The organism is Kitasatospora sp. NPDC094016, from assembly GCF_040304045.1.
GTDB lineage: Bacteria > Actinomycetota > Actinomycetes > Streptomycetales > Streptomycetaceae > Kitasatospora.
Genome location: NZ_JBEOUK010000006.1, coordinates 106,613 through 163,766 on the forward strand (window position 1 = coordinate 106,613; position 57,154 = coordinate 163,766).

Here is a 57,154-nt window from a genome sequence, read left to right on the forward strand (position 1 = left end):
TGCTGCAGGAACGCCATACCAGGCGCGATTAGCTCAGCGGGAGAGCACTACCTTGACACGGTAGGGGTCACTGGTTCAATCCCAGTATCGCGCACGTCGGATCCTTCGGGGTCTGCTGCAGGAACGCCATACCAGGCGCGATTAGCTCAGCGGGAGAGCACTACCTTGACACGGTAGGGGTCACTGGTTCAATCCCAGTATCGCGCACAGTAACGGCCGGGGCCGCGATCCGTCAGGATCGCGGCCCCGGCCGTTTGGCGTTGACGAGGGCTTCGGGGCAGACGGCGACTTCGGGACAGCCGACGGCTGCGGGAAAAGAGAAGAGCCGCGTACGGTCGCCCTCACCGACGTCCGTACGCGGCGTCTCCGCCTGCCGGGGCGCTCTGCGCACCACACACGCCCGTCCGCGTGTCATCGCGGCCGCGGCCTCCCCGGCGGCACTGTTCCCCGTCCCCGGGGGACCAGTGCCCGTTCTGTGGCCGACCCCGTCGGGGCCGGCGTGTTCTCAGCGGCCGATCAGATCGGCGACGGCCTGGGCCTGGTTCGCCATCTGATCCCAACCTCCGAAGAGCAGCACCAGCAGCACCGCGCACGGCAGGGCCATGGCCAGTGCCACGGCCGGGTGCCTGGTGGGCTGCTCGACCGACCGGGACTGGGCGACGGCCGACCGACGGCGGGGGTTTCCCGTGAGCTGCGGTGCCATGCCCTTACTCCTGTGGTCCGGTCGAGTTGGCGCGGTGAACGGCTTACCTCGGGGGACGAGCTCCCCGTCCACCGCTGAACACAACGCTATTGGCCAGGGGGCCCTCCGGGCGTCATGCCGTCGTACTGTTCCTCGGGCATCCCGGAGGATGACGCTCAGACTTCAGGCGTACTACCGCAGGGGGAGGGAGCGTTGGCCGCACCCCCGGGGGAACCCTGAGGGGCGACCCCGAGAAACGCTCCGGCACCCCTATGACCTGCGGGTCAGCGCACGATCCGACAATCACACGGCTGCTTGAGGTGTTGCGTATCAGCACACCGCAGGGGGCAGTCCGTAAGCTGTGCCAGACAGGAACTGACGATGCCCCAACCGACGGGGCCTCACCCACAGGCTGACGGGGAACGGAACATGGCGATGATGCGGCTGAGGCGTGAGGACCCCCGCATCGTCGGGCCGTACCGCCTGCACCGGCGACTGGGCGCCGGCGGCATGGGCGTGGTCTACCTCGGCTCCGACCGCCGCGGACAGCGCGTCGCCCTCAAGCTGATCCGCGCCGAACTCGCCGAGGACCAGGAGTTCCGCACCCGCTTCGCCCGCGAGATCGCCGCCGCCTCCCGCATCCGGGGCGGCTGCACCGCCCGCGTCGTCGGCTCCGACATCGAGGCCGACCGCCCCTGGCTCGCCACCGCGTACGTTCCCGGGCCCTCCCTCTACAAGCAGGTCGGCGACGAAGGGCCGCTGAGTTGGCCCGAGGCCGCCAGGATCGGCGCCGCACTCGCCGACGGGCTGGTCAAGGTGCACGAGGCCGGGGTCGTCCACCGCGACCTCAAGCCCTCCAACATCCTGCTCTCGCCGCGGGGCCCGCGCATCATCGACTTCGGCATCGCCTGGTCGCGCGGCGCCAGCACCCTCACCCACGTCGGCACCGCCGTCGGCTCCCCCGGCTTCCTCGCTCCCGAACAGGTCCGCGGCGCCGCCGTCACCCCCGCCACCGACGTGTTCGCGTTCGGGGCCACCCTCGCCTACGCGCTCACCGGGGACACCCCGTTCGGGTCCGGGGCGTCCTCCGAAGTCATGCTCTACCGGGTCGTCCACGAGGAACCCGACCTGTCCGCCGTACCGACGCCGCTGGCACCGCTCATCCGCGCCTGCCTCGCCAAGGAACCCGCCGAACGGCCCGGCGCGGCCGCGCTGCACGAGCGCCTCAGCGAACTCGCGGCGCGCGGGGCGGCAGCCGGAACCGCCGCCCGGACCGCGCGGGCCGGCCACGGGCGGGCGGCGGCACCCGCCCCGGCGGGCCCGGCGGCCCAGCCCGCCCCCGACGGCGCCCGGCACGGCGTGCCCGCGCCCGGGCGCTCCCCCGAACCTCCCGCCCCGGCACGGTCCCGGGCCGCCGCCGCGGCTGCGGCCGCGGCCCGGCGCTCGCAGGCGGCCACCGCCCCGCTCCCCCGGCCCGAGGCCACCCCGGTGACCCGCCCGGTGCGGGAGCGGCCGCACACCCCGCCCCCCGGTCGGCCCGGCACCCGCGACCGCGGCCCCCGGGACCGCCAGCACACCCCCGCCCCCGGCGGGCGGCCCGGCAACGCGCGGCAGCGGCTGCTGCGGCAGCGGCTCGTGGTCTTCGTCACCGTGACGCTCGGCGTCGCGCTGGCCATCGCGGCCGCCCAGGGGTGCGAGAACCGCGGCAAGCAGGGCCTGCGGCCCTCCGGCGGGTCCAGCGCCAGTGCGCCCGCCGCGGGCGGCGCGCAGGCCGTGACGGGGACCTCGGCGGACGGGGCCGCCGCGGCCCAACCCCCCGCCGCCCAGCCTCCGGCCACCCCGTCCGCCGCGACCGCGGCCGCACACGGCGGCGCGGGCGACAGCCCGCTGGCGCCCCCGTACGGACCGGGGCCGGTGGTGGACTGGCCCAACCGCAGCTACCCCGACGGGGCCGGCGGGCCCGGCATCGCGCTCCGGGACGGCCGGTCGGTCGGGGCTGGCCCGCAGGTCGTGCTCAGCTCCGTGCTGCCCGCCCGGTACAAGGGCGCCCCGGCAGCGGTCGTCGTGCTGCGGCGGGCCGAGGGCTCGGTGCCGGTCGACCTCGTCCAGCTCTTCTCCTTCACCGGGGACACCCCGATCGCCGCCACCTCCCGCAGCTCGGCGGCCGACCCGCAGGCGACAGCCACCTGGCGGCTCGACGGCGGGACGGTCGTCCGCGAGGAGCGGGTCGCCGCGACCGGCGCGACCACCTCGACCCGCTACACCGTCCGGGCCGACGGCACCCTGGACGAGTCCTGGCCCGGCGCCTCCGGCCCCGCCACCCAGCCTCCGGCCGCCGCCCCGGCTCCGCCCACCGCTGCGGCGGGCTGAGCACGGGAGGGCTGCGGCACGGGAGTCGGCTGGCCGACTTCCTGCTTCCCGCTTTCTGTGTGAGGGCTCCTCCGGCGTGAGAGGGGAAGCCGACGCCCCCGTCAGGCGGCGGGGGCGGTGACCGCGTAGAAGGAGACGGCGGCGGCGGCACCGACGTTGAGGGAGTCGATGCCGTGGGCCATCGGGATACGGACTGCGTGGTCGGCGGCGGCGAGGGCGGGGCCGGTCAGGCCGTCGCCTTCGGCCCCGAGCATGAGGGCCGCCTTCGGGAGGCGGTGCGGGGCGAGGCCCGCGAGGTCGACGGCGGCGTCGGCGGGGGTGAGGGCCAGCAGGGTGAATCCGGCGGTGCGGACGGTCTCCAGGGCGGCCGGCCAGGGGTCGAGCCGGGCGTAGGGCACCGCGAAGACGGCGCCCATGGAGACCTTCACGGCGCGCCGGTAGAGCGGGTCGGCGCAGTCGGGCGAGAGCAGGACGGCGTCCATGCCGAGGGCGGCGGCACTGCGGAAGATCGCGCCGAGGTTGGTGTGGTCGACCAGGCCTTCCAGGACGGCGACCCGGCGGGCCCCGGCGAGCAGGTCCGCGGCCTGCGGCAGCGGCTTGCGTTCCATCGAGGCGAGCGCGCCGCGGTGGACGTGGTAGCCGGTGACGGCTTCGGCGAGCCCCGGCTCGACGACGTGGACGGGGGCGTCCGCCTCGGCGATGACGTCGGCCATCACCTCCAGCCACTTGGAGGTCAGCAGCATCGACCGCATCCGGTAGCCGGCGGCGAGGGCGCGGCGGATGACCTTCTCCCCCTCGGCGATGAACAGGCCCTCGGCGGGTTCGCGCCGGCGGCGCAGTTCGACGTCGGTGAGGCCGGTGTAGTCGCCGAGGCGCGGGTCGGCGGGGTCGGTGATGGTGCTGGGTTCGGACACCCTGCGATCTTGCCAAGGCGGGGCGGGGAAGGCCAAACGGCCCAAGCCGCGGGGCGGGCTGGCCTTGGCCCTGTGCCAGCCATGGTGCAAACATGGCCGTATGGCCCGTTTTCCGGGCCGATCCTGGGCTCCGTCGGCCTCTGGTGCTACTGGTTCCGCCGGCTCCTCCGGTGGGCGCCCACACGGTCGGCTACAGCTGCCACGTGCGAAGCGGCCGTGGCCCGTACGGCACCGGTCGGTGGCCGGGCAGGTGTTCGCGCTGCAGGTCCTCGTCGTCCTGCTGCTGGTGGCGGCGGCCGCATTGGCGCTGGTGGTGCAGTCGCACACCGACGCCGACCGCGAGGCCCGCAGCCGGTCGGTGGCGGTCGCGCAGACCTTCGCCAACTCGCCCGGCATCGTCGAGGCCCTGCGCTCCCCCGATCCGAGCGCGATCCTGCAACCGAAGGCGCAGGCCGCGCGGGCCGCGTCCGGCGTCGACTTCATCATCGTGCTGAACGACGACGGTATCCGCTACACCCACCCCGACCCGTCCCAGATCGGCCAGAAGTTCATCGGCACCTACCTGCCCGCGCTGCACGGGCAGGTGGTGATCGAGCGGAGCACCGGGACACTCGGCCCGGGGATCCAGGCGGTGGTCCCGGTGTACGCGCCGGACGGCTCGGTGCCCGGACTGGTCTCGGCGGGCATCACGGTGGAGAAGGTGAGCAGCGCCGGCGAGCGGCAGCTGCCGGTGGTGCTGGGCACCGCCGCGGGCGCGGTCGGGCTGGCCACCCTCGGCACGGCGCTGATCAGCCGTCGGCTGCGGCGCCAGACCCACGGGCTGGGCCCGGCCGAGATGACCCGGATGTACGAGCACCACGCGGCCGTGCTGCACGCGGTGCGCGAGGGCGTCCTGATCGTCGGCGCGGACGGTCTGCTGCTGCTCTGCAACGACGAGGCGCGGCGGCTGCTGGATCTGCCGCCGGACGCCGAGGGCCGGCCGGTGACCGAACTGGGTCTGGAGCCCGCGCCCGAGGAACTGCTGACCGCCAACCGTCCGGTGACCGACGAAGTGGTGCTGGCCGGGGAGCGGCTGCTGGCGGTGAACGTCCGGCTGACCGACCAGGTGGGCGGCCCGCCGGGCTGCGTCGCCACGCTGCGTGACTCCACCGAGCTGCTGGCGCTGTCCGGCCGGGCCGAGGGCGCGCAGCGGCGGCTGCGGCTGCTGTACGACGCCGGGGTGACGGTGGGCAGTTCGCTGGACGTGACGCGGACGGCGGAGGAGCTGGCGCAGGTCGCGGTGCCCCGGTTCGCGGACTTCGTCACGGTGGACCTGGCGGACCAGGTGCTGACGGGCGAGGAGCCGCCGCCGGGCACCTCGCTGGGGCGGATGCGCCGCGTCGCGCTCGCCGGGATCCGGGACAACGCTCCGTTCTACCCGGTGGACACGGTGCTGGACGTGGTGCCGGCCACCCCGCTGGCCGGGGCGCTGCACAGCGGGGAGTCGGGGCTGGAACCCTGGCTGGCCCGGTCCCCGGAGTGGCGGGAGCAGGATCCGGAGCGCTCGGTCCGGGTGCTGGCGTACGGGGTGCACTCGATGGTGCGGGTGCCGCTGCGGGCGCGCGGGGTGCTGCTGGGGGTGGCCCGGTTCTGGCGGGCGGACCGCCCGGAACCGTTCGAGGCGGACGACCTGGTGCTGGCCGAGGAGCTGGTGGCGCACGCGGCGGTGTGCATCGACAACGCGCGCCGCTACACCCGGGAGCACGCGATGGCGGTGACGCTCCAGCACAGCCTGCTGCCGCGCAACCTGCCGCCGCAGAGCGCGCTGGACGTCGCGCACCGCTACCTGCCGGCCCAGGCCGGGGTGGGCGGCGACTGGTTCGACGTGATCCCGCTGCCGGGCGCGCGGGTGGCCCTGGTCGTCGGGGACGTGGTGGGGCACGGCCTGCACGCGGCGGCGACGATGGGCCGGCTGCGGACGGCGATCCACAACTTCTCGACGCTGGACCTGCCGCCGGACGAGCTGCTGGGGCACCTGGACGACCTGGTGAACCGGATCGACCAGGACGAGGCCGGGAGCGGCGAGGGCGCGGCCCTGACCGGGGCGACCTGCCTGTACGCGATCTACGACCCGGTGGCGCGGCGGTGCACGCTGGCCAGCGCCGGGCATCCGCCGCCCGCCGTGGTGGGCCCGGACGGGCGGGTGGTGTTCCCGGAACTGGCGACCGGGCCGCCGCTGGGGCTGGCGGTGCTGCCGTTCGAGAACGTCGAGTTCGACCTCTCCGAGGGCAGCCGTCTGGTGCTGTACACCGACGGGCTGGTGGAGGACCGCGAGCGGGACATCGGTGAGGGGCTCGAACTGCTGCGGGCGGCGCTGACCGGGCCGCCGCGCACGCCGGACCAGACCTGCGCGGACGTGCTCGGGGCGATGCTGCCGGAGCGTCCGCTGGACGACATCGCGCTGCTGGTGGCGCGGACCAGGGTGCTGGCGCCGGACCAGGTCGCGGAGTGGGAGGTGCCGCCCGAACCGGCGGCGGTGGGCGCCGTCCGGGCCGAGGTGGCGGAGCGGCTGGCGGCCTGGGGGCTGGACGAGGCGGCGTTCGTCACCGAGCTGATCCTGAGCGAGCTGGTGACCAACGCCATCCGGTACGGCACCGGGCCGATCCGGGTGCGGCTGCTGCGGGACCGGGCGCTGATCTGCGAGGTGTCGGACGGCAGCAGCACCTCGCCGCACCTGCGGTACGCGGCGACCACCGACGAGGGCGGGCGCGGGCTGTTCCTGGTCGCGCAGTTCGCGGACCGCTGGGGGACGCGCTACACGGCGACGGGGAAGGTGATCTGGACGGAGCAGCCGCTGGAGTAGCCGGCCGGAGCAGCCGGCCGACGTGGGAGGTCGGAGTGGGAAGTCGACGGGCCCGACTTCCCACTCCGGGCGCTCAGCGCTGGAAGGCGGCCGCCAGGACGTTGACCACGTCGCCGACGACGATCACGGCCGGCGGCTTGATCCGCTCCGCCTCGACGGTCGCGGCGACGGTGGCCAGGGTGGCGTCCACCCGGCGCTGGGCCGCGGTGGTCCCCTCCTGGACGATCGCGACCGGGGTGTCGCCCGGGCGGCCGTGCTCGACGAGCTTCGCGGCGATCGCGCCGATCTTGTCCACGGCCATCAGCAGCACCAGGGTGCCGCGCATCTTCGCGGCGGCCTCCCAGTTGGTGAGCGAGCGCTCGTCGTCCGGGCCGACGTGACCGGAGATCACGGTGAACTCGTGCGTCATGCCCCGGTGGGTGACCGGGACGCCGGCCGACGCCGGGACGCTGATCGAGCTGGAGATGCCCGGGACGACGGTGACCGGCAGCCCGGCCTCGGCGCAGGCGAGCAGCTCCTCGCCGCCGCGCCCGAAGACGTACGGGTCGCCGCCCTTGAGCCGGACCACGAACTTGCCGGCCCTGGCGTGCTCGATCAGCGTCCGGTTGATCGCCTCCTGGGCCATGAACCGGCCGTAGGGGATCTTGGACGCGTCGATCACCTCGACGTGCTCGGGCAGTTCGGCGAGCAGCTCGCGCGGGGCGAGGCGGTCGGCGACCACCACGTCGGCGTCGGCCAGCAGGCGGCGGCCGCGCACGGTGATCAGGTCCGGGTCGCCCGGCCCGCCGCCGACCAGGGCGACGCTCCCCCGGCCCGGCTGCCCCGAGGCACCGCCGACGCCGTGCGCGCGGAACTGGCGGACGGCCAGCGAGCCGTCCCGCAGGCCGTCCACGATGGCGTCGCGCAGAGCGGCCGAGTGGCGCGGGTCACCGGTGAGGACCGCGACGGTGGCACCCGCGTCGCGGCCGCTGGCCGGGGTCCAGGCGGTGGCGGCGGAGGCGTCGTCGCTGCGGGCGCAGAACACCCGCTCGCGCTCGGCCTCGGCACTGACGGCACCGTTGACCGCCGGGTCGTCGGTGGCGACCAGGGCGTACCAGGCGCCGGCCAGGTCGCCGTCCCGGTACGGGCGGGCGTGCCAGGTGAGCTCGCCCGCGTCGGCCATCGCCTGCACGGCCGGGGTGGTGGCCGGCGATATCAGGTGCAGCTCCGCACCGGTGGCGATCAGCGCGGGGAGCCGGCGCTGCGCGACCTGGCCGCCGCCGACCACGACCACACGGCGGCCGGCGAGCAGCAGGCCGACCGGGTACGGGGTACGGCCTTCGGTGCTGGGGTGCGGGGTGGGCGCGGTCATCGGCGGTGCTCCTGATCGGGGGTGAGGGGCCGGGGTGCGGGTGCGGCGTGACGCCGCTGCGCGGACCGGCGCGCCCTCGGGCCGGTCCGCGCAGTGGTGACGGAGGACGTCAGCCCTTCTCGGTGACCCCGGCGGAGTCGAAGGTGGCTACATCGTGCATCGCCCGGGCCGCGCTCTGCACCAGCGGCAGGGCCAGCAGGGCACCGGTGCCCTCGCCGAGCCGCAGGTCCAGGTCGATCAGCGGACGCAGGCCCAGCTTCGCCAGCGCGGCCTGGTGGCCGGGCTCGGCGGAGCGGTGGCCGGCGATGCAGGCCGCCAGCACCTCGGGGGCGATCGCCTTGGCCGCCAACGCGGCCGAACCCGCGATGACGCCGTCCAGGACCACCGGGGTGCGCAGCGAGGCCGCGCCCAGCAGGAAGCCGGCCAGGGCCGCGTGCTCCAGGCCGCCGACGGCGGCGAGGACGCCGATCGGGTCGGCCGGGTCGGGCCGGTGCAGGGCCAGCGCGGCCCGGATGACCTCGATCTTGCGGGCGTGCGTCTCGTCGTCGATGCCGGTGCCGCGGCCGGTGACCTCGGCCGGGTCGAGGCCGGTGAACACCGAGATCAGGGCGGCCGAGGCGGTGGTGTTGGCAATCCCCATGTCGCCGGTGACCAGCGCCTTGTTGCCCGCCGCGACGAGGTCGCGGGCGGTCTCGATACCGACCTCGATGGCCTTGAGGGCCTCCTCGCGGGTCATCGCCGGACCCTGGGTCATGTCGTCGGTGCCGGGCTTGACCTTGCGCGGCAGCAGGCCGGTGGTGCGGCCCTGCTGGATGGCCTCCGGCAGTTCGGCGGCGACGCCGACGTCGACCACGCAGACCTCGGTGCCGATCTGCTTGGCGAAGGAGTTGATCACCGCTCCCCCGGCCAGGAAGTTGCCGACCATCTGGGCGGTCACCTCCTGCGGCCACGGGCTGACGCCCTGCGCGTGCACGCCGTGGTCACCCGCGAAGATCGCCACGCAGGCGGGCTCCGGGATCGGCGGCGGGCACTTGCGGGACAGGCCGCACAGCTGCGCGGAGATGATCTCCAGCATGCCGAGCGAGCCGGCCGGCTTCGTCATCCGCTTCTGCCGGTCCCAGGCCTCGCCGAGCGCCTTGGCGTCCAGCGGGCGGATGCCGCGCAGGGTCTCGGCGAGCAGGCTCTGCGGCTCCTCGCCGGGCAGCGCGCGGTTGCCGTACTGCTCCTCGTGGACCACCCAGGACAGCGGGCGCTTCTTGGCCCAGCCCTGCTGCTCCAGCTCGGGCTCGTCCGGGAAGGAGTCGACGAAGCCGACGCACAGGTAGGCGACGACCTCCAGGTGCTCGGGCAGGCCGAGCTCGCGAACCAGCTCCTCGTCGTCGAAGAAGCTCACCCAGCCGACGCCCAGGCCCTCGGCGCGGGCGGCCAGCCAGAGGTTCTCGACCGCCAGGGCGGCCGAGTACGGGGCCATCTGGGGCTGGGTGTGCCGGCCCAGCGTGTGCCGGCCGCCGCGGGTGCGGTCGGCGGTCACCACGATGTTGACCGGCGTTTCGAGGATGGCCTCGGTCTTGATCTCCTTGAACTGCTTGGCCCGGCCCTTGGGCAGCGAGTCCGCGTACACCTCGCGCTGGCGCTCGGCCAGGGCGTGCATCCGCCGGCGGGTCTTGGCCGAGCGGATCACCACGAAGTCCCAGGGCTGGGAGTAGCCGACGCTGGGCGCGGTGTGGGCGGCCTCCAGGACGCGGATCAGCACCTCGTGCGGGATCGGGTCCGGGCGGAAGCCGTTGCGGATGTCGCGGCGCTCGCGGATCACCTGGTGGACGGCCTCGCGTTCGGCCTGGTCGAAGCCGGACGCGGCCGGGCCGCGGGGCTCGGCCGGCTCTTCGGCCTGCGGCTCCTCGGCCTGTGCTTCCTCGGCCTGTGCTTCCTCGGCGGGCTGCTCCGCCAGGTCCTCCGTCGGCGCCTCCGTCGATGCCTCCGTCGGTGCATCCGGCTGAGGCTCGACGGCCTGCTCGGCCTGCTCGGCCTGCTCGGCCTGCTCGGCCGGCTGCTGCTCGGCGGCGGGGGACTCGGCTGCCACGGACGCGTCAGCGGCCTGGTCGGCAGGGGCCTCCGGTGCGGCGGCCTCCTCGACAACGGCCTCGGCGGCCACGACGGGCTCGACGGCGACCGACTCGGCGGCGGGGGCCTGCTCGGCGGACTCCGCGGCCGGCTCGGTGACGGGCTGGGCCTGGTCCTCCGGCGTGGCCGGGGCAGCTTCTGCGACCGGCTCGGCGGCGGTCTCGGCGACCGGCTCGGCGGCCTCGGCAGCCTCGGTGACCGGGGTGGCGTCCGCGAGCTGCTGCGGCGCGGTCTCCGCTGCGGCGGCCCCGGTCTGAGGCTCGACGACGGGCTCGACGACCGGCTCGACCGGGGCCTCGACGGCCTGGTTCACGACCGGCGCGGCCTCCTCGGTGGGCTCGACAACGGGCTCGGCAGCGACCTCGGCGGCGGGCTCGGCGGCAGCCTCGACGGGCTCGACGGGCTCGACAACGGCCTGGCCGGAGGGCATCTCGCCCGTGCCGGCGGCGGTCTCGGCAACCGCCTCGACGACCGTTTCGACGACGGCCTCGACGACCGCCTCCGACGCGGGCGCCACGGCCTCGGCGGGCTCGCCGGTCTCGACCGCTCCAGCGGCCTCGACGGGCGGGGCGGCCTGGACCGGCTCCCCGGCCGGCTCCTCGGCCGCTATGGGAGCGGGCTGCTGCGGGGCGGCCTCCTCGGCCGCCGGGGCCTGCGCGGCCGCCGCGACCGGAGGCAGGCCGTGCGGGGTGGGCGCGGCCAGGAATGCGGAGATGCGCCGCGGCGGGCCGGCCGGGGCGGGGGCCTCGGTCTGTTCCGCGGGCGCGGCCTGCGCGGCGGCCTCGACGGCGGCCTCGGCGACGGGCTCGACCGGCGCCTCGCCCGAGGCCGGAACCACGGCCCCGGCGAGGGGCGTGGCGAGGGGCGTGCCGCCCGGGTCGACGACCGGCTGGCCGGACTCCGCCGGGACCGGCTCGGCCACGACGGCCTGCGCCGCGTCCACCACGGCCTCGGCGACGACGACGGCCTCCGGCAGCTCGACGACCTCGATCACCTCGATCGCCCCGACCGTCTCGACGGCCAGCTGGGCCTCGACCGGGTGCGAGGCCAGCGGCACCTGCTGGAACTCCTGGGCCTCCGTCACGGGAACCGCCGGCGCGGGCGCCGCCGGAACGGCCTGCGGCGCGGCGGCCGGCGCCGGGGCGACGGCCTCGGCCATCGGCGGCCGACCGACCACCGGGATACCGTGCGCGGGCGTGCCGCCCTGCGACGGGCCGCGGTCGGCGAGCGAGCGCACCGGGACCTGGCCGGTCATCAGCGACGGATCCGGGATCGGCGGGCCCGCGTGCAGCGGGCGGCGCGGCGGCTGAGAAGCCGTCATCGCCTCCGTGGCCTGCGGGTGCGCCGGGGCGGCGTGGAACGGCTGCTGCGCCTGCTCGGCGCCGAGCACCGGCGGCTCCAGCGGCGGCCACGAAGGCTCGACCGGCGTGCCGTCCTGCTGCGGGGCGAGCGGCGTGGGCTCGGTCGGGAGGGGTGCCAGCGGCTCGCCCCAGGAGCCCTGCGGACCGGGCATCAGCAGGACGTCGTCCTCGTCGTCCTGGTCGAGGAAGTGGAAGGCCGGACGCGGGGCGCCCGGGTCGACGCCCCAGCCCTCACCGGGCACGCCGGAAACCGGTGCGCCGGGAGCCGACAGGCCGGGGGCCGGTACGGCGAAGCCGGACGCGCCGAGCGGCTGGCCCTGCGGCGGGATGACTCCCGCGCCGGGGGGCACCGCACCACCGGCCAGGCCGTGGCCCGGCGCCGTCGGGTTCGGGATCATGCCGCCGTCCGTCGCGACGCCCTGCAGGGGTGCAACGCCCGCGACGCCCTCCGGTCCGCCGAGCTGGTCCGGCCCGGCGTTCAGGTGCTCCGGCATTCCCTCGCCCGGGACGTGGCCGCCATCGGTCATTGTCAAACGCTCCTTCCAGGCCGCTGCCGCGCCCTTGGCGACACGATCACCGACCGCAGCGCCCATCCGCACGGGCCGGGCCTGCACCGGCCCGTCCCTCAACCACACGCGGCCGCCGCGCCGAGGCGCTGCGGCCCAAGTCCTTCCGGCGCACTGCGGCACCCCGGCCTGCGCGCCGCCCACACCGGGCGGCACACCATCTGAAACAACGACAACCCGGAGCAACCGGCACGACCGCACCGGACCCTACGGCATTCTCCAGGTCCGGCACGCGGCCCGTCGAATTGCCCACACTCCGAGCAAAACCGGGTTGCACCACGTCAAAAAGGCGACAAACCGACTGAATCGGGTGGGTCGCCGACCGCCGCAGCCGCCCAGGACGCCACACTACCGGCCCGGCACGGTCACCTCTCGAATCGGTGTCCGGATGCGACCTGGATCACCGCGCGGCCCCACCACGACCCCTCAGCAGCACCGCACGGGAGCGGAATGCGCCCGGCGGATCGGGCCGGATCCACAGAACGCACCCCGGTCCTTCACGCGATCTGCTCACCCCAGAGCAGCAGCACGCCGGTACCGCCCGCCCCCAGAGCCAGCCCGCCGCCGGCGCCGGCGGCGGCCGACAGCGCGGTGGACTGCAGCAGCGCACCGTCCGCCCGGTAGCCGGCCTCGGCGATCGCCCGGTGGATCTGCTCCCCCTCGGCGAGGGTCCGGGGCACCGCGACGAACCGCTCCGGACGACGGGCCAGCACCGCGCGCACCACGTCGAGGCCGCCGGACTCCACCACCGCCACGTCCGGCTCGGGCAGGCCGCCCAGCACCTCGGGGCCCTGCCCGTGCACGGTCTCCACCTCGACGCCGTACCGGCGCGCGTTCACCGCCAGCCGGGCGCAGGCCGAACGGGACGCCTCGACCGCGACGACGGCGGCGCCGAAGCGGGCCGCCTCCACCGCGAGGGCGCCGCTGCCCGCGCCGACCGACCAGACCAGGTCCCCCGGACGAGCACCCAGACGGGCCAGCACCAGGGCGCGCACGTGCGCGGGGAGTGCCTCCGATGCGCCGGGCTCGCCCTCCGCGCGCCCGGCGCCCGCGTAGGCGTCACCGGGGAGCGCCCAGCCGCGGTCCGCGCCGGGGAAGCCGACCGGGCGCCCGGCCAGCCAGCCGGCCGCCGTGTCGACCCCGCCGGCCTGGGGACCGCCGTGGCCGCCGATCACCAGCACCACGTTGGGGTCGCGCCACACGTGGTCGGCGATCCGGTCGGAGGTGAGGACGGTGACGTCCTCGTCCGGAGTGCCGAGGGCCTCGCAGACCACGAAGGTCCGGTGCACCCCGCGCAGCATGAGGGCCAGTTCGCTCGGACCGGCGCCGGGCGCGGTCAGCACCGCGACCTTGGGGTGGGCCCGGCAGATGTTGGCCGCGCGGCGCAGCCGTCCGCCGTGGGCGCTGACCACCTGGGCGTCCTCCCAGGGCATGCCGGCCCGGGCGAAGGCGGCGGCGACCGAGGAGACGGCGGGCAGGACCTCCAGTTCGAGGCCGTACTCGGGGCGGCGCAGCGCGCGCACGACGCCGAAGAAGCCCGGGTCGCCCTCGGCGACGACGACGGCGGCGCCGCGGTGCTCGGCGATCCGCCGGGCGGCCTGCCGGACGTTGCCGAGGGTGATCCGCTCGGCGGCGTCCGGCACCGGGAGGGCGTTCAGTTGGTAGGGGGCGCCGGCCACCAGGGTCGCTGCGGCGAGGGCCGCGCCGGCGGCCTCGGTCAGCGGCGTGCCGTCCCACCCGATGACCGTGATCCGGTCAGCCATCTGCGGCCGTTCTCCCTCGACTCGGTGCGCGGACCGGCCTGCGACCCGGGTGTCCCTGTGGTGTCACCCGGTGTGCGGCTCGGTGCGCCGACAAACCGCGCCGGTGTGCGGCGCCGGAGCAGAGGCTACCGGGTGTGATCCCCTCGGCGCCGACATCTCGTACACATGTCCGTGACGAGCCCCCGGCGGGTGAGCGGCACGAACTGCTCGGGCGGCTCGGGCGGCTCGGGTGGTACGCGCGATCGGGGCGGCTCAGTCGCGCAGCACGTAGCGCTGGTCGCCGTGCCAGCCGGTCCGCTGCGGTTCGGGCTCGGGCGCGTCCAGGTCCTCCGGGAGCAGGCTCCACAGGATGAGGTCGCTGCGGCTCTCCACGGCGGCCTCGCCGGACCCGCCGGACTCGCCCCGGACTATCCAGGCGCTGCGCAGCACGCCCTCGCTGATGCCGCCGATCTTCTGGGCGACCTGCTGGGCGGCGGTGTTCCCGGCGGCGGTGCGCAGCTCCAGGCGCAGGAAGTCGCGGTCCTCGAACAGCCACTGGCTGACGCCGAGGACGGCCTCGGGCGCGTAGCCCTCGCCGCGGGCCCAGGAGGCGGTGACGTAGGAGATCTCGGTGCTGCGCAGGCGCCAGTCTGTGTTGCGCAGTTCGACCAGGCCGACCAGGCGCTGGGTGAGGTGCTCGGTGACGGCGAAGACGATGCCGCGGCCGGCGGCCCGGTGGGCGGGGGCGAGGGTGCGGGCGAGTTCGGTCGCGTACGCCTCGGTGAAGGGGTGCGGCAGGTCGGTCCAGGCCAGGACGAGTTCGTCCGCCATCATCGTGGCCAGGCCGGGCGCGTCGTCCTCCGCAAGGGGCCGCAGCAGAAGCCGTTCGGTGCTGATGGCGGTCTCGGGGAAGCTCGCTGCCATGCCGTCTCTCCTCGCCGGGTCGTGAACACAACACCGTACGCCCCCGCCGTGCCCCGGGTGTCACGCGGTGCGCCGCCCGCACGACGGTACGTCAGAACGCCGCCGACCAGGCGCCCCGGTGCATCCTGCCCGACCGGGCCCCCGCCGAGGTGCGGCGGGGGCCCGGTCGGGGTCAGGGCGTGGATCGGACCGCGGCTCAGAAGGCCGGGATGACCGAGCCCTGGAAGGTGTCGTCGATGTACTTCTTGACCTCGTCGGAGTGCAGCAGCTCGGCCAGCTTCTTCACGCGCGGGTCGTTCTCCTTGCCCTTCTTCACGGCGAGGATGTTGGCGTACGGGTTGCCCTCGGCCTTCTCCAGCACCAGCGCGTCGGTGGAGGGCTTCAGACCGGAGTCGAGCGCGTAGTTGCCGTTGATGACGGCGGCGTCGAGGTCGGCGATGGAGCGGGGCAGCTGGGCGGCCTCCAGCTCCTTCCACTTGAGGTTCTTCGGGTTGCCCGTCACGTCGGCCGGGGTGGCGGCGGTGGTGACGCCGTCCTTCAGCGTGATGAGCTTGTTGTCGGCGAGCAGCTTGAGCGCGCGGCCCTCGTTGGTGGCGTCGTTGGGCAGGCCGACGGTGGCGCCGTCCGGCAGGTCGGCGATCGACTTGACCTTCTTGGAGTAGACGCCGAGCGGCTCCAGGTGCACGGGCTCGACCGAGACGATGTCGGTGCCGTGCTTCTTGTTGAAGTCCTCCAGGTACGGGACGTGCTGGAAGTAGTTGGCGTCGGCCGAACCGTCCTGCACCGCCGTGTTGGGGGTCACGTAGTCGGTGACCTCCTTGATGTCGAGCTTGAGGCCCGCCTTGGCCGCGAGGTTGTCCTTGACGTACTTGAGGATCTGCCCGTGCGGGGTGGGGCTGGCGATGACCTTGAGCGGCGCGTTCGGGTCCGAGGAGGAGGACCCGGAGCTGCCGCACGCGGCCAGCGAGAGGGCGATGCCGGCGGTGGCGAGGATGCTGGTGAACTTCAGGGCGTTGCGCACGAAAAGTGCCTTTCTGCGTGATACGGGGAGCCGTGGTCCGGTGTCGGACCCGGGAGGTCTAGGGGGCGACGAGGTCCGCGTCGGGGGCGGCCGGTCCGGCCGGGGTGCGGCCCAGCAGGCGGGTCCGGCCGCCGGTGCCGCCGCGGTTGGCGAGGCGCCGGACGGCGAAGTCGCCGATCAGCTGGACGGCGGTGACGAGGATCACCAGCTCGGCCACGATGACCCACATGAAGGCCGTCTCGAAGCGCTGGTAGCCGTAGTTGACGGCGAGCGTGCCGAGGCCGCCGCCGCCGACCGTGCCGGCCATCGCGGAGTAGCTGATCAGCGTGATGATCGTGGTGGTCACCGAGGCGGCGATGCCGGGCAGCGCCTCCGGGAGCAGGGTCTTGCGGACGATCGTCCAGGTGCTGCCGCCCATCGCCTGGACCGCCTCGACCAGGCCGCGGTCGACCTCGCGGACGGAGGTCTCGACCAGGCGGGCGAAGAACGGGATGGCGCCGATGGTGAGCGGCACGGTCGCCGCCTGCCAGCCGATGGAGGTGCCGACCAGCCAGCGGGTGAAGGAGATCAGCGCGATCATCAGGATGATGAACGGCACCGAGCGGGCGATGTTCACCACGAAGGCGATCGACTTGTTGACGGCCCGGTTGGCCAGCAGCCCGCCCTTGTCGGTCAGCACCAGCAGGATGCCCAGCGGCAGGCCGAGCAGCACGGTGACGGCCGTGGAGACGCCGACCATCTGGAAGGTCTCCTGCGTGGCGGGCCCCATCAGGGCCCACATCTGGTCCCAGGTCATGCCACCGCTCCGTCCGCCGCGCCCAGTACGTCCACCTGCAGGCCCTGCTCGCGCAGGTAGCCGATCGGCACCACGTTGTCCTGGTGGCCGCCGGAGAGCTCGACCCGCATCCGGCCGACCATCCGACCGGCGATCGTCTCCACCGCGGCGCCGAGGATGTTGATGTCGATCTGGTAGGTGCGGGCCAGCTGGGAGACGAAGGGCTGGGCCGAGGAGTCGCCCTGGAAGGTGATCTCCAGCACGGTCGAGCCGGGGTGGCCGGTGCCGAACTCGCTGAGCGGGAACAGCTCGCGGGCCAGCTCGGAGCCGGGCTGGGCCAGCAGGTCGGTCAGCCTGCCGGACTCGACCACCCGGCCGCCGCGCATCAGCGCCGCGGAGTCGCAGACGGACTTGATGACGTCCATCTCGTGGGTGATCAGCAGGACGGTGAGGCCGAGCTGCTGGTTGAGGTCGCGCAGCAGCTTGAGGATCGAACGGGTGGTCTCCGGGTCGAGCGCCGAGGTGGCCTCGTCGGAGAGCAGCACCTTGGGGTCGCCGGCCAGGGCCCGGGCGATGCCGACGCGCTGCTTCTGGCCGCCGGAGAGCTGGTTGGGGTAGCTGCGGGCCTTGTCGCCGAGGCCGACCAGGTCGAGCAGTTCGGCGGCCTTGCGGCGGCGCTGGGTGCGGTCCAGCCCGACGATCTCCAGCGGGAGCTCGACGTTCTGCTGGACGGTCCGCGAGGAGAGCAGGTTGAAGTGCTGGAAGACCATGCCGATCCGGCGCCGCGCCTCCCGCAGCTCCCGGCCGGCCCGGTTCTCGCCGCCGGACAGCGCGGTCAGCTCGACCCCGTCCACCGTGACGGTGCCGGAGGTCGGACGCTCCAGCATGTTCACGCAGCGGATGAGCGTGGACTTGCCGGCGCCGCTGGTGCCGACGACTCCGTAGACCTCGCCAGGGCGGACGTGCAGGTCGACGCCGGCGAGGGCGCTCACCTCGCGGCCTCGGGAGCGGTAGACCTTCGTGAGGTCCGTGGTGGTGATCACAGCTGCTTCCGTGGGTCGGGGGCGGGCGGCGGGCGGCCGCCCGACCGGGGTGCGGTCGGCGACGTGCACGGCGCTTCGCCAGGGGGATCCGGACCTGCCACCTCTTGATCGTGGCCGCTGGGCGGCCGGGCCGCGCGACGGCGTGGCCCTTACGAGTCATCGGGCAGGAGTCACCGGCACGAGTCGTCGTGGACGACCACCCGCCCATGGGTGGGCAGGCGGGGAGAAGGGGTGTGGCAGGCTGGGCGCGCTCGCACGGACGGGAACGACGCCGGGTCTCGCTTCGGGGCGCGAGGTGGGGGCACCCTCAACCGGGTGCCGGGGGCGGTGGCCCTCAGCGGTGACACATTCGACGGCACATGGCGCGCTCACCTGCCGGCAGGGTGCCGGTGGGGGTCCATTTCGTCGTCGCAGTCATGTGAGCCAGTAAATCAGATGGGTCGATTTGGACCCAATTACTTGGATGTGATGTCCGCAATGCGGACACCCGGCGCCGCCACCAGCGACGATGCGGCTCGGCGCCGCCACCGGAGTGTCCGGATGGTGGCGGCGCCGTGCGGGCCGGAACGGGCGGAGGGCTCAGGCGGTCGCGGCGAGCGACACCACGGCGGGCTTCTCCAGGTGTACCAGGCTGAGCCGGTCGGTGACCGGCTCGACCGCGGACTGCCGGTAGCCCAGGCGGGTGTACAGCCGCAGGTTGCCGAGGCTGCGGTGGCCGGTGAACAGGCGGTAGGAGGTCACCGGACGGCCGTCCTCGGCGAGGCGGCGCTCCAGCGCGTCCAGCAGCCGGCCGCCCAGGCCGTGCCGCTGCATCCTCGGGTGGACGACCAGGCGCCCTATCCGGCCGACGCCCTCGGCGTCGACGTGACCGCGGATGGTGCCGACCACCTCGTCGCCCAGCCGGGCGACCAGGACGTACTGCCCGGACAGTTCGGCGCGCAGGCTCTCCAGGCTCTGCGTCAGGGGCTCGATCGCCCAGTCGCCGTACAGCTCCGCCTCGGGCTGGTAGCCGAGGTACTGGAGCTTGAGGATCTGCTCCGCGTCCTCGGCGTCCGCCGCCGAGATGATCACGCTCATGCCCATGTGCTGGGGCCTCCCCATCGTCGTGCCCGGCGCGCAAACGTGAGGGTGACGCACCGGATGCCCTGCCGGAGATGTCCCGGCCGGGGATCTGCCCTGACCGGGGGTGGCGCACGAACGTACCAGCCGCGCGGCCCGGAAGTGACCGGGTCGACGGCGACGCGCTCACGCTCAGTATCCGAGTGATCGCGGCACCGTCAAGAGCTACGTTCGCCAGCGCTCTACCCGGGTGTCAGCTGCTCTCAACCTCCGGGGCGTCAGACGTGGCGAGGGTCACGCGGGGGCGGGGCGGGTGGTGGGGCGGGTGGAGGGCGCCGCGCGCGGGGCGCGGCCGGGGGCGGCGACGGCTCGACGTGGCGAGGGTCACGCGGGAGACGGGCGTGCGGAGCGTCACCCGGGCGGAGCCGTCTCCGGGGTGATCCGCGTGCGGAGCGTCACCGGCCGCTCGCGGGCACCGCTCACGGGTACCGCTCACGGGTACCGCTCGGCGTGCAGGAGGATCCGCAGGCAGGCGAGGCAGCGGGAGCGGGTGGGCCCGATCGAGCCGCGCGGCATGCCGAGGCGTTCGGAGAGCTCCCGGTAGGTCGGCGGCGGATCCTCGGCGAGGGCGGCGACCAGCTCGGGGCAGCGGCCCGGCAGGCCGGCCACGGTCTCGCGGACCACGCGGCGGCGGCGTTCGGCGAGGAAGACGTCCTCGGCGGAGGGGACGGGCGGAAGGGTTGTGCACACACCGTGCATGACGGGCCGGGGCGGGTCGGGTTACGCCCGACCGGGGGTGCGGACGCCGGAGGGGCGCGACGGTCGGACCGTCACGCCCCTCCCCCGCAGACCGGTGGTCAGCCCTGGATCCACTCCTGCTGCCGCGCCAGGTCCGCCTTCACCTCGGCGAGCTGGACCGCCACCGCCGACGGCGCGGTGCCGCCGCGCCCGTTGCGCGAGGCGATGGCGCCGTGCACGCTGAGCACCGACCGCACCTCGGGCGTCAGGTGCACCGAGATCGCCGCGAACTGCTCGTCCGTCAGGTCGGACAGCTCGATGCCCTCGGCTTCGCAGACCTTGACGCAGGCACCGGCCACCTCGTGCGCGACCCGGAACGGCACGCCCTGCTTGACCAGCCACTCGGCGATGTCGGTGGCGAGCGAGAAGCCGGCCGGGGCCAGCTCCTCCAACCGCTCCCGGTGCACGGTGAGGGTGGCCATCATCCCGGTGAACGCGGGCAGCAGCACCTCCAGCGTGTCGCAGGAGTCGAACACCGGCTCCTTGTCCTCCTGGAGGTCCCGGTTGTAGGCGAGCGGCAGGGCCTTGAGGGTGGCCAGCAGGCCGGTCAGGTTGCCGATCAGCCGGCCGGACTTGCCCCGGGCGAGCTCGGCGATGTCCGGGTTCTTCTTCTGCGGCATGATCGAGGAACCGGTGGAGAAGGCGTCGTGCAGCGTGATGAAGCCGAACTCCTTGGTGTTCCAGATGATCACCTCCTCCGCGATCCGGGAGAGGTTGATGCCGATCATCGCGGTCACGAACGCGAACTCGGCGACGAAGTCGCGCGAGGCCGTGCCGTCGATGGAGTTGCCGACCGAGCCGCCCTCGAAGCCGAGGTCGGCGGCGACGGCCTGCGGGTCGAGGCCGAGCGAGGAGCCGGCCAGCGCCCCGGAGCCGTACGGGGAGACGGCGGTGCGGGCGTCCCACTGGCGCAGCCGCTCGGCATCCCGGCCGAGGGCCTGCACGTGCGCGAGGACGTGGTGGGCGAAGAGGACGGGCTGGGCGTGCTGGAGGTGGGTGCGGCCCGGCATCGCGGTGTCCGGGTGCGCCTCGGCGAGGCCGACCAGGGCGTGCTGGAGGTCGAGCACCAGGGCGCCGATGGTCCTGGCGTGGTCCCGCAGGTACATCCGGAACAGGGTGGCGATCTGGTCGTTGCGCGAGCGCCCGGCCCGCAGCTTGCCGCCGAGGTCGGCGCCGAGGCGCTCCAGCAGGCCGCGCTCCAGGGCGGTGTGCACGTCCTCGTCGGCGACCGTCCCGGTGAAGGTGCCCGCCTGGACGTCGGCGAGCAGCTGGTCGAGGCCGGCCAGCATCGCGGCGAGCTCGTCCTCGGAGAGCAGGCCGGCCTTGTGCAGGACCCGGGCGTGGGCCTTGGAGCCGGCGATGTCGTACGGCGCGAGGCGCCAGTCGAAGTGGACCGAGGCGGAGAGCCTGGCCAGCGCCTCGGACGGGCCGTCGGCGAAGCGCGCGCCCCAGAGGCGGACGTCGGCGGTCTGGTCGGCGTGCTGGTCGGCGGACATCGCGTGGGCTCCTGACGGGGAAGGGGGGTGGGGACGGGAGGGGATCAGGCGAGGTCGCGGCGGGCGGCGAGCTTCGAGGACATCCCGAAGATCTCGATGAAGCCCTTGGACATCGACTGGTCGAAGGTGTCGCCGGTGTCGTAGGTGGCGAGGTTGAAGTCGTACAGCGACTGGTCGGACCTGCGGCCGTCGACCACGGCCCGGCCGCCGTGCAGGACCATCCGGATCTCGCCGGAGACGTGCTGGTTGGCCTCGTTCACGAAGCCGTCCAGCGCGCGCTTGAGCGGGGAGAACCAGAGGCCGTCGTAGACGAGTTCGGCCCAGCGCTGCTCCACCTGCCGCTTGTAGCGGGCGAGTTCGCGCTCGACGGTGACGTTCTCCAGGGCCTGGTGGGCGGTGATCAGGGCGATCGCGCCGGGGGCCTCGTAGATCTCCCGGGACTTGATGCCGACCAGCCGGTCCTCGACCATGTCCAGCCGGCCGATGCCCTGGGCGCCGGCCCGCTTGTTGAGCTCCTCGATGGCCTGGAGGACGGTGACCTTGCGGCCGTCGATCGCCACCGGGACGCCGGCGTCGAAGGTGATGACCACCTCGTCGGCCTCGCGCGGGGCGGCCGGGTCCTGGGTGTAGTCGTAGACGTCCTCGATCGGGGCGTTCCAGATGTCCTCCAGGAAGCCGGTCTCGACGGCCCGGCCGAAGACGTTCTGGTCGATCGAGTAGGGGGACTTCTTGGTGGTGGCGATCGGCAGGCCCTTGGCCTCGGCGAAGGCGATCGCCTTGTCCCGGGTCATCGCGTAGTCGCGCACCGGGGCGATGCACTTCAGGCCGGGGGCCAGGGAGTTGATGCCGACCTCGAACCGGACCTGGTCGTTGCCCTTGCCGGTGCAGCCGTGCGCGACGGTGGTGGCGCCGTGCTTGCGGGCGGCGGCGGCCAGGTGCTTGACGATGACCGGCCGGGACAGCGCGGAGACCAGCGGGTACTGGCCCTGGTAGAGCGCGTTGGCCTTGATCGCCGGGAGGCAGTACTCGTCGGCGAACTCGTCGCGGGCGTCCGCGACCTCGGCCTCGACGGCGCCGCAGTCCAGCGCCCGCTGGCGGATCGCCTCCAGGTCCTCGCCGCCCTGGCCGACGTCGACGGCGACGGCGATGACCTCGGCGCCCGTCTCCTCGGCGATCCAGCCGATGCAGACGGAGGTGTCCAGTCCGCCCGAGTAGGCGAGTACGACGCGCTCGGCCACGGCTTTCTCCTTACAGCTCTACGTACAGGGTTTCCGTACAGGTTTACGGCGACAGGCATAAGTATGCACTAGTCCGTATGAAACACAAAACCCCGGCCGGGGAAGTCTCCACCGGTCGGGGTTTCGTGTCGCGTCGTGTCGGGGTCTCGCGTCGTCGCTCGCTACTGCGCCTTCGCCTGGGCGAGTTGCATGAGGTGGTCGGCGAGCGCCTGGCCGCCCGCCGGGTCCCGGCTGATCAGCAGGACGGTGTCGTCGCCGGCGATGGTGCCGATGATCTCGAACACCTCCGCCTGGTCGATCGCCGAGGCGAGGAACTGCGCGGCCCCCGGAGGGGTGCGCAGCACCACCAGGTTGCCGGAGGCCGTCGCGGAGACCATCAGCTCGCCGGCCAGCCGGGCCATCCGGCCCTCGCTGGCCGACTCCCCCATCGGCGCGCGCGGCGTGCGGTCGCCGCCCTCCGCCGGGACGGCGTAGATCAGCGCGCCGTCCCGGTTGCGGATCTTGACCGCGCCCAGCTCGTCCAGGTCCCGGGAGAGGGTCGCCTGGGTGACCACGAGTCCGTCGTCGGCGAGCAGCTTGGCGAGCTGGCTCTGCGAGCGCACGGGCTGGCGGGTGAGCAGGTCCACGATCCGCCGGTGCCGCGCGGTGCGGGTCTGCGGCACCTGCGGCGACGGGCCTGCGGCGGACGGGCCGGAGTGGGAAACGGTCATGTGGTTATTCTCCCGGACAACGGTCAGCTCGCATCGGTCGGGGCGCTCTCGCGCACCGCCCGCAGGACGCCCGGCAGAGCGGCGAGGAAGGCGTCCGCCTCCTGCTCGGTCAGCACCAGCGGCGGGGCCAGCCGGACGGCGTCCGGGACGGCCGCGTTGAGCAGGAAGCCCGCCTCCTGCGCGGCGGCCTGCACCCGCACCGACACCGGCTCGGTGAGCACGATGCCGAGCAGCAGGCCGGCGCCGCGCACGTGCGAGACCAGCGGGTCGCCGATCGCCTCGACGCCCTGGCGCAGCCGCTCGCCCAGCTTGCGGACGTGCTCCAGCAGGCCCTCGGACTCGATGGTGTCCAGCACCGCGAGCCCGGCCGCCGCGGCCACCGGGTTGCCGCCGAAGGTGGTGCCGTGCTGGCCCGGGGTGAGCAGGTCGGCGGCCTCGCCGAAGGCCAGCACCGCGCCCATCGGCAGCCCGCCGCCGAGCGCCTTGGCGAGGGTGACGACGTCCGGCTCGACGCCCTCGACGGCCTGGTGGGCGTACCAGTACCCGGTGCGGCCGACGCCGGTCTGGATCTCGTCCAGGATCAGCAGGGTGCCCGTGGCCCGGGTGATCTCGCGGGCCGCCCGCAGGTAGCCCTCGGGCAGCGGGATGGCGCCGTTCTCGCCCTGGATCGGCTCCAGGAAGACCGCCGCGGTCTCGGTGGTGACGGCCGCGCGCAGCGCCTCGACGTCGCCGAACGGGACGTGCGTGACGTCGCCGGGCAGCGGGCGGAACGGATCCTGCTTGGCCGGCTGGCCGGTGAGCGCGAGGGCGCCCATCGTCCGGCCGTGGAAGGCGCCCTGGAGGGCGACCAGGTGGGTGCGGCCGGTCCGGCGGCTGATCTTGAAGGCGGCCTCGTTGGCCTCGGCGCCGGAGTTGCAGAAGAACACCCGGCCGCCCTCCCGGCCGTCGAGCTCCAGCAGCCGCTCGGCGAGGGTGATGGTCGGCTCGGCCATGAAGAGGTTGGAGACGTGGCCCAGGGTGGCGATCTGCCGGCTGACGGCCTCGACGACCGCCGGGTGGGCGGTGCCGAGGGCGTTGACGGCGATGCCGCCGAGCAGGTCGGTGTACTCCTTGCCGTCGGCGTCCCAGAGCTTGGCGCCCGCACCGCGCACCAGCGCGATCCGCGGGGTGCCGTAGTTGTCGGTGAAGGCGTGCTGCCACCGGCCGGTCAGTTGCTCGTTCGCGGTCATGCCAGTCCCCCGGTCACGGTCTGTTCGTCGTCCGGCACGACCATCGTGCCGATTCCCTCGTCGGTGAAGATTTCCAGCAGCAGGCTGTGCTGCACCCGGCCGTCCAGGACGCGGGCGGTGCCCACCCCGGAGCGGACGGCGCGCAGGCAGCCCTCCATCTTGGGGAGCATGCCGCTGGCCAGGCTCGGCAGCAGCTCCTCCAGCTCGCTCGCGGCGAGTTGGCTGATCACGTCGTCGGAGTTCGGCCAGTCCGCGTAGAGGCCCTCGACGTCGGTCAGGACCACCAGCATCTCGGCGCCCAGCGAGACCGCCAGGGCGGCCGCCGCGGTGTCCGCGTTGATGTTGTAGACGTGGCCGTCGGCGCCGCGCGCGATCGAGGAGATGACCGGGATCCGGCCGTCGGCGATCAGCGCCTTCACCGCGCCGGCCTCGATGTTGACGATGTCGCCGACCAGGCCGATGTCGACCTGCTCGCCGTCCACCACCGCGTACCGCTTGACCGCCGTCATGGTGTGCGCGTCCTCGCCGGTCATGCCGACCGCGAACGGGCCGTGCTCGTTGAGCAGGCCGACGAGTTCGCGCTGCACCTGGCCGGCCAGCACCATCCGGACCACGTCCATGGTCTCGGGGGTGGTGACCCGCAGGCCGTTGGTGAAGCTGGACTCCAGGCCGAGGCGGTCCAGCTGGGCGCTGATCTGCGGGCCGCCGCCGTGCACCACGACGGGGTGCAGGCCGGCGTAGCGGAGGAAGACGACGTCCTGGGCGAAGGCCGACTTGAGGCTCTCGTCCACCATGGCGTTGCCGCCGAACTTGATCACGACGGTCTTGCCGTGGAAGCGCTCCAGCCACGGCAGCGCCTCGATCAGCGTCATCGCCTTGGGCAACGCGGTGTTGTTGCGGGCCTGTTCGCCCTTGGGTGCGATCTTCACGGGTGTCCCTCGTCCGAACGGGTGTCGCGCATCGGGTGTCGCGGATCAGGTGTCGCGCACCGGTGGCGCGCGACACCTGTCGGGCATCAGGTCGAGTAGGCGCTGTTCTCGTGGACGTAGTCGGCGGTGAGGTCGTTGGTCCACAACGAGGCGCTCGCCGTACCGGCGTTGAGGTTCGCGGTGATGACGACCTCGCGGCCGGTCATGTCCACCAGGGTGCGGTCCTCGCCGACGCTGCCGTCCTTGCAGACCCAGACGCCGTTGATGGCCACGTCCAGCCGGTCCGGCTCGAAGGCGGCGTCGGTGGTGCCGATCGCGGCCAGCACCCGGCCCCAGTTGGGGTCCTCGCCGTGGATGGCGCACTTGAGCAGGTTGTTGCGGCTGATCGTCCGGGCGACGTCGACGGCCTCCTCCTCGGTGGCGGCGCCGGTGACGTCGATCCGGATGTCCTTGCTGGCGCCCTCGGCGTCGGCGATCAGCTGGCGGGCCAGGTCGGCGCTGACGGTGCGGACCGCCTCGGCGAACTCGGCCTCGTCCGGGACGACGCCGGAGGCGGCCGAGGCCAGCAGCAGCACGGTGTCGTTGGTGGACATGCAGCCGTCGGAGTCGATCCGGTCGAAGGTGGTGCGGGTGGCGCCGCGCAGCGCGGTGTCCAGGGCGGCGGTGTCCAGGTCGGCGTCGGTGGTGATCACGACCAGCATGGTGGCCAGGCTCGGGGCGAGCATGCCCGCGCCCTTGGCCATGCCGCCGACCGTCCAGCCGGCCGGGCTGGTGACCTGGGCGGTCTTGTGCACGGTGTCGGTGGTCTTGATGGCGATCGCGGCGGCCTCGCCGCCGGTCGCGCTCAGCTCCCGGGCGGCCAGCGCGACGCCGGGCAGCAGGATGTCCATCGGGAGGCGCTCGCCGATCAGGCCGGTGGAGGCGACGGCGACCTCGCCGGCGTTGAGCTCCAGCTCCTCGGCGACCTTCTCCGCGGTGGTGTGGGTGTCCTGGAAGCCGAGCGGGCCGGTGCAGGCGTTGGCACCGCCGGAGTTGAGGACCACGGCGGACACCTGGCCGCCCTTGAGGACCTGCTCGGACCAGACGACCGGCGCGGCCTTGACGCGGTTGGCGGTGAAGACGCCGGCGGCGGCGAGCGCGGGGCCGTCGTTGACCACCAGGGCGAGGTCCGGGGTGCCGGAGGCCTTGATGCCGGCGGTCACGCCGGCGGCCCGGAAGCCCTTGGCAGCCGTCACGCCCACGTTCGTACTGTTGCTCACGGTGCGACTCCGTTCACGGGAAGGCCCAGCTCCTCGGGCAGGCCCAGGGCGATGTTCATGCTCTGCACCGCGCCGCCCGCGGTGCCCTTCACGAGGTTGTCGATCGCGCTGATCGCGATGATCCGCCCGGCGGTGGCGTCCAGCGCGACCTGGACGAGGGCGGTGTTGGCGCCGTAGACGCTGCTGGTCTGCGGCCACTGCCCCTCGGGCAGCAGGTGGACGAACGGCTCGTCCGCGAACGCCTGGGCGTAGGCGGCGCGCAGGCTCTCGGCGGTCACGCCGGGCCGCGCCTTGGCGGAGCAGGTGGCGAGGATGCCGCGCGGCATCGGGACGAGGGTCGGCGTGAAGGAGACGGTGACGGGCTCGCCCGCGACCGGGGTGAGGTTCTGCACCATCTCCGGGGTGTGCCGGTGCACGCCGCCGACGCCGTACGGGCTGACGTTGCCCATGACCTCGCTGCCCAGCAGGTGGGTCTTGGCGGCCTTGCCCGCACCGGAGGTACCGGAGGCGGCGACCACGACGGCCTCCGGCTCGGCGAGCCCGGCCGCGTACGCCGGGAACAGCGCCAGGGACACGGCCGTCGGGTAGCAGCCGGGCACGGCGATCCGGCTGCTGCCCTTCAACGCGGCGCGGTGGCCGGGGAGTTCGGGCAGGCCGTAGGGCCAGGTGCCGGCGTGCGCGGAGCCGTAGAACTGCTCCCAGTCGGTGGCGGCGCGGAGCCGGAAGTCGGCGCCGCAGTCGACCACCAGGACGCCGTCGCCGAGCTCCTCGGCGACGGCGGCGGACCGGCCGTGCGGCAGCGCCAGGAAGACCACGTCGTGGCCGGCCAGCACCTCGGCGGTGGTGGGTTCGAGGACGCGGTCGGCGAGCGGGATCAGGTGCGGCTGGAGCGCGCCCAGCCGGGTGCCCGCGTTCGAGCCGCCGGTCAGCGCCCCGATCTCCACCTCCGGGTGGCTGAGCAGCAGACGCAGCACCTCGCCGCCCGCGTATCCGCTCGCGCCGGCGACGGCGACTCGCAATGCCATGGCGTTCCTCCTTTGTTGTGGCATGAATATACGTATCACGGAACATTCATGCAAGGAGCTGTGGTCAGCACCCCGAAGAACGCCCGAAAACCGCCCTGCGTCCACCCGGCCTGGCAGCCACCGGCCCGCGACCGGACAGCCACCGACCGGGCGGACGCCGGGCTACCGCTTGACCGCGCGCAGCACCACGAACTTGGGGTTGCCCGCCACCAGCTGGCAGTTCCCGAAGAGACGCCGCAGCTTGACGTGGTAGCCGAGATGGCGGTTGCCGACCACCCACAGCTCCCCGCCCGGCCGCAGCGCCCGCCGGGAACCGGTGAACATCCGCCAGGCGGTGGCGTCCGTGGTGGCCTGGTGCGAGTGGAACGGCGGATTGTTCAGGACGAGGTCCACCGAGCCCGGAGGCGCCACCTCCGGCGCCAGCGCGTCGGCCGTCAGGAACTCCGCCCGGGCGTCCGGACCCAGATTGGCGCGGAAGGTCTCCTCCGCCGAGGCCACCGCCTGATGGGACTCGTCGACGAACACCAGCTCCGCGCCCGGCCCGGCCAGCGCGGCGGCCGTGCCGACCACACCGTTGCCGCAGCCCAGGTCGACCACCCGGGCCCCGGGCGCCGGGGTCGGCAGGTGGCCGAGGAAGAAGCGGGTGCCGATGTCGAGGCGCTCGGCGCAGAACGTGCCGGCGTGGTTGACCACCGTGCGCCCGGAGACCGCTCCGACGTCCGGCGGCAGCGCGTAGCGGTGCGGCCACGGGTTGGGACCGGGGTCCAGTGCCGGATCCGGGGTGCAGAAGACCAGCCGGGCCTTGCGGGCGGCGAGCGAGGTGCGGGTCGGGCCGAGGATCCGCTCGAAGAGCTGGAGCGTGGAGGTGTGGATCTCGGCGACCATGCCGGAGCCGACCACCACCGTGCCCGGGTGGACGGCGGGGGCCAGCCGGTGCAGCTGGTCCTCCAGCAGCGCCAGGCTCTTGGGCACGCGCACCAGCAGGACGTCGATCCGCTCCGGCGGGGCGTCCCGGGTGGTCAGCAGCCGGGCCGGGTCCACGGTGGCACCGGCCCGCGCCAGGTTGGCCAGGGTGGCCTGCCGGCCGAGGTGGGAGTCGACGATCTGCACCGGCTCGTGCGCGGCCAGCGCGGTGGTCAACGCGCCCCAGCGGTCGCCCAGGACGACGATCCGGCGGCCGGCCAGGTCGGTCGCGGCGCCGGCGGCGCTGTCCGCCTCGCCCGCGAGGTGGCGCAGCAGGTACTCGTCGGCCGCGTCCCAGGCCCGCAGCCGCTCACGCGGGTCCTCGGGGAAGCGGGTGAGGTCGAAGGCGCCCCACGGCGTGCTGAACTGGGTCGCCGCGGCGGGCGTGATCTCGGGATTCATCGTGTTCTCAGGCTATCCGACGGCCCGACGGGGAACCGTTTCGACGGATACTGGAAGAGCCCACCGAGAGGGGTGAGGGCGATGGACTGGAAGCTCGAAGTCGTGGTGGTCCCGGTGTCGGACGTGGACCGCGCGAAGCTGTTCTACGAGGAGCGGGTCGGCTTCACGGTCGACCACGACACCCGGCTGCGCGACGGGGTCCGGGTCGTCCAGCTGACTCCCCCGGGCTCCACCTGCTCCATCGTGGTGGGCACCGGGGTCATCGCGGCGCCGCCCGGATCCGTGAAGGGACTGCAGCTGGTGGTGCCGAACATCGACAAGGCGCACGCCGAACTCGCGGCCCGGGGCGTCGAGGTCAGCCCGGTCCAGCACTTCGAGGCGGGCAGCCGGGTCAACGGGCACGGCGAGGCCTGGAACTCCTTCGTGTTCTTCAACGACCCGGACGGCAACGGCTGGGCGGTCCAGGAGGCCCCGCAGACGGCCCGGATGGTGCCGTCGGCGGCGTAGCGGGCTCAGCAGGCACCACGGGCTCGGGCTCGGGCCGGTTCGGGCGGCTTGGGTAGGCTCCAGGAATGGCTGAACACGAGGGAAGCGTGCGGGTGGACAGCTGGATCTGGTCGGTCCGGCTCACCAGGACGCGGGCGCTGGCGGCCGCCGCCTGCCGCGCCGGGCACGTGCGGGTGAACGGCGAACGGGTCAAGCCGGCCCAGGCGCTGCGCCCCGGGGACGAGGTGCGGGTCCGCGAGGAGGGCTACGAGCGGGTCGTCGTGGTCCAGAAGCTCATCCGCAAGCGGGTCGGCGCGACGGTGGCGGCGGACTGCCTGGTCGACAACAGCCCGCCGCGGCCGCCGCGCGAACTCGTCGCGACGGCCGGCGAGCGGGACCGGGGCGCCGGGCGCCCGACCAAGCGGGAGCGGCGCGACCTCGACCAGCTGCGCGGGCACTGACCCCGCCGGCACCCGGTGTCGGCGCGTCCCGCTCAGTGCCCGGTGTCGGCGAGCACCTTGGCGAGGAAGGCCTCCAGGTTCCCCACCGTCCGGTCGATCTGCCGCTCCAGCGGCAGCGACTCGTCGGGCCTGGTCACCAGGGCGGACTTCTTCAGCCCGCGCACGTACAGCGAGCACGCGAGGTCGGCGCAGATGTACGTGCCGACGGTGTTGCCCTCCCGCCCGGCCGCCCCGGCCCGGCGGGCGGCGAGCAGCGCGACGCCGGAGCCGGCGTGCGCGGTGATGCACAGCGAGCAGACGTTGGTCTTGGTGAGGCTGCGGCGGATCGTCGGCACCCGCAGCGTCACGCCGACCGGCTCGCCGCCGTACGACGCCACCAGGTAGGCCCGGTCGGGCGCGCCCTGATCCCGCCAGCCGAGGAAGTCCAGGTTCTCCCAGGTCAGTTCCGCCAGGCTCCGGGGGAGGTTGAGCCGACGGGCCTCGCCCTTGGAGCAGTTGACGAAGGACGCGCGGATCTCGTTCTCGCTCAGGGGTTCCATGGCGCGGAAGCTAGCACCGGCCCGCCCGCGCTGTCGTGCCGATTTCGCCCGGTGCACACCTGGTGGGTGACGGGCTGTCAGTGGCTGAGCCTAGGGTGTTCGCGAGGCCGGTCCCGGCGCAGGAGGGAGGCGCCGGGGCCGGCCGCCTCGTGAACCGGGGCTACCGCTTGAACGCGACGCCCGCGTAGGCGGAGACGTCCTGCCAGCCTTCGGGGAGTTCGGTGGTGGGGACGTGGCCGGGGGTGGGGCGCCAGAGCGGGAGTTGGACCAGGCCGGGGCCGGCGAACTCGAAGTCGCCGAAGAAGGGCTCGACGCCGGCGCGTGGGCGCAGCACCAGGGGGGCGCTGGCGCTGCGGTAGATGCGGGTGCCTTCGGCGGCGCTCTCCCGGGAGGCGAAGTCGGGGCTGCCGTGGGAGAGGATCAGCGCGCTGCCGGGGGCGAGCGCGTCGCGCAGGGTGCGGACGATCTGCTGGGCGCCGTCCTCGTCGCGGATGAAGTGCAGCACGGCGACGAGCATCAGCGCGACCGGCCGGGACAGGTCGACGGCGGCGAGCAGGCCCGGGTGGCCGAGGATGGCGGCCGGGTCGCGCAGGTCGGCCTCGATGACCGAGGTGTGTCCGGCGGGATGGCCGGCCAGCAGGGCGCGGGCGTGGGTGGCGACGATCGGGTCGTTGTCGACGTACACCACCCGGGCGTCCGGGGCGACCCGCTGGGCGACCTCGCTGGTGGAGCCCACGGCCGGGATGCCGGTGCCGATGTCGACGAACTGGCGGATGCCCCGGCCGGCGGCGAACTCCACCGCGTCGCCGAGGAACTGCCGGTTGGTGCGGGCCAGCAGCGGCAGCGCGGGGTAGGCCGCTATGGCGGCCTGGGCGGCCTTGCGGTCGGCCTCGAAGTTGTCCTTGCCGCCCAGGTAGTAGTCGTACATCCGGGCGGTGTGCGGGACCCCGGTGTCGAGCTCGCTCGGCGGCTGCCAGTCGTCCGCTCTGGCCCAGTCCCAGTCGGTGCCGGTGGCCCCGCCGACGGCCGCGCTGTCCTCGTGCATCCTGTTCCGCCCCCTCTGCCGTGCTCACTGCCGGAAATGGCACCGCCTCGGCGGCCGGCGGGCCCGCCCGGTACCACGGGGGTGACCCCGCGTCCGGCCCGGCCACCCTCCCGTGGCGTGCGGTGCGCCGTGATCGTATCCGACGACACGCCGGTGAAACACCGGCAGTTCAGGTTTACGCAACGCCCGGACGGTGGCGTGTGTGCACGTCAATGGCGGTACCGGGGCGCTCCTCGGATCGCCGCGGGTGGCCGCCGTCTCTATGCTGACTGCCGATGACTGCCGACCGCCGCACCGTACTGCGCACCGCCGTCCAGCTGGCCGCCCTGACCGCCGCCAGCGGGTTCCTCAGCGCGTGTGCCTCCGGCACCCCGCGCCGGGCCGACGCCGGGGCGCTCGCCGTGCACCCGGGCACCCTCGACCCGCAGCACACCACCGACCCGGCCTGGAACGGCGGCGAGGGCCCGGCCTCCCCCGTGCCGTCCGCCCCGCCGGAGCCGCAGCCCGCCGGTACCGAGTCGACCGCCGGTACCGACCCGGCCACCGGAGCGGAGCCGCCCGCCGGGGCCGCGACGCCCCCTCCGACGCCTCCGGCGCCCCCGACGCCCCCGGTGCTGCCGCCGCTCGCCGCCGGCACCCCGGTCGAGGTGGTGAACGGGCCGCGCACCAGCAAGTTCGTGGCGCTGACCTGCCACGGCAGCGGCGATCCGAAGCAGGCCACCGCACTGCTGGAGGCCGCCGAGCAGCGCGGCGTCAAGCTGACCGTGATGGCGGTCGGCAGCTGGCTCGACCAGCAGCCGCAGATGGCCCGCCGGATCCTGGACGCAGGCCACGAGCTGGGCAACCACACCCAGAACCACCTCGACCTCTCGACGATGACGGCGGCCCAGGTGCACGACGAGATCGCCCAGTGCGCCGAACGGCTGCAGCGGCTCACCGGCTCGATCGGCCGCTGGTTCCGCCCGTCCGCCGCGCAGTACGCCACCCGGACGGTGCGCGAGCAGGCGAGGGCGGTCGGCTACGAGCACGTGCTGTCCTTCGACGTCGACCCGCGCGACTACAACGACCCGTCGGCCGCCGAGTTGCAGCGCCGGGTGCTGAAGTCGGTGCGCGGCGGTTCGGTGGTCGCCCTGCACATGGGCCACCAGTGCACGGTGGACGCGCTGCCGGGCATCCTGGACGGTCTCGCCAAGGCGGGCCTGAAGCCGGTGACCGCCAGTCAGCTGTGCGCCTGACCGCTCTTCGCGGCAGGCCGTCCGGGGGGCACGCCGGCCGAGGGGTAGGCCGCCCGAGGGGCCCGTTCAGCCCATCGGGTCGTCCGCCTTGTACGGGCGCATCCGCAGCGTCCGGGCGTCCGCCGCGCGGATCTCCGCGGCCCGGTTGACCAGCTCCTCCAGGTCGTCCCGCCCGGCGTGGATGAACCGGCCGTGCAGGCCGTCGAAGCGGCCCCGGGCGGCGTCCACGGTGACCGCGACCATGTACGGGATCGAGCCCCAGGTCGTCGTGTCCTTGAACATCGGCATCGCGGCGGTCATGTCGGTCTCGACCGCGCCGGGGCTGATGTCGAGGATGACGATGCCGTGGCGGGCCAGCGAGTCCGCCATGTTGTCGGAGAGCTGGAGCAGCGCCCCCTTGGAGGTGGCGTACGCGGTGTAGTCGCCGTCCGGGCGCAGGGCGAAGCCGGAGTTGAGGTTGACCACCCGGCCGCGCTCCCGGGACACCATGCCGGGCAGGACGCAGCGCAGCAGGTTGTAGGGGCCGCGCAGGTTGGTCTCGATCACCTGCCACCACTGGTTGGCGTCGGTCTCCCAGAGCGGCACCTCGGCGCGGTCGACCAGGCCGGCGTTGTTGATCAGCAGGTCGATCGGGCCGAGGTCGCGTTCGACGACCCGGACGGCCTCGCGGACGGCGCCGGCGCGGGTGACGTCGGCGGTGACGGCGACGCCGCGAGAGCCGTGCCGGGCGCACTCCTTGAGGGTGTCGGTCAGCGTCCCGTGGGTGCGGCCGACCAGGCCGACGGCCATGCCCTCGGCGGCCAGCCCGATGGCGATCTCCCGGCCGATTCCCCGGCCCGCGCCGGTGATCAGACCGACCTGTCCTGCGAGCGATCCCGTCGGCACCGTGTGCTCCCTTCCCGTCCCCGGCCCCCGTCTGCGGCATTCTTCCGGCCGCCGGGCGGGGGTGGCCCCGGGCGCACGGGCGACGGGCCCGGCCTCACCCGTTCGGACGACGTCTCGCACTGGCACCCGGCCGGGGAGGGGGTGACCTACTGGCCGGTACGGAGTAGTAACGTCGTCGGGACGGTGACCGGTGCACCCATTCCGGCACACCGGCCCGTTGACCAGCAGCTCGCTGGGCCACCAGTTCGCTGGGCGACCCCCAGCACCACCGAAGGGCAACTGAGTGAGTGACATCGCGCGCGTCGGAGTGATCGGCTGCGGCCTGATGGGGTCGGGCATCGCGGAGGTCTTCGCCCGGGCCGGGCTGGACGTCCTGGTGGCGGAGGCCAGCGGCGAGGCGCTGGAGTTCGGCCGCACCCGGCTGACCAACTCCCTGGACACGGCGGTCAAGCGCGGCAAGCTGAGCCCGGAGCTGCGGGACGAGGCGCTGGCCCGGCTGACCTTCACCGTGGACCTGTCCGACTTCGCCGACCGCGACCTGGTGGTCGAGGCGGTCGCCGAGCGCGAGGACATCAAGGTCAAGATCTTCCAGACCCTGGACCAGGTGGTCGAGCGCCGTGACGCGATCCTCGCCTCCAACACCTCGTCGATCCCGATCGTGAAGCTGGCCGCCGCCACCTCCCGCCCGGAGCAGGTGATCGGCCTGCACTTCTTCAACCCGGCACCGGTGCAGAAGCTGGTCGAGGTCATCCCGACGCTGACCACCTCGGCGACGACCACCGAGCGGGTCGAGGCCTTCGCCTCCCAGGAGCTCGGCAAGGAGCCGATCCGCGCCCGCGACCGGGCCGGCTTCGTGGTCAACGCGCTGCTGGTGCCCTACCTGCTGTCCGCGGTGCGGATGTTCGAGTCGGGCGTGGCCACCGCCTCCGACATCGACAAGGGCATGGAGGCCGGCTGCGCCCACCCGATGGGCCCGCTGCGGCTGTGCGACCTGATCGGCCTGGACACCATCGTCTCGATCGCCGAGTCGATGTACGACGAGTACAAGGAGCCGCTGTACGCGGCTCCCCCGCTGCTCTCCCGGATGGTCGACGCGGGCCTGCTGGGCCGCAAGTCCGGCCGCGGCTTCTACGACTACACCGCGAGCGCCTGAGCACCGGCCGGTGGACGGTGGCGGGGCCCGGGAGCGAGGTGCTGCTCCCGGGCCCCGCTTGGCGTTCCGTCAGCTGTTGATGGCGTAACTGTCGCCGTAGACCTTCCACTTGAGCGGCGGGTTGAGGTCGAAGTTCTTCGCGTTGAGGAAGACCGACTGCTCGGTGTCGACGCGGCTGGTGTCGGAGTGGGCCTGCTCCTTCTTCATGACCACCTTGCGGGCGTCCAGGAAGGCCTTGAGGTAGGTGGCCTCGTCGCCGCCCTGGGCGGGGGTCTTGGCCTTCTTCAGGGCGGCGGCGCGGATGCCGCCGAAGCTGTCCGAGCTGTTGCCGGGGCCGTGCATGACGATGGCGTCGTAGTAGGCGAACTGGCCGAGCGCGCGCAGGCCGTCGGACTTGGCCTGGTTGACGGCGGGGTTGAAGTACACCCGGTCGCGCTCGTCGTTCTGGGCCTGCTGGAAGACCGTGTCCTTGGCGGCGGCGGCCCAGTCGTTGACGAACGGGGTGCCGAGGCCGGTGTGCGAGGCGCTGCCGTTGACCTTCTTCAGGGCCGGCAGGTACTTGGCGAGGACGTTGCCCGGCTTGAGGTCGGTGTAGTGCTGGACGAGGTCCAGCATGTCGCCGGTGCCGGAACAGAAGCCGATGATGCCGGCGGTGTAGCCGCGCCCGTCGCCGATGTCCTCGATGTACTTGTACTGGGCCTTCCAGTCCAGCGAGGAGTTCTCCGCGCTGGACACCAGCTGCATCGCGATGTCCTTCTTGTGCGGGTCGTCCAGCCCGACTCCCTTGAGCTGGACGGACGTCGCGGACGTCGGCGCGGCGGTGGCGGCGCCGGCCGCGACCGTGAGGGGCGCGGCCACCAGGGCGGCGGCGAGGGCGATGCGGAGGGCACGGTGGTGCTGGGGACGCATACGATGCTCCGTTTCCTCGGAGGGTTAGGAAACTTTCCTAACGAGAATTAAGGCCCTCCTTCCCCGTCCCCGCAAGGGTTTTGACAAAGTCTCTTCAAGACTCTTCAAAGACGCAGGTCGGACCAGAGGCCCCGGAGCGGGCTCCGGGCAACGCGAAGGGCCCCGTCCGGACCGAGGTCCGGACGGGGCCCTGGGGCCCGACGGGATCAGGCGCCGCGCAGCACCGCGCCGGTGCGGGCGACGGCCTCGGCGACGGCCGCCTCGCGGGCGGCGGTCGCCTCGTCGGCGGTCAGCGTGCGGTCCGCGGCGCGGAAGCGCAGCGCGTACGCCAGCGACTTGCGGCCCTCGCCGACCTGCTCGCCGGTGAAGACGTCGAACAGCCGGATGGCCTCCAGCAGTTCGCCCGCGCCGGAGCGCAGCGCGGCCTCCACATCGGCGGCCGGAACGGCGGCGTCGACGATCAGCGCGACGTCCTGGGTGGCCACCGGGAAGCCGGAGACCGCAGGGCCGTTGACCTTCTCGGCGCCGTCCGCGGTGAGCAGGTCGACGTCGATCTCCATCGCGCTGGTGCGGGCCGGCAGGCCGAGCGCCTTGACGACGCGCGGGTGCAGCTCACCGGCGTGGCCGACCACCCGGTCGGTGCCGGTGACGACCAGCTCGGCGCAGCGGCCCGGGTGCCACGGCGCCCGCTGCCCCTGCCGGACGGTCAGCTCGACGCCGGCCGCGCGGGCCACCGTACGGGCCGCCTCGACGGCGTCCGCCCAGGACGCCCCGGCGCCCTGGCCCCACCAGCCGGACGGCAGCCGCTCGCCCGCGAGGGCGACGGCGACCCGGCGCGGCTGGTCCGGCAGCGCGGCGTCCAGCGCGGCCAGCTCCTCGGCGCTGGGCCGGCGGTCGACGGCCGGGCGCGGGGCCACGGACAGCTCGTCCTTGGGCAGGAAGACGGTGCCGGTCTCGTAGATCGCCAGGTCGGTGTTGCCGCGGCCGACGTTGCGCCGCAGCGAGCCGAGCAGGCCCGGCAGCAGCGTGGTGCGCAGCGCCGGCTCCTCGTCGTTGAGCGGGTTGACCAGCTTGACGGTGCGCCGGCGCCGGTCGTCCGGCTCCAGGCCGAGCGCCTCGAAGGCGCTCTCGCCGAGGAACGGGTAGTTGTTGACCTCGACGTAGCCGGCCCCGGCCAGCGCGACGCCGATCCGGCGGTGGACGCGCTGGGCCTCGGTCAGGCCCTTGCCCGGGGGCACGTCGGGCATCCGGGCGGGGACGTTGTCGTAGCCCTCCAGCCGGATGACCTCCTCCGCGAGGTCGTACGGGTCGGTGAGGTCGGGGCGCCAGGTCGGCGGGGTGACCTCCAGGACGTCGGCGCCGGCGACCGAGCAGCCGATCTCCTGGAGGCGCCGGGTCACGGTCTCGCGGCCGTACACGGTGCCTGCGACCCGGTCGGGCAGGTCGGCGGAGATGGTGATGGTGCGCACCGGGTGCGGGGCGGCGATGTCGGTGACCCCGGCCTCGGCGGTGCCCCCGGCGATCAGGACCAGCAGGTCGACGGCGCGCTGGGCGGCCGCGCGGGCGGCCTCCGGGTCGACGCCGCGCTCGAAGCGCTTGGACGCCTCGGAAGGCAGCTTGTGCCGCTTGGCGGCGCGGGCGATGGCGACCGGCTCGAAGTGCGCCGCCTCGATGATCACCTCGGTGGTGCCCGGGCCGGCGGCCGGGTCGAGGATCTCGGTGGAGGCGCCGCCCATGACGCCGGCCAGGCCGATCGGACCGCTGTTGTCGCAGATCAGCAGGTCCTCGGCGGAGAGCTTGCGCTGCACGCCGTCGAGGGTGGTGAGGCTCTCGCCCTGCTCCGCCCGGCGGACCGTGATCGGGCCGCTCACGCGCTGCTTGTCGTAGGCGTGCAGCGGCTGGCCGACCTCCAGCATCACGTAGTTGGTGATGTCGACGGTCAGCGAGATCGGGCGGATGCCGGCCTTCTGGAGGCGGCGCTGCAGCCAGATCGGGGACTTGGCGGTCGGGTCGATGCCGACGACCGTGCGGGCCACGAAGCGGTCGCAGCCGGCCGGGTCGTTGACCTTGACCAGGTAGCCGAAGGAGTTGGCCGGCGGCACGTCGAGCAGCGCCGGGTCGGCCAGCGGCAGCCCGTACGCGGCGGCGGCCTCGCGGGCGACGCCGCGCAGCGACAGGCAGTAGCCGCGGTCCGGGGTGACGGCGATGTCCAGCACCTCGTCGACCAGCTGGAGCAGCTCGATCGCGTCGGTGCCGGGCTCGAACTCCGGCGGGAGCACGATGATGCCGTCGTGGTCGTCGCCCATGCCGAGCTCGCGGGCCGAGCAGATCATGCCGGCCGAGGTGCGGCCGTAGGTCTGGCGGGCCGCGATCGGGAAGGGACCGGGCAGCACGGCGCCCGGGAGCACCACGACGACCTTGTCGCCGACGGCGAAGTTGGTGGCGCCGCAGACGATCTCCTGCGGCTCGCCGGTGCCGTTGGCGTCGCCGACGTTGACGAGGCAGTGCCGGATCGGCTTCTTGAAGCCGGTCAGCTGCTCGATGGAGAGCACCTCGCCGACCACCAGCGGGCCCTTGAGGTCGCCGCCGAGCTGCTCGACGGTCTCGACCTCCAGGCCGGCCCGGACCAGGCGCTCCGCCACGTCACGGCCGGTCTCGCCGGCCGGCAGGTCGACGTACTCACGCAGCCAGGAAAGCGGGACGCGCATCAGATCTCCATCCCGAACGGGAGGGTGAAGCGCACGTCACCCTCGACCATGTCGCGCATGTCGGCGACGTTGTGACGATTCATCAGGATCCGCTCCAGGCCCAGGCCGAAGGCGAACCCGCTGTAGCGGTCGGGGTCGACGCCGCAGGCCACCAGCACGCGCGGGTTGACCACACCGCAGCCGCCGAGCTCGATCCAGCCCTCGGAGGAGCAGGTCCGGCAGGGGCGGTCCGGGTTGCCGACGCTCTCGCCGCGGCACACGAAGCACTGCAGGTCGATCTCGGCGCTCGGCTCGGTGAACGGGAAGTACGAGGGGCGCCAGCGCAGCTCCAGGCCGCCACCGATCAGCTTCTCGACCAGCACCTCGATGGTGCCCTTGAGGTCGGCGAAGGTGATGCCCTCGTCCACCGCGAGGCCCTCGACCTGGCGGAACACCGGGGTGTGCGTGGCGTCCAGCTCGTCGGTGCGGTAGACGCGGCCGGGGCAGACCACGTAGACCGGGGGCTCGCGGTCGAGCAGGGTGCGGGCCTGGACCGGGGAGGTCTGGGTGCGCATCACCACGCCGGAGTCGGCGGAGCCGTCCGGGGCCTGTACGAAGAAGGTGTCCTGCATCGAGCGGGCCGGGTGGTCCGGGCCCAGGTTGAGGGCGTCGAAGTTCAGCCACTCGGCCTCGGCCTCGGGGCCCTCGGCGACCTGGTAGCCCATCGCGACGAAGGTGTCCTCGATGCGCTCGGCCAGGGTGGTCAGCGGGTGCCGGGCACCGCGCGGGGCGCGGTCGTACGGCAGCGTGACGTCCACCGCCTCCTCGACCAGCACGCGGGCGTCGCGCTCCGCCTCCAGCTCGGCCTGCCGCTTGGCGAGGGCCTTGTTGACGGCGCCGCGGGCCTGGCCGATCAGCTTGCCGGCGGCGGCCTTGGCGTGCGGGGGCAGGGCGCCGATCTCGCGGTTGGCGAGGGAGAGCGCGGAACGGTCGCCGGTGTGGGCGACCTTGGCCTCCTTCAGCTCGTCGAGCGTGCTGGCGGCGGCGAAGGCGGCGACGGCCTCGTCCCGCGCCTGCTCCACCACCTCGGGCTTGAGGGCCTCGACCTCGACCGGGTCGTACGACTTGTTGGGTGCCGACATCTCTATCTTCCCGTGCTCCTGCTCGTCCGTGCTCAGGTAAGGGTGGCTGCCTCTGCGGTACGCCCGGTGTGGCCGGGGCACGGGCAGCCGTTCTCCGTACGACGGGGAAGAGGGGTGTCCGCGGCTCAGCCGCACAGGGCGTCCCACAACGCCAAAGGTCGAGTGTAGTCGCAGCGCGTAGCGCGACTGCCTGGAAGCCCGTCCAGCGGACCCCGGAGCGTGCGTTCATGCTCCTTCAGAGCATGAAGTCCGGAACGCTGGCGGGCAGGATAAATCGGAACCGGGCGCCGCCGCAGGGGGCCCGGTCGACCCGGATCGAGCCTCCGTGGGCCTCCACGATGCCCTTGACGATGTACAGGCCCAGGCCGGTGCCGCCGCGCTTGGAACCGCGCCAGAAGCGGGTGAAGACGCGCGGCATCGACTCCTCGGGGATGCCGCTTCCTTCGTCGCTCACGGTGACCGCGGTTCCTTCCACGATGCGGGGAGGGGTGCCCGAACGCTCCCAGAGGGGAGCCTCGACGACCTCCTTGGCCGGTGCCACCTCGATCGTGACAGTTCCCTCGCCGTGGCGCACCGCGTTTTCCAGCAGGTTGGCCAGCACCTGGTCGACCTTGTCCGGGTCGGCCCACAGGACGGTCAGCGACTCGCTGATCCGGACGTCGAAGCGCTCCTCGGGGATGCCGGTGGCGACCTTGCGCTCGACGTGCCGGCGCACCGCGGCGGCCAGGTCGACGACCTGCTTGCGCAGCTCCAGCCGGCCGGCGTCGATCCGGGAGATGTCCAGCAGCTCGGCGATCAGCCGGGTGACCCGGTCGGCGTCGGCGTCCACCGTCTCCAGCATCAGCCGCTTCTGCCCGTCGGTGAACCGCTCCCACTTGGCCAGCAGCGTCGCCGTGAAGCCCTTGACGCTGGTGAGCGGCGAGCGCAGCTCGTGGGCGACGGTGGCGATCAGCTCGGCGTGGCTGCGCTCGGTGCGGCGCCGGGCCTCGGTGCCGCGCAACGCGACCACCACCCGCTGCGGCGGCCCCAGCGGCACCTCCCGGACGTACCGGGCGGAGACCAGCACCTCGCGGCCGCCGGGCAGCAGCAGGTTGCGCTCCGGCTGGCCGGTGCGGGTGGCCAGGCCGCCGTACGGGTCGGTCAGCTGCCACCAGCGGCGGCCGTCCAGGTCCTCCAGTGGGAGGACGTCCTCCAGCCCGCTACCGAGCGCGGCCTCCGGGGGCAGGCCGGTGAGCCGGGCCGCGGCCCGGTTGAAGCAGACCACCCGACCCAGCGCATCCGCGACCACCAGGCCGTCCGGTAGGTCGTCCGGGTCGAGCTCTGGCCCGCTGCCGACCATGGGTGTCCTCCCCGATTACCCACCGTGCCGTTCCCCCCACAGAGGCAGACCCTAGCGCCTCGCAGCCCCCTGTAGTAGGCCCTCGGCCGGTGCCGCCGGGAGCGTACGGGTCAGGCGTTCGAGCGGCAGCCGCCGGGCGAGCGCTGCGCCCGGGCCGAGGCGTACAGGCAGACGGCCGCGGCGGTGGCCAGGTTGAGGCTCTCGGCGTGCCCGTGGATCGGGACGCGCACGACCTCGTCGGCCAGCGCGCGGGTCTCCTCCGGAAGCCCCCAGGCCTCGTTGCCGAACACCCACGCGCCGGGCGCGCCCAGGGTGCCCTCGTCGAGCTCCTGGTCCAGGTCGCGCTCCCCCGCGCCGTCCGCGGCCAGCACCCGGACGCCGGCCGCGCGCAGTTGCGCGACCGCCTCCTCGACCGGCACGCCGACCGCCACCGGCAGGTGGAACAGGCTGCCGACGGAGGCCCGGACGGCCTTCGGGTTGTACAGGTCCACCGAGGCGTCGGTGAGCACCACGGCGTCCGCGCCGGCCGCGTCGGCGGTGCGCAGCACGGTGCCGGCGTTGCCGGGGTCGCGGACGTGGGCGAGGACCGCGACGAGCTTGGGACGGGCCTTGAGCACCTCGGCGAACGGAGTGTCGATGAAGCGGCAGAGCGCCACGATGCCCTGCGGGGTCACCGTGTCGCAGATGTCGGCGATCACCTCGTCGGTGGCGGTCAGCACCGGCAGCCCCTCGGCCAGCGTCGCCTCGACGATGGCGGCGTGCCGCTCGGCGGCCTCCGGGGTCACGTACACCTCGACCACGGCGTGCTCGGCCGAGCCCGGCAGCTGGCCGAAGGCGACGGCCTCCCGGACGGCCTGCGGGCCCTCGACCAGGAAGCGGCGCTCCTTGGTGCGCTGGTTCCGCTTGGCGAGCCGGCGGGCGGCGACGACGCGCGGCGAGCGCAGGGAGGTGAGCAGGGGGGTGTCGGTGCTCGGCATGGTCTCGTTCTCTGTGGCGGGCGGCGCTGAAGATCCGGGGAAACGCAGAACCGGACCCGCAGGGAGCCTGCGGGTCCGGTCAGAGCTCGACTGATCTCGGAAGATCAGGCGGCGTCGGCGGCAGCCTTGGGGGCGTTCACGTCGGCCGGCAGCGCCTTCTGGGCGACCTCGACCAGCGACGCGAACGCGCCCGGGTCGTTGACGGCCAGGTCGGCCAGCATCTTGCGGTCGATCTCGACGCTGGCGGCCTTCAGGCCCTGCACGAAGCGGTTGTAGGTGATGCCGTTGGCACGGGCCGCAGCGTTGATGCGCTGGATCCACAGCTGACGGAAGTCGCCCTTGCGCTTCTTGCGGTCGTTGAAGTTGTAGACCAGCGAGTGGGTGACCTGCTCCTTGGCCTTGCGGTACAGCCGCGAGCGCTGGCCACGGTAGCCGCTGGCGCGCTCCAGGATGACCCGGCGCTTCTTGTGGGCGTTGACTGCCCGCTTGACGCGTGCCACTTGATTACTCCTTGGGTTGGACCACGGACTACTTCACGTGGTCCGTCATTCGAATGGGTCGGGAAGGATCAGCTGACCCGCTCACGGCTCGCGCCGAGCGGGAGGGCGATCACTTGCCGAGAAGCTTCTTGATCTTCTTGGCGTCAGCGGGGGCCAGCTCGACGGTCCCGGCCAGCTTGCGGGTCAGCGTCGAGGGCTTGTGCTCCAGGAGGTGGCGGCGGCCGGCGCGCTCGCGGAGCACCTTGCCGGAGCCACTGATCTTGAAGCGCTTGCTGGCGCCACTGTGCGTCTTCTGCTTCGGCATTTCGCCGTATCTCCTCGTCGGTCCCGTCCGCGCCCGCGCGGCCTGCGCCACGCGGGCGTGAACTGGATGGATCTGTGTGACCGGGCGGGGCGCCCCGTCACCTTGGGGCCGGTCTCCCGGGCCGCCCTGGCCGGTGAAGGCTCAGGCGCCCTGGGAGGCGGCCGGCTGCTCGACCGGAGCGTCGGCCTCGGCGGCCGGCGCCTCGGCCGGGGCGTCCTGTGCCTCGGCGGCCTCGGTCACCTCGTCGTCGGCGGCCTCGTCATCGGCGACCTCGTCGTCGACCAGCAGGTCGTCGTCCAGGTCGTCGTCCGCGGCGGCGTCGGAGCCGGGGGTACGGCCCTGACGCTCGGCCTTGCGGGCGTCGGCGAGGGCGCGGGCCTCGGCCATCGCCTCGGTCTTCTTCTTGTGCGGGCCAAGAACCATGATCATGTTTCGGCCGTCCTGCTTCGGCGACGACTCGATGAAGCCCAGGTCCTGGACGTCGTCGGCGAGCCGCTGCAGCAGGCGGAAGCCCAGCTCGGGGCGGGACTGCTCACGACCACGGAACATGATCGTGATCTTGACCTTGTCGCCCTGCTTGAGGAACCGGACGACGTGACCCTTCTTGGTGTCATAGTCGTGCGGGTCGATCTTCGGCCGGAGCTTCATCTCCTTGATGACCGTGTGCGCCTGGTTCTTGCGCGCCTCACGGGCCTTCATGGCCGACTCGTACTTGAACTTGCCGTAGTCCATGAGCTTGCACACCGGCGGCCGGGCGGTCGCCGCGACCTCGACCAGGTCGAGGTCGTACTCCTGCGCGAGCTCCAGCGCCTTGGCAAGCGGCACGATGCCGACCTGCTCGCCGCTGGGACCGACGAGTCGCACCTCCGGGACGCGAATCCGGTCGTTGATGCGGGGCTCGGTGCTGATGGGGCCTCCTCGGTTGCACCTTCTGCGATGCGGCCGTCGGACGGCGGACGCACGTAGTGGACTCGACCACTGGGCGGGGCTTCATTCGTGCTGCGCTGCCCGGCACCTGTTCGGCACCGTGTGCACCGCGACACGAAAAAAGCCCCGCTCGGTACAAGCGGGGCTCCACACAATCCGGGGGCAACACCCTGGTGAGGAGCGCTGCTGCGACTCGACGCCGTGGCGCCCGTCGCGGACCGGGACCCGTCGACCCTGAGGTCGACCAGGTGGGAGACTTTCGCGGTTGCCCTCTCGGGCCTCCTGGGTGGAGCCTCCACTTGCTGGCCAGGTGCCCATACGGGATCCCGGCCGGTCAGTCTCGAAGCATACAGCGCCGCGGAGTCGAACGCTATTCCGCCCCACCTCAACCACCTTTGTCCGGCTCCGGAAGGGCCCTTGTACGCTCCAGGGGTACGGACACCGGCACGACGGAACGAGCCCCCCTTGAGCAGCGAGCCCACCAAGACCCCCGGCGCGGACGACGACGCGATCGGCTTCGACGACCTCACCCGGGACATCGCCGAGGTCCCGGCCGTCGAGGTGATCACCACCGTCGCGGTGCACCTGATGAGCGCCGCCGCGGTCAAGTGCGGCCTGGCCGAGGGCGGGGACAAGGACAAGGACCTCGACGAGGCCCGCAAGCTGATCACCGCGCTGGCCGGGCTGGTCACCGCCGGCGCCCCGGAGATCAGCAACTTCCACGCGGCGCCGCTGCGGGACGGCCTGCGCTCGCTGCAGCTCGCCTTCCGCGAGGCCTCCATCGTCCCGGACGCGCCGGGCACGGGCCCGGGCGAGAAGTTCACCGGGCCGGTCTACTCCTGACCCGGACGCGACTCGGGGGCGGTGCGTCACGCGACGCACCGCCCCCGACGCACTTCCTGCGACTCCCCACCGCTGCCTACCGCTTGTAGAGCGGCTCCCCCGGCAGCTCCGCGCTCGCCGGCAGCACCGCGAGGTCCAGCCCCCGGTCCAGCCGCACCCGCAGCACCGGGTCGGCGGCCACCGCCCGCCCGACCCGCTGCACGGCCGCCTGCAGCCCGTCCTGGTCCAGCGCCGGGTCGAACACCACCGCGAGCACCCCGTCCGAGCCCTCCGAGGCCGCCAGCAGCCCGGTGAGCACCTGCGGCTCGGCCGCCAGCAGCCCGCGGACCGCCTCGCGCACCTCCGGATCCCGGACCGGCGGCAGGAACGGGCGGTTCTCCGCGAGCGCCCGCAGCCGGGCGCCGCTCAGCTGGAACGGCACCGGCCCGGCCGGGTCGACCAGCAGGGTGTCGGCACGCTCCGAGAAGGCGACCATCGCGGCCTGCGGGGCCGCCGTCGGCGCCGGGCGGGCGTCGGCACGCCAGCGGGCGAGCGAGTCGAGCGAGGTGAAGGCCGGCAGCGCGCGGCGCCCGTCCGGGGCCTCCAGCACCGGGACGGCCATGTCGCTGGTCTTCTCGTGCTTGTGCCCGTGCGCGTCCACCTCGACCTCGCCGAGGATCGCGACGATCGGGACCATCAGCCGGGTGGGGGCCAGCGCCGCCAGCACCTCCGGCTCGGCCGCGCGGTCCTGCGACCAGCGGGCGAGGGCCTCGGCGAGCGCCGGGTCGGCGGTGCCGTCGTCGTCGGAGAAGCCTGGGTTCGGAATGGCCTTGCCGACGAACGCCGGGTTGGAGAAGTCTTTGCGGTCCACCCGCCCGACCCTATGCCACCGCGCGCGAGCCGCCCCACTTCCCTGCACGCGGGGCCTACCCACCGGTAGTGCGGTGTGGCACCCTGCGCCCATGGTGATCCTCGACGCACCCGCGACCGCTCCCGCCCCGGTCTCCGACCGCCTCCGGTACGACCGGGCCACCGCGCACCTGGACGGGCCGGTGGCCGTCGTCGACCTCGCCGCCTTCGACGCCAACGCCGCCGACCTGGTGCGCCGGGCCGGCGGCAAGCCGATCCGGGTGGCCAGCAAGTCGGTGCGCTGCCGGGCGCTGCTGGACCGCGCGCTGGCCGTGGACGGCTTCGCCGGGGTGATGAGCTACACCCTCGACGAGTCGCTCTGGCTGGCCCGTACCGGCGTGCGCGACGTCCTGCTCGCCTACCCGTCCGCCGACCGGGCCGCCTACGCCGAGCTGACCGCCGATCCGGCGCTCGCCCGCGAGGTCACCGTCGTCCTCGACGACCCCGCCCAGCTGGACCTGATCGACAAGGCCCGCGGCGGCGACGCCGAGGTGCGGGTCTGCCTGGAGCTGGACACCGCGCTGCACCTGCTCGGCGGGCGGGTCAGGGTGGGCGCCCGGCGCTCCCCGCTGCGCACCCCCGAGGACCTCGGCGCCTTCGCCGAACTCGTCCAGCACCGCCGGGGCTTCCGGGTGGTCGGCCTGATGGCCTACGAGGGGCACGTCGCCGGGGTGGGCGACCAGGTGCCCGGCCGGCCGCTGCGCTCGCAGCTGATCCGGCTGATGCAGGCCAGGGCCAGGACCGAACTGGCCGAGCGGCGGGCGGCCGTGGTCCGGCGGCTGCGGCGGGTGGCCGAGCTGGAGTTCGTCAACGGCGGCGGCACCGGCAGCGTGGAGTCCACCGTGGCCGAGCGCGCGGTCACCGAGGTCGCGGCGGGCTCCGGGCTCTACCTGCCCCGGCTGTTCGACAACTACCGCTCGTTCCAAGGCCGTCCGGCCGCACTGTTCGGCCAGCCGGTGGTGCGCCGCCCCGGCGTCGGCGTGGTGACGGTGCTCGGCGGCGGCTACCCCGCCTCCGGCCCGGCCGGCCCGGACCGCTCGCCGGTGCCGTACCTGCCGCAGGGGCTGCGCTACGACCCGATGGAGGGCGCCGGGGAGGTGCAGACCCCGCTGCTCGGCGCGGCCGCGGACGACCTGCTGATCGGCGACCGGGTCTGGTTCCGGCACGCCAAGGCCGGCGAACTGTGCGAGCGCTTCGCCGAACTGCACCTGATCGAGGGCGACCGGATCGTCCGGACCGTCCCGACGTACCGGGGCGAGGGGAAGGCGTTCCTGTGACCGGTCGGCGGCCGACGGCGGCCTGACCGCCCGAACGGCCGTCCGACGACCTTTCCGGAGCCTTAAGCGGGCCCGATGGAACGCCTAACCCGGCCGTTCCGTCGGGCCTTTGCCCTGTTCGGGGGCCTACAGTCCGTCAGGAAGCGCGGCACGCACGACTATTGCCAGCTGGTCCAGACCAATCATACGCTCTGGCCAGGGGTCCGCGGTCCGGGCCGGCGACCCCCGAACGGGCAGGCGTGTCCGCTCCCCCCACACCCGCCCGGAACGACGGTCAAGGAGTCCCCACCCCATGTCCATCAAGCGAAGTGCCCTGTCCGTCGGCGCGGTCGGCGTCGCCGCCCTCGCGGTGGCCGTTTCCACCGCAGGCACCGCCAGCGCCCACGGCACCATGACCAACCCGGTCAGCCGGGTCGCCGCCTGCTACGCCGAGGGCCCCGAGCACCCGGTGTCCCAGATCTGCAAGGACCTCGTCGCCGCCAGCGGCACCCAGCCGCTGTACGACTGGAACGAGGTCAACATCGCCAACGCGGCCGGCAACCACAAGTCGCTGATCCCGGACGGCAAGCTCTGCTCGGCCAACCGCGACAAGTACCAGGCCCTGGACTGGCCGCGCACCGACTGGCCGGCCACCGCGGTCAAGGCGGGCGCCTTCACCTTCCAGTTCCGCACCACCGCGCCGCACGTGGGCACCCAGACCGTCTACATCACCAAGCCGGGCTACGACCCGACCAAGCCGCTGAAGTGGTCGGACCTCGACCCGACACCGGTCGCCCAGGTGCAGGTCGACCGCACGGCCACCAACGGCTTCTACACCTACGCCGGTACCCTGCCGCAGCGCACCGGCCGCCAGCTGCTGTACACGGTCTGGCAGCGCAGCGACAGCCCGGAGGCGTTCTACAGCTGCTCCGACGTCGACTTCGGCGCGGCCACCGCGGCCGGTGCCCCGGCCGTTTCGGCGCTCACCGCGCAGGCCCCGGCCGCGCCCAGCGACGCGCAGATCGCGGCCGACGCGTCCAAGTCCACGGTCGCCCACCACGGCCACGGCGGCGACCCCAACTCCCCGGCCGGCGCCGTGATCCCGACCGCCGCCGCGGCCGTCGGCACGTCGGCCACCGGCCCGCTGCTGCTGGCCGGCGCCGCCGCGATCAGCGTCGGCTGGGCCGGCATGGTGCTCCGGCGCCGTCGCATCGAGGCTGTTCGACGCGACTCCTGACGCCGGACGCGGGGCCGGGGCGGCCAAACCCCCGTCCGGCCCGGTTCCGCGGCTCCACCCCGTCCGGAACGAACGGCGGCGGCCCACCCGGAGAGTGCTCTCCGGGTGGGCCGCCGCCGTGTGAGGAGCGGGTGGCTCAGGTGCTGGTGCCGCCGGTGCCACCGGTGGCGCCGCCGGGAAGCCCGCCGCCCGGGATGGACGGCAGCTTGCCCTTGAAGTCGGCGATGCCGTTGACGATGGTGTCCATCAGGCCGAGGTCCGGCGCCTTGTCGGCGATGTCGAAGCCGAAGTGCACGGAGATCAGCGACTTGCCGTCGGTGGACGGGAAGACCACCGTCTGCACGTAGCCGTTGTTGCCCTTGGGAGCGTCGACCTTCCAGCGGACCAGGTAACCGTCCTGGCCGTTGACCTTGACCGCCTCGGACTTCAGCTCCTGGTGCCCGGTGATGGCGCCGTACGAGTCCTTGGCCGCCTTCTCGATGTCGGCCTTGGCGGCCGCCTGGGCGTCGGTGCCGCCGCCGTCGATCCGGCCGGTGGTCACCCCGCCGAGGGTGCACGAGCCGTTGCCGTCCGGACACTGGTACGGGCCGACGACGACCGAGGCGTAGCCGTCGGAGGTGTAGCCGCCCTGCCAGCCGGAGGGGACGGGCAGGGTGAGCCCGTTCACCAGGTCGATCGCGTTCCCGCCGCCGGGCCTGGTCTTGCCGCTGCCGCCGCTCCCGCCGTTCCCACCGGGCCCGCCGTTGCCACCGGTCCCGTTGCTGCCGTCGCCGCTACCGCCGTTGTTGTTGTTGCCGTTCCCGTTGTTGCCGTTCCCGTTGTTGCCGTTGCCGTTCCCGTTGCCGCCGTTCCCGCCGTTCCCGTTGCCGCCGAGGCCCGGGAAGCCGTTCCAGGGGCCGTTCTCGCCGTTCGGCACGGCCTGCCGGGCGCTGCGCTGGGGGCGGTTGTCGCTGTTGCCGTCCATCGCCAGGAAGGTGATCCCGGAGCCGGTGCCCAGGCCGAGCAGCGCCGCGACGGTGGCGGCGATCACCATCGGGGACGGCCGGCGCCGGGGCTTGCGCGGCGGCGGTGCCTCGTGGCCGTAGGCGGTGCCGAAGGGCGGCGGCTCCGGGTAGCGGACGGTCGGCCCGCTACCCAGCACCTCGCCCTGCAGCACCGTGGTCTCGTCGGCCGGCACCGGCCCCGGAGCCCCGGCCGCCGGGGGCACCGGCTCCGGGGCGTCCGAGGGTGCGGGCCGGGTGCTGGCCGTCCAACCCCTGCCGTCCCACCAGCGCTGCGGCCTCGGGTCGCCGCCGGTGTCCTTCGGGTCCGGGTACCACCCGGCGGGAATCTGCTCGCTCACAACAGAGAATCTAAAGGCACGCGGATAAACGCGAAATCAGCGCGGCCTCGAATTCCGGTGGTTTTCGATGAGATTACGGTGAGAAGGGGTGCGTCGGGCACGCTCAGGACTGTCGGCCCGCCCGGGGCTACAACGGGGTCACGTAGGCGCCCGAGATGCCGCCGTCCACCAGGAACTCGCTCGCCGTGATGAAGGACGAGTCGTCGCTCGCCAGGAAGGCCACCGCGGCGGCGATCTCCTCGGCCCGGGCGAACCGGCCCAGCGGGACGTGCACCAGCCGGCGGGCGGCTCGCTCCGGGTCCGTGGCGAACAGCTCCCGCAGCAGCGGGGTGTCCACCGGCCCCGGTGACAGCGCGTTCACCCGGATCCCCTCCCGGGCGAACTGCACGCCCAGTTCCCGGGACATCGCCAGCACCCCGCCCTTGGAGGCGGTGTACGAGATCTGCGAGGTGGCCGCGCCCATCCGGGCCACGAAGCTGGCCGTGTTGATGATCGAGCCCCGTCCGTGCCGCCGCATGTACGGCAGCGCGGCCTTGCAGCACAGGAACACCGAGGTCAGGTTGACCTCCTGGACCTTGCGCCAGGCGTCCAGGCCGGTGGTCAGGATCGAGTCGTCCTCCGGCGGCGAGATGCCCGCGTTGTTGAACGCGACGTCCACGCTCCCGTACGTCTCGTACGCCTCGTCGAACAGCGCCTCGACCATGTACGGGTCGGTGACGTCGGTGTGCACGAACAGGCCGCCGACCTCCTTGGCGGCCGCCCGCCCGGACTGCTCGTCCAGGTCCGCGCAGACCACCTTCGCGCCCTCCGAGGCGAGCCGGCGGGCCGCCGCCAGGCCGATCCCGCTGCCGGCGCCGGTGATCACGGCGGTGCGGCCGACCAGGCGGCGGCACACCGGTGCGTCGTTCTCGGTCATCGGCTGCTACTCCTCGCTGTGGATGAAGACGTTCTTGGTCTCGGTGAAGTGGCGCAGCGCGTCCGGCCCCAGCTCCCGGCCGACCCCGGACTCGCCGTAGCCGCCGAACGGCGTCCAGTACCGCACCGAGGAGTGCGAGTTGACCGACAGGTTGCCCGCCGCGACGCCGCGGGCCAGCCGCAGCGCCCGGCCGAGGTCCCTGGTCCAGATCGAGCCGGACAGGCCGTAGCGGGTGGCGTTGGCCAGCCGCAGCGCGTCCGCCTCGTCGGTGAACGGCAGCACGGCGGCGACGGGGCCGAAGATCTCCTCGGTGACCGCCGGCACCTCCGGGTCGGCCGGCGCGATCACCGTCGGCGGGTACCAGTAGCCGGGCCCGTCCGGGACCGCGCCGCGGGCCAGCACCGGCAGGTCCGGGGTGACGTAGGAGGCGACCCGGCGCACCTGGGCGGCCGAGATCAGCGGGCCCAGCCGGGTCTCCGGGTCCGCCGGGTCGCCGGTGCGCAGCGCCTCGACGGCGGGCAGCAGCAGCGCCAGGAAGTCGTCGTACGCCTCGCGCTGGACCAGGATCCGGCTGCGGGCGCAGCAGTCCTGGCCGCTGTTGTCGGCGAAGGACATCGGGTCCGCAGCGCGGGCCAGGTCGGCGTCGGCGAAGACGATGCTGGGGCTCTTGCCGCCCAGCTCCAGGGTGACCCGCTTGGCCCGGGCCGCGCAGCGGGCGGCCACCTCCTTGCCGACCACGGTCGAGCCGGTGAAGACGATCTTGCGGACCGCCGGGTGGTCCACCAGGGCCCGGCCGGTCGTCCCGCCCGGGCCCGGCAGCACCTGGAACAGGCCCTCGGGCAGCCCTGCCGCCAGGGCGAGTTCGGCCAGCCGCAGCGCGGTGAGCGGGGTCGCCTCGGCGGGCTTGAGCAGGACGGCGTTGCCTGCCGCCAGGGCCGGGGCGAAGCCCCAGGCGGCGATCGGCATCGGGAAGTTCCACGGCGCGATCACCCCGACCACGCCGACCGGCTCGTGGAAGGTCACGTCCAGGCCGCCGGCCACCGGGATCTGGCGGCCGGTCAGGCGTTCCACTCCTCCGGCCGCGTACTCCAGCAGGTCCCGGACGTTGCCGGCCTCCCAGCGGGCGTTGGCCACGGTGTGCCCGGCCTCGCGCACCTCCAGTGCGGCCAGTTCCGGCACGTGCACCTCGACCTGGTCGGCGAACCGGCGCAGCAGCCGGGCCCGTTCGCCCGGTGCCAGCGCCGCCCAGGCCGGCTGCGCCTTCGACGCGCGCTGGACCGCCGCGTCCACCTGCCCAGCGGTGGTGTCCGGGACGGTGGCGAGCACCTCGCCGGTGGCGGGATTGCGGACGGTGCTGACGGTGGGGTCGGTGGGGTCTGTCATCGGCCTCACATCCGTTCGAAGGATCGGTAGCGCTCCCAGTCGGTGACGGTGCCGTCGAAGGCGCACTGCTCCACCCGGGCCATGTTCAGGTAGTGCTCGACCACGTCGTCGCCGAAGGCCACCCGGGCCAGCTCGCTGTCGCCCCACAACTCCGCGGCCTCGCGCAGCGAACCGGGCACCCGGGCGTACTCCTCGACGGCGTAGGCGTTGCCCAGGCACGGTGCCGGCAGCTCCAGCTTCCGCTGCAGCCCGTGCAGGCCGGCCGCGATCATCCCGGCCACCGCCAGGTACGGGTTGACGTCCCCGCCCGGCACCCGGTTCTCCATCCGCAGGCCCGGGCCGTGGCCGACCACCCGGTAGGCGCAGGTCCGGTTGTCCCGGCCCCAGGCCACCGCCGTCGGGGCGAACGAGCCCTGGCGGTAGCGCTTGTAGGAGTTGATGTTCGGCGCGTACAGCAGACTGAACTCGCGCAGCGCCGTCAGCTGGCCGGCCAGGAAGTGCCGCATGGTGTCGGTCATCCGTCCGTCCCGGTCGGCGAAGGCCGGCGCGCCCACCGCGTCGCGCAGCGACAGGTGGATGTGGCAGCTGTTGCCCTCGCGCTCGTTGTACTTGGCCATGAAGGTCAGCGCGCACCCCTGCTGCGCGGCGATCTCCTTCGCGCCCGTCTTGTAGACGCTGTGCTGGTCGCAGGTGGTCAGCGCGTCCGCGTAGCGGAAGGCGATCTCGTGCTGGCCGAGGTTGCACTCGCCCTTGGCCGACTCCACCACCAGACCGGCGCCCGCCATCTCGTTGCGGATCCGGGACAACAGCGGCTCGACCCGGGCGGTGCCCAGCATCGAGTAGTCCACGTTGTACAGGTTCGCCGGCGTCAGGCCGCGGTAACCGCCCAGCCAGGCCTGCTCGTAGGTGTCCCGGAACACCAGGAACTCCAGCTCGGTGCCGATGTCGGCGGCCAGCCCGTACTCCGCCAGGCGCGCGATCTGGCGGCGCAGCAGCTGGCGGGGGGCCGCGTCCACCGGGTGGCCGCCGTGCCGGGCCAGGTCCGCGGTCACCTGCGCGGTGCCCGGCTGCCAGGGGGTCAGCCGCAGGGTGCCGAGGTCGGGTCGCATCGCGAAGTCGCCGTAGCCGGTGGCCCAGGAGGAGAAGGCGTAACCGTCGACGGTGTTCAGGTCGACGTCCACGGCGAGCAGGTAGTCGCAGGCCTCGGCGCCGTGCTCGACCACCTCGTCCAGGAAGAAGCGGGCGGCGAAGCGCTTGCCCTGCAGGCGCCCCTGCATGTCCGTGAACGCCAGCGCCACGGTGTGGACCTCGCCGGTGTCCACCAGCATGCGCAGTTCGTCCAGGGTCAGCGGCGCCCGGGGCGGCACGCCCGCGGCGGCGTTCTCGGGCATGACGGAACCCTCCACGATCACTCTTCGAGTTCAAGCGGTCACAGCGAACCGTACGGCCTGCGGCGGACGGCGCGGAAGAGGGCGGACAGGTGTGGCGCGCCGACATGCGTGGTTGACGGGGGATCAGGCGGTGCGGGTGGAGAATGCCCGCCATGGATCGCAGGCCTTTCATCGGCGTCAGCACCTACCTGGTCGACGCGAGTTGGAGCAACTGGCAGGGCCGCCGGGTGGCCCTGGTGCCCGAGCGGTACACCGCGTACGTCCAGGAGTCCGGCGGGATCGCGGTGTTGCTCCCGCCCGACTCCCCCGACCGCGCACCCGAGGTGCTCGCCCGGCTCGACGCCCTCGTCATCGCGGGCGGGCCCGACATCGACCCCGCCTACTACGGTCAGCCCGCCCACCCCCGCACCGAGGTCGACTCCCCCGAACGGGACCGGTGGGAGTCGGCCCTGCTGCGGGCGGCCCTGGCGGCCGGGATGCCGCTGCTGGGGATCTGCCGGGGCATGCAGGTGCTCAACGTCGTCTGCGGCGGGACCCTCGTCCAGCACCTGCCGGACGTCGTGCCGGTGGACGTCCACGGCGGCGCGGGTGGCGGCTACGGGACGCACCTGGTGCGGCCGGTGCCGGGGACGCTGCTCGGCGGGCTGCTGCCGGAGAGCGAGGTGGAGGTGCCGACCTTCCACCACCAGGCTGTCGACCGGGTCGGGGCGGGCCTGCGGGTCTCGGCCCACGCGCCGGACGGGACGGTCGAGGCGGTCGAGGGCCCGGGGTTCACCCTGGGCGTGCAGTGGCACCCGGAGCAGGGGGACGACCTGCGGGTGATGCAGGCCCTGGTGCGGGCGGCCACCGCGGCGCAGTTGGACACCGCGCTGATCGGGTAGCCGGGGCGCGCCCGCCCCCTCGGAACGGCCGCTCAACGGCAACGACAACGGTCACCAGTACAGCCTTTGGATCTTTGTCCGTTCTGCGGTTCACTTCGGGTGCAGGGCGATCGCGCCCCTCCCCTCCCCACCCGTGCGTCCAGAGAGGACTTCGATGGCCGGGCACGAGCATTCCCACACTGATCATGCGCATGACCACAAGCACGCGCACGACCACGGCGGACACCGGCACGGCGGACACGGCGGCCACGGCGGCCACTCGCACGGTGTCGCCGCCGACGCCGACCGCCGCTGGCTGCTCGGCGCCCTCACGCTCATCGTCGTCTTCATGGCCGGCGAGGTCGTCGTCGGCTTCGCCGCGAAGTCCCTGGCCCTGATCTCCGACGCGGCGCACATGCTCACCGACGCCGCCTCGATCGTCCTCGCGCTGGTCGCGATGCGCCTCGCCGCCCGCCCGGCCCGCGGCGGCTACACGTACGGCCTCAAGCGCGCCGAGATCCTGTCCGCGCAGGCCAACGGCGTCACCCTGCTGGTGCTGTCCGCCTGGCTGGGCTACGAGGCCGTCACCCGGCTGTTCGAACCGCCGGAGGTCGCCGGCTCGCTGGTGCTGGTCACCGCGCTGATCGGGATCGTGGTCAACCTGGCCGCCGCCTGGTGCATGTCGAAGGCCAACCGCAGCTCGCTCAACGTCGAGGGCGCCTTCCAGCACGTGCTCACCGACCTGTACGCGTTCATCGCCACCGCCGTCGCCGGCGCCGTCATGCTGACCACCGGCTTCGTCCGGGCCGACGCGATCGCCTCGCTGGTCGTGGTCGCGCTCATGCTCAAGGCCGGCATCGGCCTGGTCCGCGACTCCGGGCGGATCTTCCTGGAGGCCGCCCCGGCCGGCATCGACCCGGACGCGGTGGCCGACCGGATGGTCGCCCAACCGCTGGTCGAGGAGATCCACGACCTGCACATCTGGGAGATCACCTCCAACCAGCCGGCCCTGTCCGCGCACATCCTGGTCACCCCCGGCGGCGACTGCCACGCCGTCCGGCGCGAACTCCAGCGCGGACTGGCCGACGAGTACGGCATCACCCACAGCACGCTCCAGGTCGACCACGTCGGCGAGGACGAGGCCGGCGCCCTGCTCCAGATCGCTGCCCCCGGCGAACAGCCCGCCGAACACTGCGCCGACGCACACGGCCCGGTCCACCGCGCCGGCCCGCACGAGCACTGAAGCCGCCCTCCTGTCGTCGCGGTGCGGCATGATCTGACACGTGACCGCACCGCGACTGATGCTCCTCGACTCCGCCAGCCTGTACTTCCGGGCCTACTACGGCGTGCCGGACACCCTGCGCTCCCCGCAGGGCGAACCCGTCAACGCCGTCCGCGGCCTGCTGGACTTCATCGCCCGGCTGGTCCACGACCACCGCCCCGACCACCTCGTCGCCTGCATGGACGCCGACTGGCGCCCGCAGTGGCGGGTCGACCTCCTCCCCTCGTACAAGACCCACCGGGTCGCCGAAGCGGCCCAGGACGGCGAGGAGGAGGTGCCGGACACGCTGGCCCCCCAGGTCCCGGTGATCGAACAGGTGCTGGACGCGCTCGGCATCGCCCGCGTCGGCTCCCCCGGCTACGAGGCCGACGACGTGATCGGCACCCTCACCGCCCGCGCCCAGGGGCCCGTGCAGATCGTCACCGGCGACCGCGACCTGTTCCAACTGGTCGACGACGCCCGCGAGATCACCGTGCTCTACCCGGTCAAGGGCATGGGCAACCTGCAGATCACCGACGACGCGCTGCTCCTGGAGAAGTACGGCGTACGCGGCGCCCGGTACGCCGACATGGCCGCCCTGCGCGGGGACCCGAGCGACGGCCTGCCCGGTGTCAAGGGCATCGGCGAGAAGACCGCCGCCCAACTGATCAACGAATACGGCGACCTCGCCGCCATCCGCGCCGCCGCCGCGGACCCGCTCTCCAAGCTCACCCCGGCCCGCCGCCGCAACATCGTCGAAGGCGCCGCCTACCTCGACGTCGCCCCCACCGTCGTCCGCGTCGCCCCCGACGCCCCCCTCCCCGACTTCGACCCCGCCCTCCCCCACGAACCCCTCGACCCCATGGCGTTGGAGGAGCTCTCAGCCCGCTGGGGCCTCGGCACCTCCCTCACCCGCCTCCTCGACACCCTCCCGCAGGCCAGGAGCGGACCACGTATGTAGGGCAGTTTCCATTCATCGAGACAGCGCGTGGCAACGTGACGACACTGTCCTCGCTGCGGCTTTTGCAGTTGCTGCTGCTAGCTTGCCGACGCATGAAACCGCCGAATGTCGATCAGCTGACGCTCAGCCATTCTGGTGCCCGGCAAGCCGAGGTTAGCCGGGCCTTGAGGGCCCGGACCGCCGCCAGCCGGAGCAACCGCGACACCGCGCAAGCGGCACGGCGATCCGAGTTGCACTCCAGACCTCGGACAGGTGCATTGTTCGATGTCATCAGCGTACGGTTGGTCGACCGAGGAAGCTCCTGTCGGAAGGGCAAGCACGATGTGCAAGGTCAGCGCACATCACAGTGCCAATCGGTGGACTGCCGCAGGTAGCGGTAGCTCACCCACTCCTGCGCCAGCCGGTTTCCTTCCAGCAGCAGCTGCGCGGCGCTCCCCCGGCACTGCGCGGGAAGCCATTTGGCTAATTCGTCGGCAGTGCCGACGCCGACCGATGCTTCTTTCGCCGCAGCTGGACGCGGCCGTCCCAACAACTGAAGCACCCGGTAGAGCTGCTCTGCAGGCTGTACCGAGGGAAGCCCCAGCTCGACTGCGGTGGTCGAAGCTCTCAAGGGGATCCGCAGTCCGCTGGTGTCTAGATCGCCGAAGTACCTAATCTGCGTGATGTGGTGCTTGGCTTTGATAACGCGGATCGATGCCCGGAAGGTGCCGCCCAACCCCCAGGCCACATAGCCAAGTCGGTGGTCGTCCGGGAGACTCTCGACCAGCGACCACCACGTGGTGGCATTCTCAACGACGAACAGCACATCGTCTGTCCCAACGCGGCAGTAGTGGTCACCTTCCTCGTCCAGCGGAAACGTCTCGGTGATCAAGGGTGGGGGAGGTCTAAAGGTGTGCAGCAATTGTTCGACGGAGCCACCTACGCCGCATAGCGACCGACCTGCGCACCGGCGCACGGCGCCCCGGCACCCCGTACAGGAAGGGCAAGCCACCGGCTTGCCCAGTTCCATTCACCAGCGGTCAGACCAGAGCGGACAGGCTGCCGCGCGGCCAATGGCCGAGCCAGAACGCTGCCGTGGACGGCTCGGGTTGGCCCTCGGTCGAGCCGTCGTGGGGCAGCAGTTCGGTGGGTGCGATGTAGCCTTCGCCCGGGTCGAGGCGGATGCGGAAGACCCGCAGCGGCTGCCGACCGGCGACGTAGGCCCGCAGGTCGTCGGTGTGCGGGTAGCGGCCGGCGGGGTCGGCGTAGAGGGTGCGGCAGATGGTGCGGATGTCGATGTCGGCGAGCAGGAGGTAACGGGTTCCAGGGCCGAGGTTGAAGCACAGGCGCCGTCGGCCGGTGTGCTTGGACTCGTAGTCCAAGCGGTCCCAGTTGTCGACGTGCAGTCCGATGCAGCGGCCGTCCTGA

Annotated in this window: 48 protein-coding genes, 2 tRNA genes and 1 pseudogene (1 of these 51 only partly in view); 14 read left to right on the plus strand and 37 right to left on the minus strand. The window is 73.4% G+C overall.

The window, feature by feature from the left end; all coding sequences use genetic code 11:
- The first annotated feature begins 22 nt into the window (after positions 1-22).
- Together ABT015_RS08425 and ABT015_RS08430 are read left to right on the plus strand one after the other, a co-directional pair.
- Positions 23-94, plus strand: a tRNA-Val gene (locus tag ABT015_RS08425).
- Between the two features lie 41 nt (positions 95-135).
- A tRNA-Val gene (locus ABT015_RS08430) sits at positions 136-207 on the plus strand.
- A gap of 298 nt (positions 208-505) precedes the next feature.
- Here the strand turns inward: ABT015_RS08430 and ABT015_RS08435 are convergent.
- Positions 506-703: a hypothetical protein gene (locus ABT015_RS08435; RefSeq protein WP_350877904.1), complete on the minus strand. Its 198-nt coding sequence runs from the start codon at positions 701-703 to the stop codon at positions 506-508.
- A 408-nt stretch (positions 704-1,111) separates the two neighbouring features.
- On the opposite strand from ABT015_RS08435, the pseudogene ABT015_RS08440 reads away from it, so the two are divergent.
- A pseudogene (locus ABT015_RS08440) lies at positions 1,112-2,380 on the plus strand (serine/threonine-protein kinase); the annotation flags it as partial.
- A 773-nt stretch (positions 2,381-3,153) separates the two neighbouring features.
- On the opposite strand, the gene ABT015_RS08445 reads toward ABT015_RS08440, so the two are convergent.
- Positions 3,154-3,966, minus strand: coding sequence for a TrmH family RNA methyltransferase (locus ABT015_RS08445; RefSeq protein WP_350877905.1), 813 nt, complete (start codon positions 3,964-3,966; stop codon positions 3,154-3,156).
- A gap of 100 nt (positions 3,967-4,066) precedes the next feature.
- On the opposite strand from ABT015_RS08445, the gene ABT015_RS08450 reads away from it, so the two are divergent.
- Positions 4,067-6,808, plus strand: a complete 2,742-nt coding sequence (locus ABT015_RS08450) for a SpoIIE family protein phosphatase (RefSeq protein WP_350877906.1) — start codon at positions 4,067-4,069, stop codon at positions 6,806-6,808.
- 73 nt (positions 6,809-6,881) lie between these two features.
- Here ABT015_RS08450 and cobA read toward each other — a convergent pair whose 3' ends face one another.
- The 17 genes from cobA to ABT015_RS08535 all read right to left on the minus strand — a co-directional run bounded on the left by cobA (position 6,882) and on the right by ABT015_RS08535 (position 28,820).
- Positions 6,882-8,159 carry a uroporphyrinogen-III C-methyltransferase gene (cobA, locus tag ABT015_RS08455; protein ID WP_350877907.1) on the minus strand — a complete coding sequence of 426 codons (1,278 nt, stop codon included), beginning with the start codon at positions 8,157-8,159 and terminating at the stop codon, positions 6,882-6,884.
- 109 nt (positions 8,160-8,268) lie between these two features.
- Positions 8,269-12,168, minus strand: a complete 3,900-nt coding sequence (cobT, locus tag ABT015_RS08460) for a nicotinate-nucleotide--dimethylbenzimidazole phosphoribosyltransferase (RefSeq protein WP_350877908.1) — start codon at positions 12,166-12,168, stop codon at positions 8,269-8,271.
- 536 nt (positions 12,169-12,704) lie between these two features.
- Positions 12,705-13,970, minus strand: coding sequence for a precorrin-6y C5,15-methyltransferase (decarboxylating) subunit CbiE (gene cbiE / locus ABT015_RS08465; RefSeq protein WP_350877910.1), 1,266 nt, complete (start codon positions 13,968-13,970; stop codon positions 12,705-12,707).
- Between the two features lie 252 nt (positions 13,971-14,222).
- Complete coding sequence (locus tag ABT015_RS08470; RefSeq protein ID WP_350877911.1) at positions 14,223-14,873, minus strand: GNAT family N-acetyltransferase; 651 nt, start codon at positions 14,871-14,873, stop codon at positions 14,223-14,225.
- Positions 14,874-15,069: 196 nt separating this feature from the next.
- The gene (locus ABT015_RS08475) at positions 15,070-15,894 is read right to left on the minus strand and encodes a MetQ/NlpA family ABC transporter substrate-binding protein (protein WP_350877912.1); all 825 of its coding nucleotides are present in this window, start codon (positions 15,892-15,894) and stop codon (positions 15,070-15,072) included.
- A 58-nt stretch (positions 15,895-15,952) separates the two neighbouring features.
- Complete coding sequence (locus ABT015_RS08480; protein ID WP_350877913.1) at positions 15,953-16,690, minus strand: methionine ABC transporter permease; 738 nt, start codon at positions 16,688-16,690, stop codon at positions 15,953-15,955.
- The gene (locus ABT015_RS08485) at positions 16,687-17,712 is read right to left on the minus strand and encodes a methionine ABC transporter ATP-binding protein (protein WP_350877914.1); all 1,026 of its coding nucleotides are present in this window, start codon (positions 17,710-17,712) and stop codon (positions 16,687-16,689) included. The genes ABT015_RS08480 and ABT015_RS08485 overlap by 4 nt, the downstream gene beginning before the upstream one ends.
- 579 nt (positions 17,713-18,291) lie before the next feature.
- On the minus strand, positions 18,292-18,795 hold the full coding sequence (locus ABT015_RS08490) for a GNAT family N-acetyltransferase (RefSeq protein ID WP_350877915.1): 504 nt from the start codon (positions 18,793-18,795) through the stop codon (positions 18,292-18,294).
- A 468-nt stretch (positions 18,796-19,263) separates the two neighbouring features.
- On the minus strand, positions 19,264-19,521 hold the full coding sequence (locus tag ABT015_RS08495) for an RNA polymerase sigma factor (RefSeq protein ID WP_159398377.1): 258 nt from the start codon (positions 19,519-19,521) through the stop codon (positions 19,264-19,266).
- A 107-nt stretch (positions 19,522-19,628) separates the two neighbouring features.
- Complete coding sequence (argH, locus tag ABT015_RS08500; RefSeq protein WP_350877916.1) at positions 19,629-21,065, minus strand: argininosuccinate lyase; 1,437 nt, start codon at positions 21,063-21,065, stop codon at positions 19,629-19,631.
- Between the two features lie 44 nt (positions 21,066-21,109).
- The gene (locus tag ABT015_RS08505) at positions 21,110-22,303 is read right to left on the minus strand and encodes an argininosuccinate synthase (protein WP_350877917.1); all 1,194 of its coding nucleotides are present in this window, start codon (positions 22,301-22,303) and stop codon (positions 21,110-21,112) included.
- Between the two features lie 161 nt (positions 22,304-22,464).
- Positions 22,465-23,013: an arginine repressor gene (locus ABT015_RS08510; protein WP_063346843.1), complete on the minus strand. Its 549-nt coding sequence runs from the start codon at positions 23,011-23,013 to the stop codon at positions 22,465-22,467.
- A 23-nt stretch (positions 23,014-23,036) separates the two neighbouring features.
- Complete coding sequence (locus tag ABT015_RS08515; RefSeq protein ID WP_350877918.1) at positions 23,037-24,242, minus strand: acetylornithine transaminase; 1,206 nt, start codon at positions 24,240-24,242, stop codon at positions 23,037-23,039.
- The gene (gene argB, locus ABT015_RS08520) at positions 24,239-25,114 is read right to left on the minus strand and encodes an acetylglutamate kinase (protein WP_350878043.1); all 876 of its coding nucleotides are present in this window, start codon (positions 25,112-25,114) and stop codon (positions 24,239-24,241) included. The genes ABT015_RS08515 and argB overlap by 4 nt, the downstream gene beginning before the upstream one ends.
- A gap of 143 nt (positions 25,115-25,257) precedes the next feature.
- Complete coding sequence (gene argJ, locus ABT015_RS08525; RefSeq protein ID WP_350878044.1) at positions 25,258-26,412, minus strand: bifunctional glutamate N-acetyltransferase/amino-acid acetyltransferase ArgJ; 1,155 nt, start codon at positions 26,410-26,412, stop codon at positions 25,258-25,260.
- Positions 26,413-26,426: 14 nt separating this feature from the next.
- The gene (gene argC, locus ABT015_RS08530; RefSeq protein ID WP_350877919.1) at positions 26,427-27,455 is read right to left on the minus strand and encodes an N-acetyl-gamma-glutamyl-phosphate reductase; all 1,029 of its coding nucleotides are present in this window, start codon (positions 27,453-27,455) and stop codon (positions 26,427-26,429) included.
- Between the two features lie 162 nt (positions 27,456-27,617).
- Positions 27,618-28,820, minus strand: coding sequence for a methyltransferase (locus ABT015_RS08535; protein ID WP_350877920.1), 1,203 nt, complete (start codon positions 28,818-28,820; stop codon positions 27,618-27,620).
- A gap of 81 nt (positions 28,821-28,901) precedes the next feature.
- On the opposite strand from ABT015_RS08535, the gene ABT015_RS08540 reads away from it, so the two are divergent.
- Positions 28,902-29,327, plus strand: coding sequence for a VOC family protein (locus ABT015_RS08540; protein WP_350877921.1), 426 nt, complete (start codon positions 28,902-28,904; stop codon positions 29,325-29,327).
- Positions 29,328-29,392: 65 nt separating this feature from the next.
- Positions 29,393-29,767 (plus strand): RNA-binding S4 domain-containing protein, encoded by a 375-nt coding sequence (locus ABT015_RS08545; RefSeq protein ID WP_350877922.1) that lies wholly within the window; start codon positions 29,393-29,395, stop codon positions 29,765-29,767.
- Positions 29,768-29,799: 32 nt separating this feature from the next.
- Here ABT015_RS08545 and ABT015_RS08550 read toward each other — a convergent pair whose 3' ends face one another.
- Together ABT015_RS08550 and ABT015_RS08555 are read right to left on the minus strand one after the other, a co-directional pair.
- Positions 29,800-30,306, minus strand: coding sequence for an FBP domain-containing protein (locus ABT015_RS08550; RefSeq protein ID WP_350877923.1), 507 nt, complete (start codon positions 30,304-30,306; stop codon positions 29,800-29,802).
- A 160-nt stretch (positions 30,307-30,466) separates the two neighbouring features.
- Complete coding sequence (locus ABT015_RS08555; RefSeq protein ID WP_350877924.1) at positions 30,467-31,351, minus strand: SAM-dependent methyltransferase; 885 nt, start codon at positions 31,349-31,351, stop codon at positions 30,467-30,469.
- A 275-nt stretch (positions 31,352-31,626) separates the two neighbouring features.
- On the opposite strand from ABT015_RS08555, the gene ABT015_RS08560 reads away from it, so the two are divergent.
- The gene (locus ABT015_RS08560) at positions 31,627-32,586 is read left to right on the plus strand and encodes a polysaccharide deacetylase family protein (RefSeq protein WP_350877925.1); all 960 of its coding nucleotides are present in this window, start codon (positions 31,627-31,629) and stop codon (positions 32,584-32,586) included.
- A 66-nt stretch (positions 32,587-32,652) separates the two neighbouring features.
- Here the strand turns inward: ABT015_RS08560 and ABT015_RS08565 are convergent, their stop codons facing one another.
- Positions 32,653-33,471: an SDR family NAD(P)-dependent oxidoreductase gene (locus ABT015_RS08565; protein ID WP_350877926.1), complete on the minus strand. Its 819-nt coding sequence runs from the start codon at positions 33,469-33,471 to the stop codon at positions 32,653-32,655.
- A 283-nt stretch (positions 33,472-33,754) separates the two neighbouring features.
- Between ABT015_RS08565 and ABT015_RS08570 the strand changes: the two genes are divergently transcribed.
- The gene (locus ABT015_RS08570; protein WP_350877927.1) at positions 33,755-34,624 is read left to right on the plus strand and encodes a 3-hydroxybutyryl-CoA dehydrogenase; all 870 of its coding nucleotides are present in this window, start codon (positions 33,755-33,757) and stop codon (positions 34,622-34,624) included.
- Between the two features lie 69 nt (positions 34,625-34,693).
- On the opposite strand, the gene ABT015_RS08575 is transcribed toward ABT015_RS08570, so the two are convergent.
- The 8 genes from ABT015_RS08575 to infC all read right to left on the minus strand — a co-directional run bounded on the left by ABT015_RS08575 (position 34,694) and on the right by infC (position 43,391).
- A complete protein-coding gene (locus ABT015_RS08575; protein WP_350877928.1) occupies positions 34,694-35,533 on the minus strand; it encodes a chitosanase in 840 nt (279 codons plus the stop codon).
- Between the two features lie 206 nt (positions 35,534-35,739).
- The gene (gene pheT / locus ABT015_RS08580) at positions 35,740-38,241 is read right to left on the minus strand and encodes a phenylalanine--tRNA ligase subunit beta (protein ID WP_350877929.1); all 2,502 of its coding nucleotides are present in this window, start codon (positions 38,239-38,241) and stop codon (positions 35,740-35,742) included.
- Complete coding sequence (gene pheS, locus ABT015_RS08585; protein WP_350877930.1) at positions 38,241-39,362, minus strand: phenylalanine--tRNA ligase subunit alpha; 1,122 nt, start codon at positions 39,360-39,362, stop codon at positions 38,241-38,243. The genes pheT and pheS overlap by 1 nt, the downstream gene beginning before the upstream one ends.
- A gap of 235 nt (positions 39,363-39,597) precedes the next feature.
- Positions 39,598-40,701, minus strand: a complete 1,104-nt coding sequence (locus tag ABT015_RS08590) for a sensor histidine kinase (protein WP_350877931.1) — start codon at positions 40,699-40,701, stop codon at positions 39,598-39,600.
- A 110-nt stretch (positions 40,702-40,811) separates the two neighbouring features.
- Positions 40,812-41,678, minus strand: coding sequence for a TrmH family RNA methyltransferase (locus ABT015_RS08595; protein WP_350877932.1), 867 nt, complete (start codon positions 41,676-41,678; stop codon positions 40,812-40,814).
- A 104-nt stretch (positions 41,679-41,782) separates the two neighbouring features.
- The gene (rplT, locus tag ABT015_RS08600; RefSeq protein WP_030055649.1) at positions 41,783-42,178 is read right to left on the minus strand and encodes a 50S ribosomal protein L20; all 396 of its coding nucleotides are present in this window, start codon (positions 42,176-42,178) and stop codon (positions 41,783-41,785) included.
- A gap of 109 nt (positions 42,179-42,287) precedes the next feature.
- Positions 42,288-42,482 carry a 50S ribosomal protein L35 gene (rpmI, locus tag ABT015_RS08605; protein WP_030055648.1) on the minus strand — a complete coding sequence of 65 codons (195 nt, stop codon included), beginning with the start codon at positions 42,480-42,482 and terminating at the stop codon, positions 42,288-42,290.
- Between the two features lie 141 nt (positions 42,483-42,623).
- On the minus strand, positions 42,624-43,391 hold the full coding sequence (gene infC / locus ABT015_RS08610) for a translation initiation factor IF-3 (protein ID WP_350878045.1): 768 nt from the start codon (positions 43,389-43,391) through the stop codon (positions 42,624-42,626).
- Positions 43,392-43,874: 483 nt separating this feature from the next.
- On the opposite strand from infC, the gene ABT015_RS08615 reads away from it, so the two are divergent.
- On the plus strand, positions 43,875-44,252 hold the full coding sequence (locus tag ABT015_RS08615) for a DUF1844 domain-containing protein (RefSeq protein ID WP_350877933.1): 378 nt from the start codon (positions 43,875-43,877) through the stop codon (positions 44,250-44,252).
- A 76-nt stretch (positions 44,253-44,328) separates the two neighbouring features.
- Here the strand turns inward: ABT015_RS08615 and ABT015_RS08620 are convergent, their stop codons facing one another.
- The gene (locus tag ABT015_RS08620; RefSeq protein ID WP_350877934.1) at positions 44,329-45,102 is read right to left on the minus strand and encodes an SseB family protein; all 774 of its coding nucleotides are present in this window, start codon (positions 45,100-45,102) and stop codon (positions 44,329-44,331) included.
- Between the two features lie 91 nt (positions 45,103-45,193).
- Between ABT015_RS08620 and ABT015_RS08625 the strand changes: the two genes are divergently transcribed.
- Positions 45,194-46,417 (plus strand): alanine racemase, encoded by a 1,224-nt coding sequence (locus tag ABT015_RS08625; protein WP_350877936.1) that lies wholly within the window; start codon positions 45,194-45,196, stop codon positions 46,415-46,417.
- Positions 46,418-46,709: 292 nt separating this feature from the next.
- Entirely contained in the window at positions 46,710-47,633 is a 924-nt protein-coding gene (locus ABT015_RS08630) for a lytic polysaccharide monooxygenase auxiliary activity family 9 protein (protein WP_350877937.1), read from the plus strand.
- A 136-nt stretch (positions 47,634-47,769) separates the two neighbouring features.
- On the opposite strand, the gene ABT015_RS08635 is transcribed toward ABT015_RS08630, so the two are convergent.
- The 4 genes from ABT015_RS08635 to ABT015_RS08650 form a co-directional block, all read right to left on the minus strand.
- Positions 47,770-48,975, minus strand: coding sequence for a DUF2510 domain-containing protein (locus ABT015_RS08635; protein WP_350877938.1), 1,206 nt, complete (start codon positions 48,973-48,975; stop codon positions 47,770-47,772).
- A gap of 127 nt (positions 48,976-49,102) precedes the next feature.
- A complete protein-coding gene (locus ABT015_RS08640) occupies positions 49,103-49,891 on the minus strand; it encodes a 3-oxoacyl-ACP reductase (RefSeq protein ID WP_350877939.1) in 789 nt (262 codons plus the stop codon).
- A gap of 6 nt (positions 49,892-49,897) precedes the next feature.
- A complete protein-coding gene (locus tag ABT015_RS08645; RefSeq protein WP_063346867.1) occupies positions 49,898-51,274 on the minus strand; it encodes an aldehyde dehydrogenase family protein in 1,377 nt (458 codons plus the stop codon).
- Positions 51,275-51,279: 5 nt separating this feature from the next.
- Complete coding sequence (locus ABT015_RS08650) at positions 51,280-52,665, minus strand: glutamine synthetase family protein (RefSeq protein ID WP_350877940.1); 1,386 nt, start codon at positions 52,663-52,665, stop codon at positions 51,280-51,282.
- 152 nt (positions 52,666-52,817) lie between these two features.
- Here ABT015_RS08650 and ABT015_RS08655 point away from each other — a divergent pair, with 152 nt between their 5' ends.
- The 3 genes from ABT015_RS08655 to ABT015_RS08665 all read left to right on the plus strand — a co-directional run bounded on the left by ABT015_RS08655 (position 52,818) and on the right by ABT015_RS08665 (position 55,747).
- Complete coding sequence (locus ABT015_RS08655; RefSeq protein ID WP_350877941.1) at positions 52,818-53,546, plus strand: gamma-glutamyl-gamma-aminobutyrate hydrolase family protein; 729 nt, start codon at positions 52,818-52,820, stop codon at positions 53,544-53,546.
- 154 nt (positions 53,547-53,700) lie between these two features.
- Positions 53,701-54,768: a cation diffusion facilitator family transporter gene (locus ABT015_RS08660; RefSeq protein WP_350877942.1), complete on the plus strand. Its 1,068-nt coding sequence runs from the start codon at positions 53,701-53,703 to the stop codon at positions 54,766-54,768.
- Positions 54,769-54,826: 58 nt separating this feature from the next.
- Positions 54,827-55,747, plus strand: coding sequence for a 5'-3' exonuclease (locus ABT015_RS08665; protein WP_350878046.1), 921 nt, complete (start codon positions 54,827-54,829; stop codon positions 55,745-55,747).
- Positions 55,748-56,078: 331 nt separating this feature from the next.
- On the opposite strand, the gene ABT015_RS08670 is transcribed toward ABT015_RS08665, so the two are convergent.
- Both ABT015_RS08670 and ABT015_RS08675 read right to left on the minus strand, forming a co-directional pair.
- Positions 56,079-56,618, minus strand: a complete 540-nt coding sequence (locus tag ABT015_RS08670; RefSeq protein ID WP_350877943.1) for a Wadjet anti-phage system protein JetD domain-containing protein — start codon at positions 56,616-56,618, stop codon at positions 56,079-56,081.
- Positions 56,619-56,766: 148 nt separating this feature from the next.
- A protein-coding gene (locus ABT015_RS08675) for a hypothetical protein (protein ID WP_350877944.1) crosses the window boundary here: on the minus strand, positions 56,767-57,154 show its 3' portion. It continues 329 nt past the right edge of the window; 388 of the gene's 717 nt are visible here — the last part of the coding sequence; the start codon falls outside the window, past its right edge; its stop codon occupies positions 56,767-56,769.

Coding starts and splice junctions, on each gene's coding strand:
- ABT015_RS08435 (WP_350877904.1), bottom strand. CDS start 703: ATGGCACCGCAGCTCACGGGAAACCCCCGCCGTCGGTCGGCCGTCGCC.
- ABT015_RS08450 (WP_350877906.1), top strand. CDS start 4,067: ATGGCCCGTTTTCCGGGCCGATCCTGGGCTCCGTCGGCCTCTGGTGCT.
- cobA (WP_350877907.1), bottom strand. CDS start 8,159: ATGACCGCGCCCACCCCGCACCCCAGCACCGAAGGCCGTACCCCGTAC.
- cobT (WP_350877908.1), bottom strand. CDS start 12,168: ATGACCGATGGCGGCCACGTCCCGGGCGAGGGAATGCCGGAGCACCTG.
- cbiE (WP_350877910.1), bottom strand. CDS start 13,970: ATGGCTGACCGGATCACGGTCATCGGGTGGGACGGCACGCCGCTGACC.
- ABT015_RS08470 (WP_350877911.1), bottom strand. CDS start 14,873: ATGGCAGCGAGCTTCCCCGAGACCGCCATCAGCACCGAACGGCTTCTG.
- ABT015_RS08480 (WP_350877913.1), bottom strand. CDS start 16,690: ATGACCTGGGACCAGATGTGGGCCCTGATGGGGCCCGCCACGCAGGAG.
- ABT015_RS08490 (WP_350877915.1), bottom strand. CDS start 18,795: ATGGGCATGAGCGTGATCATCTCGGCGGCGGACGCCGAGGACGCGGAG.
- argH (WP_350877916.1), bottom strand. CDS start 21,065: ATGTCCGCCGACCAGCACGCCGACCAGACCGCCGACGTCCGCCTCTGG.
- ABT015_RS08510 (WP_063346843.1), bottom strand. CDS start 23,013: ATGACCGTTTCCCACTCCGGCCCGTCCGCCGCAGGCCCGTCGCCGCAG.
- ABT015_RS08515 (WP_350877918.1), bottom strand. CDS start 24,242: ATGACCGCGAACGAGCAACTGACCGGCCGGTGGCAGCACGCCTTCACC.
- argB (WP_350878043.1), bottom strand. CDS start 25,114: ATGACGCTGATCGAGGCGCTGCCGTGGCTGGAGCGCTTCCACGGCAAG.
- argC (WP_350877919.1), bottom strand. CDS start 27,455: ATGGCATTGCGAGTCGCCGTCGCCGGCGCGAGCGGATACGCGGGCGGC.
- ABT015_RS08535 (WP_350877920.1), bottom strand. CDS start 28,820: ATGAATCCCGAGATCACGCCCGCCGCGGCGACCCAGTTCAGCACGCCG.
- ABT015_RS08540 (WP_350877921.1), top strand. CDS start 28,902: ATGGACTGGAAGCTCGAAGTCGTGGTGGTCCCGGTGTCGGACGTGGAC.
- ABT015_RS08545 (WP_350877922.1), top strand. CDS start 29,393: ATGGCTGAACACGAGGGAAGCGTGCGGGTGGACAGCTGGATCTGGTCG.
- ABT015_RS08550 (WP_350877923.1), bottom strand. CDS start 30,306: ATGGAACCCCTGAGCGAGAACGAGATCCGCGCGTCCTTCGTCAACTGC.
- ABT015_RS08555 (WP_350877924.1), bottom strand. CDS start 31,351: ATGCACGAGGACAGCGCGGCCGTCGGCGGGGCCACCGGCACCGACTGG.
- ABT015_RS08560 (WP_350877925.1), top strand. CDS start 31,627: ATGACTGCCGACCGCCGCACCGTACTGCGCACCGCCGTCCAGCTGGCC.
- ABT015_RS08575 (WP_350877928.1), bottom strand. CDS start 35,533: ATGCGTCCCCAGCACCACCGTGCCCTCCGCATCGCCCTCGCCGCCGCC.
- pheT (WP_350877929.1), bottom strand. CDS start 38,241: ATGCGCGTCCCGCTTTCCTGGCTGCGTGAGTACGTCGACCTGCCGGCC.
- pheS (WP_350877930.1), bottom strand. CDS start 39,362: ATGTCGGCACCCAACAAGTCGTACGACCCGGTCGAGGTCGAGGCCCTC.
- ABT015_RS08590 (WP_350877931.1), bottom strand. CDS start 40,701: ATGGTCGGCAGCGGGCCAGAGCTCGACCCGGACGACCTACCGGACGGC.
- ABT015_RS08595 (WP_350877932.1), bottom strand. CDS start 41,678: ATGCCGAGCACCGACACCCCCCTGCTCACCTCCCTGCGCTCGCCGCGC.
- rpmI (WP_030055648.1), bottom strand. CDS start 42,482: ATGCCGAAGCAGAAGACGCACAGTGGCGCCAGCAAGCGCTTCAAGATC.
- ABT015_RS08625 (WP_350877936.1), top strand. CDS start 45,194: ATGGTGATCCTCGACGCACCCGCGACCGCTCCCGCCCCGGTCTCCGAC.
- ABT015_RS08630 (WP_350877937.1), top strand. CDS start 46,710: ATGTCCATCAAGCGAAGTGCCCTGTCCGTCGGCGCGGTCGGCGTCGCC.
- ABT015_RS08640 (WP_350877939.1), bottom strand. CDS start 49,891: ATGACCGAGAACGACGCACCGGTGTGCCGCCGCCTGGTCGGCCGCACC.
- ABT015_RS08645 (WP_063346867.1), bottom strand. CDS start 51,274: ATGACAGACCCCACCGACCCCACCGTCAGCACCGTCCGCAATCCCGCC.
- ABT015_RS08650 (WP_350877940.1), bottom strand. CDS start 52,665: ATGCCCGAGAACGCCGCCGCGGGCGTGCCGCCCCGGGCGCCGCTGACC.
- ABT015_RS08655 (WP_350877941.1), top strand. CDS start 52,818: ATGGATCGCAGGCCTTTCATCGGCGTCAGCACCTACCTGGTCGACGCG.
- ABT015_RS08660 (WP_350877942.1), top strand. CDS start 53,701: ATGGCCGGGCACGAGCATTCCCACACTGATCATGCGCATGACCACAAG.
- ABT015_RS08665 (WP_350878046.1), top strand. CDS start 54,827: ATGCTCCTCGACTCCGCCAGCCTGTACTTCCGGGCCTACTACGGCGTG.